General features: G+C 32.3%; 51 protein-coding genes (2 of these 51 cut by a window edge). 23 read left to right on the forward strand and 28 right to left on the reverse strand.

The window, feature by feature from the left end; genetic code table 11:
• The 3 genes in view from A8975_RS05050 to A8975_RS05060 are tightly spaced (at most 1 nt apart) and all read left to right on the forward strand, a layout consistent with a single transcriptional unit that may run on beyond the window.
• Positions 1–591: the 3' portion of a sulfurtransferase gene (locus A8975_RS05050; protein WP_134198911.1), read on the forward strand. Its footprint begins 240 nt before the window's first position; 591 of the gene's 831 nt are visible here — the last part of the coding sequence; its start codon lies off the left edge, out of view; it ends in the stop codon at positions 589–591.
• Position 592: 1 nt separating this feature from the next.
• On the forward strand, positions 593–1,423 hold the full coding sequence (locus A8975_RS05055; RefSeq protein WP_134198912.1) for an N-formylglutamate amidohydrolase: 831 nt from the start codon (positions 593–595) through the stop codon (positions 1,421–1,423).
• Positions 1,423–2,583: a flavohemoglobin expression-modulating QEGLA motif protein gene (locus A8975_RS05060; RefSeq protein WP_131506641.1), complete on the forward strand. Its 1,161-nt coding sequence runs from the start codon at positions 1,423–1,425 to the stop codon at positions 2,581–2,583. The genes A8975_RS05055 and A8975_RS05060 overlap by 1 nt, the downstream gene beginning before the upstream one ends.
• A gap of 368 nt (positions 2,584–2,951) precedes the next feature.
• Here the strand turns inward: A8975_RS05060 and A8975_RS05065 are convergent, their stop codons facing one another.
• The 8 genes from A8975_RS05065 to A8975_RS05100 all read right to left on the reverse strand — a co-directional run bounded on the left by A8975_RS05065 (position 2,952) and on the right by A8975_RS05100 (position 12,808).
• Complete coding sequence (locus A8975_RS05065) at positions 2,952–4,976, reverse strand: DUF4139 domain-containing protein (RefSeq protein ID WP_134198913.1); 2,025 nt, start codon at positions 4,974–4,976, stop codon at positions 2,952–2,954.
• A gap of 375 nt (positions 4,977–5,351) precedes the next feature.
• The gene (locus A8975_RS05070; RefSeq protein WP_134198914.1) at positions 5,352–5,771 is read right to left on the reverse strand and encodes a thiol-disulfide oxidoreductase DCC family protein; all 420 of its coding nucleotides are present in this window, start codon (positions 5,769–5,771) and stop codon (positions 5,352–5,354) included.
• A gap of 185 nt (positions 5,772–5,956) precedes the next feature.
• Positions 5,957–8,122: an endonuclease MutS2 gene (locus A8975_RS05075; RefSeq protein ID WP_134198915.1), complete on the reverse strand. Its 2,166-nt coding sequence runs from the start codon at positions 8,120–8,122 to the stop codon at positions 5,957–5,959.
• 251 nt (positions 8,123–8,373) lie between these two features.
• Positions 8,374–9,345, reverse strand: coding sequence for a leucine-rich repeat domain-containing protein (locus A8975_RS05080; protein WP_134198916.1), 972 nt, complete (start codon positions 9,343–9,345; stop codon positions 8,374–8,376).
• A gap of 193 nt (positions 9,346–9,538) precedes the next feature.
• Positions 9,539–10,510 (reverse strand): hypothetical protein, encoded by a 972-nt coding sequence (locus tag A8975_RS05085; RefSeq protein ID WP_134198917.1) that lies wholly within the window; start codon positions 10,508–10,510, stop codon positions 9,539–9,541.
• A gap of 189 nt (positions 10,511–10,699) precedes the next feature.
• Positions 10,700–11,194 carry a hypothetical protein gene (locus A8975_RS05090; protein ID WP_036119663.1) on the reverse strand — a complete coding sequence of 165 codons (495 nt, stop codon included), beginning with the start codon at positions 11,192–11,194 and terminating at the stop codon, positions 10,700–10,702.
• Positions 11,195–11,429: 235 nt separating this feature from the next.
• Positions 11,430–12,209 carry a hypothetical protein gene (locus A8975_RS05095; RefSeq protein WP_134198918.1) on the reverse strand — a complete coding sequence of 260 codons (780 nt, stop codon included), beginning with the start codon at positions 12,207–12,209 and terminating at the stop codon, positions 11,430–11,432.
• Positions 12,210–12,367: 158 nt separating this feature from the next.
• Positions 12,368–12,808: a hypothetical protein gene (locus A8975_RS05100; protein WP_134198919.1), complete on the reverse strand. Its 441-nt coding sequence runs from the start codon at positions 12,806–12,808 to the stop codon at positions 12,368–12,370.
• A gap of 174 nt (positions 12,809–12,982) precedes the next feature.
• On the opposite strand from A8975_RS05100, the gene A8975_RS05105 reads away from it, so the two are divergent.
• The gene (locus A8975_RS05105; RefSeq protein ID WP_134198920.1) at positions 12,983–13,648 is read left to right on the forward strand and encodes a uracil-DNA glycosylase; all 666 of its coding nucleotides are present in this window, start codon (positions 12,983–12,985) and stop codon (positions 13,646–13,648) included.
• A 303-nt stretch (positions 13,649–13,951) separates the two neighbouring features.
• Here the strand turns inward: A8975_RS05105 and A8975_RS05110 are convergent, their stop codons facing one another.
• Genes A8975_RS05110 through A8975_RS05130 form a run of 5 tightly spaced genes read right to left on the reverse strand, consistent with a single transcriptional unit; the run spans position 13,952 to position 17,914 of the window.
• The gene (locus A8975_RS05110; RefSeq protein WP_129760042.1) at positions 13,952–14,806 is read right to left on the reverse strand and encodes a substrate-binding domain-containing protein; all 855 of its coding nucleotides are present in this window, start codon (positions 14,804–14,806) and stop codon (positions 13,952–13,954) included.
• Positions 14,807–14,808: 2 nt separating this feature from the next.
• Positions 14,809–15,678: a nucleoside phosphorylase gene (locus A8975_RS05115; RefSeq protein WP_134198921.1), complete on the reverse strand. Its 870-nt coding sequence runs from the start codon at positions 15,676–15,678 to the stop codon at positions 14,809–14,811.
• A complete protein-coding gene (locus A8975_RS05120) occupies positions 15,668–16,603 on the reverse strand; it encodes a DUF1835 domain-containing protein (RefSeq protein ID WP_238155784.1) in 936 nt (311 codons plus the stop codon). Before A8975_RS05120 ends, A8975_RS05115 begins: the two co-directional genes overlap by 11 nt.
• Before the next feature lie 2 nt (positions 16,604–16,605).
• Complete coding sequence (locus A8975_RS05125; protein ID WP_134198922.1) at positions 16,606–16,935, reverse strand: translation initiation factor; 330 nt, start codon at positions 16,933–16,935, stop codon at positions 16,606–16,608.
• 28 nt (positions 16,936–16,963) lie between these two features.
• Positions 16,964–17,914: an isopenicillin N synthase family dioxygenase gene (locus A8975_RS05130; RefSeq protein ID WP_131506652.1), complete on the reverse strand. Its 951-nt coding sequence runs from the start codon at positions 17,912–17,914 to the stop codon at positions 16,964–16,966.
• A gap of 133 nt (positions 17,915–18,047) precedes the next feature.
• Between A8975_RS05130 and A8975_RS05135 the strand changes: the two genes are divergently transcribed.
• Positions 18,048–20,063: a thiamine pyrophosphate-dependent enzyme gene (locus tag A8975_RS05135; RefSeq protein ID WP_243832948.1), complete on the forward strand. Its 2,016-nt coding sequence runs from the start codon at positions 18,048–18,050 to the stop codon at positions 20,061–20,063.
• A gap of 27 nt (positions 20,064–20,090) precedes the next feature.
• Complete coding sequence (locus tag A8975_RS05140; RefSeq protein ID WP_243832949.1) at positions 20,091–20,534, forward strand: 3D domain-containing protein; 444 nt, start codon at positions 20,091–20,093, stop codon at positions 20,532–20,534.
• Here A8975_RS05140 and A8975_RS05145 read toward each other — a convergent pair.
• On the reverse strand, positions 20,506–21,066 hold the full coding sequence (locus A8975_RS05145; protein ID WP_134198924.1) for an ExbD/TolR family protein: 561 nt from the start codon (positions 21,064–21,066) through the stop codon (positions 20,506–20,508). The two genes, A8975_RS05140 and A8975_RS05145, sit on opposite strands and share 29 nt — an antisense overlap.
• Positions 21,067–21,657: 591 nt before the next feature.
• Here A8975_RS05145 and A8975_RS05150 point away from each other — a divergent pair.
• Entirely contained in the window at positions 21,658–23,172 is a 1,515-nt protein-coding gene (locus A8975_RS05150) for a DEAD/DEAH box helicase (RefSeq protein ID WP_129760050.1), read from the forward strand.
• Between the two features lie 87 nt (positions 23,173–23,259).
• Positions 23,260–23,949: a hypothetical protein gene (locus A8975_RS05155; protein ID WP_134198925.1), complete on the forward strand. Its 690-nt coding sequence runs from the start codon at positions 23,260–23,262 to the stop codon at positions 23,947–23,949.
• Between the two features lie 2 nt (positions 23,950–23,951).
• On the opposite strand, the gene A8975_RS05160 is transcribed toward A8975_RS05155, so the two are convergent.
• On the reverse strand, positions 23,952–24,539 hold the full coding sequence (locus tag A8975_RS05160) for a pseudouridine synthase (protein WP_134198926.1): 588 nt from the start codon (positions 24,537–24,539) through the stop codon (positions 23,952–23,954).
• A gap of 115 nt (positions 24,540–24,654) precedes the next feature.
• Between A8975_RS05160 and A8975_RS05165 the strand changes: the two genes are divergently transcribed.
• Genes A8975_RS05165 through A8975_RS05175 form a run of 3 tightly spaced genes read left to right on the forward strand, consistent with a single transcriptional unit; the run spans position 24,655 to position 29,320 of the window.
• Positions 24,655–27,936 carry a glycosyl hydrolase gene (locus A8975_RS05165; protein WP_134198927.1) on the forward strand — a complete coding sequence of 1,094 codons (3,282 nt, stop codon included), beginning with the start codon at positions 24,655–24,657 and terminating at the stop codon, positions 27,934–27,936.
• 13 nt (positions 27,937–27,949) lie between these two features.
• A complete protein-coding gene (locus A8975_RS05170; RefSeq protein WP_134198928.1) occupies positions 27,950–28,375 on the forward strand; it encodes an SRPBCC domain-containing protein in 426 nt (141 codons plus the stop codon).
• Positions 28,376–28,393: 18 nt separating this feature from the next.
• Positions 28,394–29,320 (forward strand): EamA family transporter, encoded by a 927-nt coding sequence (locus tag A8975_RS05175; protein WP_134198929.1) that lies wholly within the window; start codon positions 28,394–28,396, stop codon positions 29,318–29,320.
• Here A8975_RS05175 and A8975_RS05180 read toward each other — a convergent pair whose 3' ends face one another.
• From A8975_RS05180 to A8975_RS05190, 3 genes are read right to left on the reverse strand one after another with little or no spacing between them, the layout of a single operon-like run.
• Entirely contained in the window at positions 29,321–29,896 is a 576-nt protein-coding gene (locus A8975_RS05180) for a hypothetical protein (protein WP_134198930.1), read from the reverse strand.
• Positions 29,893–31,644, reverse strand: a complete 1,752-nt coding sequence (locus A8975_RS05185) for a S41 family peptidase (protein ID WP_134198931.1) — start codon at positions 31,642–31,644, stop codon at positions 29,893–29,895. Before A8975_RS05185 ends, A8975_RS05180 begins: the two co-directional genes overlap by 4 nt.
• Positions 31,645–31,650: 6 nt before the next feature.
• Positions 31,651–32,235, reverse strand: a complete 585-nt coding sequence (locus tag A8975_RS05190) for a YceI family protein (protein ID WP_134198932.1) — start codon at positions 32,233–32,235, stop codon at positions 31,651–31,653.
• A gap of 262 nt (positions 32,236–32,497) precedes the next feature.
• On the opposite strand from A8975_RS05190, the gene A8975_RS05195 reads away from it, so the two are divergent.
• The 9 genes from A8975_RS05195 (at position 32,498) to A8975_RS05235 (ending at position 41,532) form a co-directional block, all read left to right on the forward strand.
• On the forward strand, positions 32,498–33,139 hold the full coding sequence (locus tag A8975_RS05195; RefSeq protein WP_131506662.1) for a hypothetical protein: 642 nt from the start codon (positions 32,498–32,500) through the stop codon (positions 33,137–33,139).
• A 98-nt stretch (positions 33,140–33,237) separates the two neighbouring features.
• Positions 33,238–34,293 (forward strand): NAD(P)-dependent alcohol dehydrogenase, encoded by a 1,056-nt coding sequence (locus tag A8975_RS05200; RefSeq protein WP_134198933.1) that lies wholly within the window; start codon positions 33,238–33,240, stop codon positions 34,291–34,293.
• A gap of 171 nt (positions 34,294–34,464) precedes the next feature.
• Positions 34,465–35,793, forward strand: coding sequence for a TolC family protein (locus tag A8975_RS05205; RefSeq protein WP_134198934.1), 1,329 nt, complete (start codon positions 34,465–34,467; stop codon positions 35,791–35,793).
• An 11-nt stretch (positions 35,794–35,804) separates the two neighbouring features.
• Positions 35,805–37,040: an efflux RND transporter periplasmic adaptor subunit gene (locus tag A8975_RS05210; protein ID WP_131506665.1), complete on the forward strand. Its 1,236-nt coding sequence runs from the start codon at positions 35,805–35,807 to the stop codon at positions 37,038–37,040.
• A gap of 6 nt (positions 37,041–37,046) precedes the next feature.
• On the forward strand, positions 37,047–37,796 hold the full coding sequence (locus A8975_RS05215) for an ABC transporter ATP-binding protein (protein WP_134198935.1): 750 nt from the start codon (positions 37,047–37,049) through the stop codon (positions 37,794–37,796).
• Complete coding sequence (locus A8975_RS05220; protein ID WP_134198936.1) at positions 37,793–39,013, forward strand: ABC transporter permease; 1,221 nt, start codon at positions 37,793–37,795, stop codon at positions 39,011–39,013. Before A8975_RS05215 ends, A8975_RS05220 begins: the two co-directional genes overlap by 4 nt.
• Positions 39,014–39,022: 9 nt before the next feature.
• Complete coding sequence (locus A8975_RS05225; RefSeq protein WP_134198937.1) at positions 39,023–40,054, forward strand: sensor histidine kinase; 1,032 nt, start codon at positions 39,023–39,025, stop codon at positions 40,052–40,054.
• 3 nt (positions 40,055–40,057) lie between these two features.
• Positions 40,058–40,798 carry a LytR/AlgR family response regulator transcription factor gene (locus A8975_RS05230; RefSeq protein WP_134198938.1) on the forward strand — a complete coding sequence of 247 codons (741 nt, stop codon included), beginning with the start codon at positions 40,058–40,060 and terminating at the stop codon, positions 40,796–40,798.
• Positions 40,799–40,959: 161 nt separating this feature from the next.
• A complete protein-coding gene (locus A8975_RS05235) occupies positions 40,960–41,532 on the forward strand; it encodes a DUF6515 family protein (protein WP_134198939.1) in 573 nt (190 codons plus the stop codon).
• 93 nt (positions 41,533–41,625) lie between these two features.
• Here A8975_RS05235 and A8975_RS05240 read toward each other — a convergent pair whose 3' ends face one another.
• Positions 41,626–45,465, reverse strand: coding sequence for a T9SS type A sorting domain-containing protein (locus tag A8975_RS05240; protein ID WP_134198940.1), 3,840 nt, complete (start codon positions 45,463–45,465; stop codon positions 41,626–41,628).
• A gap of 905 nt (positions 45,466–46,370) precedes the next feature.
• Between A8975_RS05240 and A8975_RS05245 the strand changes: the two genes are divergently transcribed.
• A complete protein-coding gene (locus A8975_RS05245) occupies positions 46,371–47,096 on the forward strand; it encodes a glycosyltransferase family 2 protein (RefSeq protein ID WP_134198941.1) in 726 nt (241 codons plus the stop codon).
• Here A8975_RS05245 and A8975_RS05250 read toward each other — a convergent pair.
• The 5 genes from A8975_RS05250 to A8975_RS05270 are packed head-to-tail and all read right to left on the reverse strand — an operon-like array spanning position 47,080 to position 51,701.
• Positions 47,080–48,477, reverse strand: coding sequence for a hypothetical protein (locus tag A8975_RS05250; protein WP_134198942.1), 1,398 nt, complete (start codon positions 48,475–48,477; stop codon positions 47,080–47,082). The two genes, A8975_RS05245 and A8975_RS05250, sit on opposite strands and share 17 nt — an antisense overlap.
• Positions 48,478–48,487: 10 nt before the next feature.
• On the reverse strand, positions 48,488–49,627 hold the full coding sequence (gene hxsC / locus A8975_RS05255; protein WP_134198943.1) for a His-Xaa-Ser system radical SAM maturase HxsC: 1,140 nt from the start codon (positions 49,625–49,627) through the stop codon (positions 48,488–48,490).
• Positions 49,620–51,107: a His-Xaa-Ser system radical SAM maturase HxsB gene (gene hxsB, locus A8975_RS05260; RefSeq protein ID WP_134198944.1), complete on the reverse strand. Its 1,488-nt coding sequence runs from the start codon at positions 51,105–51,107 to the stop codon at positions 49,620–49,622. The genes hxsC and hxsB overlap by 8 nt, the downstream gene beginning before the upstream one ends.
• Positions 51,097–51,417, reverse strand: a complete 321-nt coding sequence (gene hxsD / locus A8975_RS05265) for a His-Xaa-Ser system protein HxsD (RefSeq protein ID WP_134198945.1) — start codon at positions 51,415–51,417, stop codon at positions 51,097–51,099. Before hxsD ends, hxsB begins: the two co-directional genes overlap by 11 nt.
• Positions 51,417–51,701: a hypothetical protein gene (locus tag A8975_RS05270; RefSeq protein ID WP_134198946.1), complete on the reverse strand. Its 285-nt coding sequence runs from the start codon at positions 51,699–51,701 to the stop codon at positions 51,417–51,419. Before A8975_RS05270 ends, hxsD begins: the two co-directional genes overlap by 1 nt.
• Before the next feature lie 441 nt (positions 51,702–52,142).
• On the opposite strand from A8975_RS05270, the gene A8975_RS05275 reads away from it, so the two are divergent.
• Both A8975_RS05275 and A8975_RS05280 read left to right on the forward strand, forming a co-directional pair.
• Complete coding sequence (locus A8975_RS05275; RefSeq protein ID WP_131506676.1) at positions 52,143–52,514, forward strand: hypothetical protein; 372 nt, start codon at positions 52,143–52,145, stop codon at positions 52,512–52,514.
• A 227-nt stretch (positions 52,515–52,741) separates the two neighbouring features.
• A complete protein-coding gene (locus tag A8975_RS05280) occupies positions 52,742–53,380 on the forward strand; it encodes a DUF6266 family protein (protein WP_134198947.1) in 639 nt (212 codons plus the stop codon).
• 137 nt (positions 53,381–53,517) lie between these two features.
• On the opposite strand, the gene A8975_RS05285 is transcribed toward A8975_RS05280, so the two are convergent.
• The 4 genes from A8975_RS05285 to A8975_RS05300 all read right to left on the reverse strand — a co-directional run.
• Positions 53,518–55,332 carry a CocE/NonD family hydrolase gene (locus A8975_RS05285; protein WP_134198948.1) on the reverse strand — a complete coding sequence of 605 codons (1,815 nt, stop codon included), beginning with the start codon at positions 55,330–55,332 and terminating at the stop codon, positions 53,518–53,520.
• Between the two features lie 15 nt (positions 55,333–55,347).
• Positions 55,348–55,959 (reverse strand): hypothetical protein, encoded by a 612-nt coding sequence (locus tag A8975_RS05290; protein WP_134198949.1) that lies wholly within the window; start codon positions 55,957–55,959, stop codon positions 55,348–55,350.
• 118 nt (positions 55,960–56,077) lie between these two features.
• Entirely contained in the window at positions 56,078–56,800 is a 723-nt protein-coding gene (locus A8975_RS05295; protein ID WP_134198950.1) for a LytR/AlgR family response regulator transcription factor, read from the reverse strand.
• Positions 56,787–57,671, reverse strand: partial view of a sensor histidine kinase gene (locus A8975_RS05300; protein WP_134198951.1) — the 3' portion only. Its footprint extends 201 nt past the window's final position; only the last 885 of its 1,086 coding nucleotides appear in the window; the start codon falls outside the window, past its right edge — the gene reads right to left on this strand; it ends in the stop codon at positions 56,787–56,789. The genes A8975_RS05295 and A8975_RS05300 overlap by 14 nt, the downstream gene beginning before the upstream one ends.

The following is a 57,671-nucleotide window of genomic DNA, read 5'->3' on the forward strand; positions in this document are numbered from 1 at the left end:
GCATTAGGAATACATAATGATAGTTGTATTGTAGTGTATGACGACAAAGGTATTTACTCAAGCGCTCGTGTTTGGTGGATGTTTAAAACTTTTGGTTTTAATAATATTGCGGTTTTAGATGGTGGACTACCAGAATGGATTAAACATAATTATCCACTAGAAACAAAAGCTGATTATTCAGGCAAACCTGGAAGTTTTACAGCAAGTTACAATACAGGATTTATAAAGTTTTTTGACGATGTAGTTAACGAAGTTGGTGAAGACAACCATATTATCGTTGATGCACGCTCACAAGCTAGATTTAGTGGTGAAGAACCTGAACCTAGAGCTGGTTTAAGAAGTGGCAATATTCCTGGTTCTTTTAATATACCTTATACGTCTTTACTCGAAAACGGTTGTTTTAAAGATATTGAACAATTACAGGCTATTTTCAAGGCTGTTTTAAGCGAACATAAGCAAACTACTTTTACTTGTGGTTCTGGTATTACAGCTTGTGTTTTGGCTCTTGGAGCAGAATTATCAGGATATAAAAACCTATCAATTTATGATGGTTCTTGGACTGAATGGGGAAGTTTAACCGAAGACGAATAATATGGAACGTTTATCTGTAGAAAAAATCATTGAAAATATCAATCATGAAAAGTGTTTTCATGCTGTAGCTGAAGATTATTCTTTCACCATAAAAATTGATGAATATGTGCATTACGCTTGTGGAGCTGTACACGATGGACATCAGTTTAGAAAAGAACTTTGGGACAATTGTTTACATACCGAATATGAACGATGGTATGAAGAAGATCCTGAAACTAAAAACATGATAGCTTCACATCCAATTGTTATTGCTGGTTGCGACTCTAGATTTGAATATGATTTGAATAGAACTCCAGAAGACGCTGTTTTTGAAACTGCTTGGGGAAAACAACTTTGGAAAACACCACTTCCTGAAGCTATGAAAACCAAAAGCCTGAAAAAGCATGCTGCTTTTTACAAAGTAGTACAAGCGCTTATCAATAAGCTCGAAGAAATGTTTGGTGTTTGTGTTGTATATGACATGCACAGTTACAACTGGCAACGTTGGGATAGGGAAGTGCCTACTTGGAATTTAGGAACTAGTAATGTGGATAATAATCGTTTTGGACCATCTATTGAAGCCTGGAGACAAAGTCTTTCAGAAATTAAATTTCCTAAGAATATCTCATCTACATCTAAAATCAACGACACGTTTCAAGGCAATGGATATTTCTTAAAATATATTACCAATAACTTTAAAAATACCTTAGTTTTGGCAACCGAAATAGCTAAGGTGTATTGTGATGAGTATGACCAAATTATTTATCCTGAAGTTGTTTCGACAGTAGCACAAGAGCTTAAAACCAGATTACCAAAACATGCTGCTGAGTTTTATAATACTTATTCTAAATGATGCTTGACGATACCTTAATTGAAGAATACCAAAGCCTTTTTGATATTGATGCAAATCTAAACCGCTTGGTTAAAAAAATAGAGTTGCTCAATTATATTAATCCGTTGAATATTGAAAGTGAAAAAAAACAGTTTTTTGCTTCTAAATACAAGTATGAACCTAACTTTAAGTACCCAAAATTAAAGTTTAACGGTTACAAGCTACATCGTTTATTTTATTCTCAGCGTTTAGAGCGTATTGAAGATGATGATATTCGTCAATTATACGAAGATATAATTTATGAATATTCTGGTTTGATTGAATGTATTGAAACCATTAACCAAGGTAGAAAATTCTATTTCAATAGCTTAAAAAGTTTTGGAACACCAACTGAAAAGGATATTGACAACGCTAAATTTATTCTGCGTTTTGATGATACCGACTTTGAAGAAGATATGCTTCCTATGTACGATGCTAATGAAGCAAAAGCGTATTTTGAAGACTTTGCAAAGCGTTATGATTTTAAATACAACTTAAAGCTGTCAACTAACATTTCAGCAGCAGCAATGGTGATTAACAATACACAAACGTTAGTGTTGCGTAAAAACCATAAGTTCAGCAAAAATCAATTAAAAGTATTGGCAAACCACGAAATTGGAGTACACATGGTAACCACTTTTAATGGGTTAAACCAACCTTTAAAAGTGTTTTCTAACGGATTGCCAAACAATGTTGAAACCCAAGAAGGTTTAGCAGTGTTTTCTGAATACAAGTCAGGATGTTTAACCTTAACACGACTAAAGGAACTAGCATATAGGATTATTGCTGTAGATAGCTTAATAAAAGGCTATTCGTTTGCTGATACGTTCGATTTACTTTATAGTCAATATAAACTCAACAAAAACAAAGCCTTTTCAATAACCTTGCGAGTGCATAGAGGAGGAGGTTTTACCAAAGACCATTTATATTTAACAGGTTTAGAAAAAGTATATAAATATGCTAAAGCTGGTAAGGATTTGGATGTGTTATTAACAGGAAAAGTGTCTTTAGAATATATTGATACCATAAAAAAACTTCAAGAATTAGGTTTAGCTAATACCTCAAAACACTTTACTGATGCTTATCTTAACGATGATGTCGCTAATAAAAATCTAGATTTTATTTTAAAAAGTTTGAAGTAGACCAATTGTTTTAAGAAAAGATTTAAAAAATCTTAACTAGCGTGAATAGTGAATAAGAAATTTTCGTCAGTTAGAGTGAATTTCACGATTAAATTGAGTGGGATTTGTATCGAAAACAAGAAAACTTCCATCATAAAAGCACTTCTCGATACAAAATTCTTTCAGAATTTTACTCGAAGTGACATTACATATGAACCTAATCATTATATACATTGACTACAAAGTAAAGCCTCAAAACAAAAACATCTATTAGTTTTCCTAATACCTGTGTAAGGTTAGACATGCCTTACAAAAGAATTTGAGCAGTTCCCAACTAACTGAAGTTAGGCTCAAACTGATGTCGCTTCGTTTTGAGGCTTATTTTTTTGTCACATATTAATGCGTTTATATTTAGGATATTTTAATGTATATCCAAAATTCAGCTTTTTAGATTCGTTTGAAGACAGTTTAAGCTTCCATTCCATAATTCCTTTGTCCTTATCATAGTTTGAAATACCTGTTTCAATATCATCAACTTTAATGTCTTTGTTTTGACTTATTGGAATTCTATCAAGTACAACAATATCAATTGAGGTAGGTTTGTTATTCTTTAATTCAATATCATAATTTTTAGTGATAATCTTGTTACTGCCTATAAAAGCGTTCTTTTTAAAGTCTTTATTTTGTGAACGTTTTATTGCAACATTAGGATCAACTCCCAAAGATACTGTAAGACTGTCAGTTGTAGCGTAAGGATTAATGTTGGTTGTTCCCGAATAGCTACCTTCAAAATACACATTGGCTTCAGCAGGTAAAAGATTATACTGTTCCCAATTGCCAATTTTTGCAGTTAAAAATACGTTTTCGTTTATCACAGGAGCAGCAAAATAAGAATACGTTGCATCAATTGAATACGTGTCAATCTCAATAACTGTTATGTCACCATTTGAAGTAATTGTATAATTTTTTTGAATTTCAAAACGTGTATTTGTAATACCTTCATCAATAAAATCACCATTACTGGTTGTTCTTTTTGTAGTAACTAGTATAACACCATTTTCAGCTCTAGAACCGTAAATACTTGTAGCACTAGCATCTTTTAAAATATTAATATTAGAAATACTGTTTTGGTCTAGCTGGTTAAAGTCTTTTGCGTCCATTGGAACTCCATCAACAATATATAGAGGATCTTTATCTTTTTTAACCGAATTATTACCTCGTATTCTTGTATTAGCATAACCTGTAACTACTATTTCATCAAGTTGAGCAACATCTTCTTGCATTGAAACATTAATCGTGCTTGAATGTATTGGTAAGACTTCACTTTGCATACCTACATATGAATACTCAATAGTATTGCTTTCTCCTGTAACTCTCAACGTGTAGTTTCCGTCAAAATCAGTTTGAGTGCCATTTGTAGTACCTTGTTCAATAACATTAACTCCTGGAAGTGGTAAACCATCTGAAGAAGAAGTTATGGTGCCTGAAATAGTTTTTACCATTGGGTTGTACTTGTAATTATAACTTTTTGTGGCACGTTGATTTTGATAATTACTATAAGGACTTATAAAATTTAAAAATTTAGTGTTTACATCTGGTTTTAAATTGTTTGTTGTTGGGTCGCTAGTAGAAAGCGTAAGTTTTACATCATCCCATTCAATACCAGTTGTTTGGTACACATGAGCCTTATATTGTAGATTAATTGGCGCATTAATCTTCTCAGCTTTTAAGTCGTAAATAGGAAACCATCCAGCGTTTGTTACATTGTATTTGATTATCAAATTTAGTTTTTCTGTCACTGCAGAATTGAGCTTTAAACTAATTTCACCTGTTTGTACTTTATCATCTACATTAAGTTCTTGTAATTGTTTTTGAATCAATAAAATTGACGCATTGTATTCTTTTTTTTGTTTTTCAGATTTATAAACAAGCGCATTAATTTCTGTAATACGAGTTCGGTAGTAATTAGCAAAAGCTTTAACTTTTTCTAAACTTACTGTTTCAGTATCACTACTCAATTTTCGGTTATTTTGAATTATAAAAAGTTCTTCGTTATACCCAGAAATCAATTGGTCTTCTATTTGAATTTTATCGTACAATACATCTTTTTGGGTTTGTAATGAATCTATTGTTTTGGTATAATTTTTTTTGGTTAAATAATTGATGCCATAGTTGATAGAAAGTACAGAGGCTTGCTTTAGTCCAGAAACTTGAATGCTACTTTCTTGAATATTAGGTGAGAGATTATCCAAAACAAATTCGGTTGTGCCAACAGGAACACTAACAGTAGTTGTTCGTGTTATTTGTGCTCCATTTAAGTACACTGTGACTTCTTTAATAGTGGAAGACGTGTTTTTCTTGTTAGCAAAGCCAAGAGTTGAAACTATAAAAAATAATAGTAGAATGTTTTTCATGATTGTAGATGATTTAGTTTTGTTTAGTAAAACTATTACCACACCACGAAAATTAAAACCTCTATTGAGTTTAAGGCTTCTTTCTTTGAGTATAATCCTATTTTGAGTTAGTTAACAAACAGATAATTAAACTTATGCAGTTCATAGACATTATTTACAATTATGCCTTTTTGAACAAATTTTTTAGGCTTTATATCGATATTTTTGTGCTCCCTAACACGTAACGCATACATTTACAATATTAAAATAATGTGCTATAAATCAAACTTTTATAATTGATTCCCTTTAATTATTAAAGTAATTTTTAGAGTTAAATTAGTTTTTAATTAGTTGTTAATTGTTAGAAAAAGCCCACTTGATTAAGTGGGCTTTTTTTTATTTTAAAAATTTAGATTGTAACTCTGGAGTAGGTATCATGCAAGCCTCTTGTTTGCCATACCATTTATAACGGTTTTTGGCAATAAAATCGTAAACCCAATTACGAATAAACGAAGGAACGATTAAAAACACAGCCATCAAGTTTCTAGGAAAACCCAATTGAGATGCTATTTTTAAAGCAGCAGTAGATTTGTAATACAGTCCTTTTTCGTGTGAAAACAATAAAATAGAATCTATCTTAGACGTATCTATATTAAAATCCTTTATGATTTCTTGTCCTGTATTGTTTTGCAATGCAGTAAACATAAACGTATTGTGTTTATCATGTTTAATAACATATTGAACGGAACTATTGCAAAGGTTGCAAACACCATCAAAAAGAATTAATTGTTTATGTTCTGGTAAGTTGTATTTCACAATACAAAAGTACAATATCTTACAGTAGCGAATTTAAAAAATTGAGTTAAAACACTCTATGCTCCAAAAGTCAGTTCGAGTGATTTTTTAAAAAAAATTGTATCGAGAACTTCTTTAAACGTAAAATCCTTATTCTCGATACATACCAACACTAAGTGTGACATACTCGAATTGACAGTATTTTATTATTTTTTAGCTTCAACCAACTCCAGCAAATCCAAACTCACGTTGGTTGTAAACATACCATAGTTAACGGTTGCTTTTCCTTTTTCAATAGTATCAATACTACCAATAGCACGACCATCTTCCATACGAACTCTATCACCAACTTTTAAAACAGGTTTTGGTTTTTCAACTACAACTTCCTTTTTCTTAGCTGCTTTTTTCTTTTGTCGTATAACGTTTACTTTCTTTTCAACTTCCTTTTTAACTTGCTGTTCTTTGTTCTTTTCAGCACGTTTTTGCTTTGCTGATATCTTCTTGCGCTTAGAATTTTCTATCTGTACAAGCTTAAAAAGTTCATCCATAAGTTGACGTTTGCGCTTGTTTTCAAAATAACCTTCGGCAAGTTCGTTTACCTTTTGTCCTAAATAAATCAAGCGTTGGTTACTATCATATAACTCTTGATAGTTCTCTAGTTTCTTCTGAACTCTAGCATTAATTTCTTCTAGCTTATCAGCTTCATTTTGCTTTTTCTGTTCGTTCTCTTTTAATGAACGCTCTGTCTTTTCAAGTTTACTGCGTTCTTTTTGAAGCTTAGCAATGGTTCGGTCAAAACGTACTTTACCACGTTCAATTTTCTTTTTAGCTCTGTTGATTAAACTATACGGAATTCCGTTTTTCTGCGCTACTTCAAACGTAAAACTACTTCCTGCTTGACCTAAAACCAGTTTAAACATCGGTTCCAAAGTTTTTTCATCAAACAGCATATTGGCATTTTGCATAAATGGTAATTCGTTTGCCAAAATTTTTAGGTTTGAGTAGTGCGTTGTAATAATTCCGTAAGCTTCTCTATGGTAAAACTCTTCCAAAAAGGTTTCGGCCAAAGCGCCTCCTAGCTCAGGGTCACTTCCTGTACCAAACTCATCAATTAAAAACAAGGTATTTTTATTGCACTTTCTTAAAAAGTAATTCATTTGTTTTAAGCGATAACTGTAGGTACTCAAATGGTTTTCAATAGATTGATTGTCACCAATATCAGTAAGAATTCTATCAAACAAACACACATCACTTTTTTCATGAACAGGAATAAGCATACCACTTTGTAACATAACCTGAAGCAGTCCTATGGTTTTTAAAGTGATACTTTTTCCACCAGCATTTGGTCCTGAAATAACAATAATCCTATTTTCAGGTTGCAGCTCTATAGATTGTGGAAAAGTTTTTAAACCTTCCTTTTTATTAGATAAATAGAGTAGTGGATGGTACGCGTTTTTAGCTATATAGGTTTTGTTGGTATTGATATTTGGCAACAACGCATTGGTACTTTGTGCATATTTTGCTTTTGCAGCAACCACATCTATTTTGGTTAAAAAGGTTTGGTATTGCTCCAAAAGCTCAGCGAAAGGTCGAGTAGCTTCGGTAAGTGCTTTTAGTATTTTTTCAACTTCTTCTTGTTCTTCAAACTCAAGGTTGTTGAGCTCTCTGGCGTGTTGAAACGTCGCTTCAGGTTGCATATAAATAATGCTTCCTGTTTTGCTATTACCAAGAATACTACCTTTTACTTTGCGTCGGTACATGGCTTTAACAGCAAGCACACGCTTGTTTTCAATAACGGTTTCCCTAATATCATCTAGATAATCTAAAGCACTGTAACTGTTAAGCGCACTTGTAAAACTTTGGTTTATTTTTCCTCTTACATTGTTTATAGATTGCCTTATGGTATAGAGCTCTTGTGATGCTTTGTCTTTTACATCACCAAATCGATCAATAATTACATTAATTTGGTTGATTAGCTCCTTAGTAACTTCAATGTGAGACGCATGAGTGGATAAAGTAGGATAATACTCTTCAAACTTCTTTAAAAACGTGATAATCTCATTACAAACGGTTGAAATGGATACAATTTTTTTAAAGCTAAGAGTTTCCAAAACCGAACCTTCAATGTTTAAGAATTGTAATTCTCTGGTGATAGGTTCAAATCCATGATTAGGAATTCTGTTTTCGTTTTCAAAAGACGCCAGATATTCATTGGTCATGTGTAGCTCTTGCATTAATGCGTTACGATTACTAACAGGAGTAATCGCAAGACATTGGGTTTTACCCAAGTTGGTAATGCAATACTCTGAAACCTGTTGCAGCACAACATGAAACTCTAAATCTTGTAATGTCTTTTTATGAATGTTAACCATACTATTTCCTGCGACAGCAAGAAGCTTATTTATATGTAGTGAAACCTAATTTTTTAAAAGGAGTACAAACTTACATAATACAATTGAACTATGGAATTTTTTGGAGTTGCGCTTAACGGTTTTGTGTATGGCTCGTTGCGGGAAATCCGCGAGGATTTTCCGCAGTAACCGAAAGATAGCAAATTGCAATGAATTCCGATTAGGAATTCAGCCGCAATGAGCTATACACGTTGTTGGCAAACGTTTTTTAGTTAATGTTTTATTTCACAATCCGTAATCTTGTTTTTTAAGTCTAAAATCTGTTCCTTTTCTAAAATATTATTTTTTAAATCAATCATTTTTAAATTCGTACTTCTATGCAAGTATTCAATTTTATCCAAATAGTTGTCTTTTAATATAAGAGTTTTTAAATTTTTTAGCATTGACAAATCTGCTAAATTCTGTACTTTATTACTTGTTAAGTCCACCTTTTCAAGTTGACTAAAATTGTTTCTGTTTTTATTGTAATAACCGCCAAAGGAATGAATTTCATTATTTGACATATTTAGATAAACTAAAGAATTTAGATTTTCAATAGGTTCAAAATACCTCGAAGATATTTTGTTATTACTTAAATTTAAATGCTTTAAATCATCCAAATAGCTTAAAAAGCCGACTTCTTTTAGGTTTAAATCAATAAGCTCTAATTTTTCCAATTTTGTAAGCCTTTGAATTGGCGAGAAATCTTGTATTTGGACCCGAGCCAAGTATAATTCCTTTAGATTTTCTAAAAAGGTCAATGGCAATAAACTTTTTATCTCTTTGTTATCAATTTTAAGAATCGAGGTGCTTTTAATTTTTGATAAATCGTAAATCCCAATATCTTTATTTATCGGGTTGTCTATATTTTCTAAAAAAATTGATTTCCATTCTTTATCAAGATGATTCCACCACTCGAAATCAGATTTATTTGTATCTATTTTTTTTGAAACCTCTGTTGGCTTTTTTTCTGCTCTTGATTTATGTAAAACTATTTGTTCAGTCTTATCTTTAATATCGCTTATTGGCTGTTCTTTTTCTTTTGATTCTGATTTATCAAAGTACTTAAAGTACAAATAAGCTAATATAATAAGAAGAATAACGGCTTGAACTACATAAATTCCAATAGTACCTATTATTCCTATCGCTATTGCAACGAAAAAACCCATAAATGCGGTAGGACGATAATATGGTTTCTTTCCCATTCAATTCGTTTCGTTTAAATGTTTGCCAACTTTATAAGATATGGATTGTTTTAATTATCTATATCTACCGTTAAGCGAAGTTAAAGTTTTCAATTTTAGTAATCAAGGTATTACACACGTTTGTAAAATTATTTAATGCACAAATTGTTAGTAACTAATAGTTGTGCTTTTAGAAGTAAATGAAATCAAGCAATTACTTATAGCCATTGTTGGCACCAGTATTTTTATTCGTTTTCATTCGATAGACTAAATATAAAAATATAACCAGAATTATCGTAAACTTAAAAATCAGTCCCAATAAGTTCTCTCCGTTTATAAAGTAGTCCGATGATGTCGTCAATAAAGTTAAGGTCTGTGAATAAATCACAATTCCGATACAGACCAATGAAAATATTAATTGATTTTTAAAATTCGCTCCAATAACTATGGCAAAGCAAACCAGAAATAGAGTCAGAAAACTGTTTAAATATCGAGTGTTTTTTGTCCAATTAGATTTTCTTAATTGCTTTGTCAATAGCGTATTCTTTCTTATTTCGTTTTTTAATTGAAATAAATCTCTGCGATTAAATTCTGTTGTCAACTCGTTTTTTGAGATTCCGTATTCGTTAATTTCCGTTTTAGAAAAATCATTTTGAATTATACTATCAGGAATTTTTTTAAATAAGTCAGAGATAATTTTCTTTTGAGAATTGTTTTCAGTTTCTAAAGAGTCAGAATATTGGTTTATAAGTCCAATACTCATCATATCAACATTTGTTTTTTTGTATTCGGTAGCTTTTTCAATTCTTTCTTGTGACGTAAATGGTTCTTTTCTTGCGTTTTCATATCTATCCAAGAATGATGTCATTCGTAGCTTTGGCACCACACTATTGGATAGTAAGAATATTAGTCCACCAAAGATTAGTGATGCGATAAGTCCGAATTGGAAAAATTTTGAGACAGGAACTTTATCTTTTATTAATTCCGCTGTAACCAAGATTAAGCCAATGAAAACACCAAAATTAATTACTGCTGGTATTTGACTAAAACTAAAAAGTATTCCATTCGTTAGGTCAAATCCAAATTCGCTAAAATATAAGCTGATGGTCTCAACAACTAAAAACAAGTAGTAAACTAAACCACTTATTATAAAATACGATATAAATTTTCGCAGGATTTTTGTCATATTGGTGCCAACTTTATAAGATATGGATTGTTTTAATTATCTATACCTATTGTTAAGTGAAGTTAAAGTTTTCAATTTTAGTAATCAGGGTATTACCAGCGTTTGTAAAATTATTTAATGGTAACTAAGTTGTGTTTTTCAGAAATAGTCGAATCCGCCGTAATTGCAGTTATACATTGTTGGCAATAGTTATTTTTCCAATTTATTAGTTGTGGCTACTTCTCTGTGTAATTTCCATTTTCCATCGCTCTTGTCCTTTTTTAGTATGGCCAAGAAAGTATCCTCAATTTCTATCGGTTCACCTTGTTCATTGGTGTAATAAACAGAGCTTGTTCCAAAGTCATACGCTATACTATCACTTACAATAATTGTTTCTTTAGGTTTCATAATCAAACTGTCGTAACTAAAAGAGCCCACAGGTTCATTTCGTAGACGTTTATATTCTTCCCAAGTCCCACAAATAGGTGTTAATGATATGATATCTTTAGTACCATAATTCCTTAAATCAGCATAGCGTTTTTCTTTAATTGCCAATTGAAAGCCTGCGCGAGTTTCCTCAATCGATGCTAATTCGGCTTGAATATCTATTTTGGTTTCATCCATCGATTTTATTTCCGTTTGCTTGTTTTTTTCGTTACAAGAAATAAGAAATATTGTCACTAAAAGAAGTGTTAAATTTTTCATTTTATTTTGGATTTACGGTTACTTTCTAATTATTGCCAACTTTATAAGAAATGGATTATTTTAATAATCTATATCTACCGTTAAGCGAAGTTAAAGCTTTAAATGTTAGTAATCAAGGTATTACCTGAGTTTGTAAAATTATTTAATGCACAAATTGTTAGTAACTAATAGTTGTGCTTTTAGAAGTAGGCGAGGACAGCGCCATTACTTATAGCCATTGTTAGCAACAGTTATTTTATAAATCAAATTGTCCTATAAAACTTTCGTTACCTCTTTCGGAAGCATAATAGTAAAGTCCAATTATAATTTTTGTTTTATTTGATATATCAGTTTCTTTTTTCCGAGTATAAATCTTGACACTTTCTTTAACACAGTTCAACAAGTCATTTTTAAGGTTTTCATTGTCAAATTCTTTTAATACTTTAACTTCACTAATCGACAAATCACTCTCAACAGTCAATTCATAAAGTGCAAATCTATCCGTTTTGACTTCATAACCTTTGAATTCCTTTAAGCAACCGTTAGAAAATGATGTTCTTAATCCAAATTCGTTTGAAGTTTGAAGTTCAGACTTTTTTAAATATTCAAGTACTTGAAGTTTGAGTTCAATTGATTTTTTATAGTTCTTTTCCGCGTATGGATATTTTTCAGAGTTGAATTTTCTATCTATTTGTTTTGCGCCAGAACAATACCCAAAACTCAAATTTCCGTTTTTATTTTTACTCGCAAAAATTAACCATTCACTATTTTCAGGTGTATAAAATGCACAACTACTATTTAAAGCACTATAGATTTTTAAATTGCTCGTTTGTTGTCCTTTATACAGGTCAATTATTTCTATTTGAATATCGTGTAAGTTCGAATTTTCTTTGTCAGGTGAAATTTTAAGGATTTTTGCAGTTGCAATAAAGTCAGACATTGGAATTCTATCCATTAATGGAACTATTCCACAAGAACAAGCCAAAAGTTTGCTTGAAATAGTAATAAATATTATGGTAAGCAGAATTTTTTTCATAATTGGTGCTAACTTTATAAGATATGGATCGTTAAACGAAGTTAGTGTTTTAAATATTAGTAATCAAAGTATTATATATGTTTATGAAGCTATTTAATGCACAAATTGTTAGTAACTAATAGTTGTTTTTTTAATAGAGTAGTAAAATAGCTTTATTTTTAATTAGACTCCAGTTCAATACTATGTGTGGCAAATCCACTTCCAGTATTATTTTCAGCCATTCCTTTTATTACACCATTTCCTGAAAAGTCAGCATTAAATTTAATTATAGCAATCGATTTGGCAATTAAGCCGCTAGTCGAATTTTCAATGTTCAAAATTTCCATATTACCAGATTCTATAGTCCATATAAATTCGGTATCAATAGGGTTGTCATTTTTTGAGTAAAAAGTTGTTACAAATTTTATGATTTCATTAGGTAGAGCAAAATCAGTTCCATCTACACATATTGATGCTAATGTGTTTGTTTCTATTGCTATTTCACAATCGGTTACATCTTTTAAGTTTCCAATTGTAGGTTCGGTATCATCATCATTTGAACAAGATGTTACAATTACGACAAGAACAAGTAATACCGAATAGATAGTTTGTTTATTCATAATATTTCATTTTTTAATTAATGTGTTTTCTTAATAGTCTCTATAAACCTTAAAAGGTTGCTTCAAAATATCTTAAATTCTTTCGGTTTGGTTTCTGAACGTAGTTATATTTCCTGTAAATAAATTTAGTAGAGTAGTAGGATAGCTTTATTTTTGTGATACACGCAATACATTATGGACGTTAATATACACCCAAGCTGGAAACCCTATTTACAAGAAGAATTTAACAAACCGTATTTTTCTGAGTTGGTTAGTTTTGTAAAAGATGCTTACGCTACAAGTACGTGTTATCCTCCTGCTAAGCAAATATTTTCTGCATTTGAGCATTGTACTTTTAACGAAGTGAGAGTAGTTATTATAGGTCAAGACCCTTATCATGGTCCAGGACAAGCTAACGGATTGTGTTTTTCGGTTAACGATGGTATTCCGCATCCACCATCATTAATTAATATTTTTAAAGAAATTGAAACTGATGTCAATACGCCTTATCCTAAAAGTGGTAATCTTGAACGTTGGGCAAAACAAGGTGTGCTGCTTTTAAATGCGACTTTAACAGTTAAAGCACATACAGCAGGAAGTCATCAAAAAAAAGGTTGGGAAACGTTTACTGATGCTGTAATACAAAGCATAAGTAAAGAAAAAGAGAATGTGGTTTTTTTACTTTGGGGAGGGTTTGCTAAAAAGAAAGCGTCGCTAATTGATAAGACCAAGCATCATATACTTACATCAGGACATCCTTCGCCATTAAGCGCAAATAGAGGGTATTGGTTTGGTAACAAACACTTTAGTAAAACTAACTCCCTGTTGGAGCAAGTTGGGTTTGTTCCAATTGTTTGGTAACCACTTTTGGCTCTCTAAAGTCTCTAACAACTTTTCTTTTGGATTGTGCTTTTTTAGTCGTTTTGTTGCAGCTAAAGAATAGCAATAAGAAGTTAACAGCAACTAGAAAAAATAGCAATAAAGTAATTTTCATAATCATAGAATCAACGGTTTAGTCAAGCATTTAACTTGGTTTGGGTATGGGCAAATGTAAGTAAAATTTTAATATATAGAAAGTTACGTACAAAAAATGCCAAAAAATAACACTTAAGTAATATAAGTTTAACCTTTAACTATATAACAAGTTTAGTAGCGATTTCCCTACTACAATTTGTAAACTATTTCGGGATATTGAAGTTTTTTATCGATAATATTCAATTCAAACAGCTTGTTTTGAACATTAGTTATTGTTGATTTATCTATGTTTTCTTGAGACCATTCGGTTAAATTTAACCATTCTTGTACGTCTTCAAGTTTTTGGTCGTATCTGTTAGAAATGGTTTTATCAATACTAGGTATGCTCTTAAAATCAGAAGTTGTATTGTTTATAATGTCTAAGATGGTATTTAACTCCTCTAGATTATTCTCAATAAATTCATCTCTTACTGCTATAACAAAACAAGGCCATGGTGTTGGGCAATTATCTACACGTCTAAACACACCTTTATCCACTATGGGTTTAGTGGTAAATTTTTCCCACATAAAGTAATCTGCTTTACCGTCAACCAAACCTTCAACAGCACCATCAAGATTTTTAACGACCTCAAAATTTAGATCTTCTTCTAAATTCCAATCGTTATTTTGTGCATTGATATAAGCCATTAAGTGCGACCCAGAACCATATCTGCTAATTGCTGCTTTTGTGCCTTTTAAATCGTTAATAGATGTGTATTTAGAATCATTAGCTACGTGGATTCCCCAAATTAAAGGCGATTGCACAAACACCTGAACTATTTTACTAGGGTTACCTTCAACAATATCTTTAACGATACCTTCAGTTAAAATAACTGCCATGTCAATATCACCATTACGAAGTGCTTTACACATTGAACCTGTACCACCATAATAGTCTTTCCAACGTAGATTAATCCCTTCGTCTTTGTATTCACCATTTTTTAAAGTTAAATACCAAGCAAGGTTAAAATGCTCTGGTACACCTCCAATTTTTACGTTCTTCATATTCAATCTGTAAGTTTGTTAAGCGTGTAAAGAATTAAATCGTCTACAATTGCTTTTGGGTCTTCACTAAACGTTCCTGATGCTCTGTTTGCTATTATGGCATTCATGGATAATGCTTTATGACCTAATAATTTTGCTAAACCGTAAATTCCTGCGGTTTCCATTTCAAGGTTAGTAATGGCTTTTCCTTGATAATTAAACGATGCTAATTTATCATTTAATTTTGGGTCTTGAACAGGCAACCTTAACACACGTCCTTGTGGTCCATAAAATCCAACATTGGTTGCTGTAAACCCTTGTGCTGTTTGTGATGAGCTTAGTTTGTTGTAAAGTGCTTGGTCACAAGACACAATGTAAGGTCTTGATTTATGTTTAAACCAATCTAAATGTTGTATTAATGCTTCAGAAATTTCAGGATATTGCACATGTTCGCTTTCGTAAAAATGTAATAAACTGTCAAAACCTGCAGCATATTCACTTATTAAAAACGAATCGGTAGGAATTTCTTTTTGGATAGAACCAGAAGTCCCTATTCTAACAATATTTAACGAAGTAAGGTCTTGTTTTACTTCGCGTTTATCAAAATCGATATTTACCAAAGCATCTAGCTCGTTAAATACAATATCAATATTATCAGTACCAATTCCTGTTGAAATTACTGTAATACGTTTGTTTTTATAAGTTCCTGTTTGGGTGTGAAACTCCCGTTTTTTAGTTTGAAATTCAATAGTGTCAAAATGTTTAGTAACACTATCAACTCTATCAGGATCACCAACAGTAATAATAGTATCAGAAATATGTTCTGGTCGTAAATTTAAATGGTAAATACTACCATCAGGATTTAAGATAAGTTCAGACGCTTTAATAGGCATTTATTGGTGTTTTAATAAGTTTGTTTTGTTGTTTACTAAACTGAAAATCCAATCTATTTACTCCACCATAGTAAATGTTATTGTTTATTTCAGATGAATAATTAGTAGTATTTAATAAGGCTTCATGACCTTTTCTATTTAAAGAAATATGTTGCTCTTCTTCGTTGAAGAATATGGAAAGTTTATCAATTAATCGGTTAATTTGAATATCTCCAAACCCAAAATAGCCTTGATAATTTAGGGTATAACCTAAAAGATGATGTCTAGATTTTATATCGTTATCTCTCACAATAGCTAAAATATTATGCTCTAAAACACTCAGACCACTTTTTGAATCAGGAAAACGTTCTAAATGCGCTTTTAAGCAATTGCTTAAATATTTAAACGATGATTTTTTGGTGATGTAAGGCTTTAATAGGTTGTGGTCTTTACCACAATAGGTTTTCCATACAGTTGTTGCCAAATCTAAATCCTCTTCAGAAAGCTTTATTTTATTTTTATAGTGGTTTAAAAGCTGGCTTTGTGTAAGCTCTGGCAATCCTTTGAGGCTTTTTTCGCCTTCAATTCTACCAGAACACACTAAATACACAGGAAGATTAATTTGTTTTTGTTTGATTAAGCTTATTACAGCAACAAGGTTGATATGGCAGAATAAATCGTATTCAAACCAAAGGACAATTTCTTTGTAGGTATCAGCATTATTAAGCTTGTTGATGTCTTCAAAGAATTTTTCATCATGAAAATCTAGATTATACACATCGTTAAAAAAGTCTTTTCTGATTTTTAAATACTCTTTAGCATCAATACGCTCAGTAGTTGGACCTTCACAAAGCATTTCATCCCAAGTTAAAATATCACCTTGTATTGAGAGTTCTAATAACCTTTCGGTTAGGCTATCTCCATTTGTAATATGCAATGTTTCCATAATTATCCGCCTACACGTTTTACAGCAAATCCCTTGTCTTTAAGTATTTGCATTATTTTATCTCTATAGTCGCCTTGAATAATGATTTTATCATCTTTAAAACTTCCACCAACACTCAATTTGGTTTTAAGTTCTTTTGCAAGTGCTTTAAAATCTTCGGTAGCTCCTGTATAACCTTCTAAGATAGTAATAGGTTTACCTTTTCGCTTTTCGTATTTACAAATTATAGGATCGTCCTGCATCCATAGTCCATCTGCATCGTCATTGATGTCATCAGACGCTTCTGGGACATGGTCTGGAAAAAGGTTTTTAAGCTGGTCTTGTAAGTCCATTTATTAATTTTCAGTACGCAGTTGTTGGTTATTTTTTAATTAAACCTAGTTCAACTAAACGCTCATGAAGGAATTCACCTGCTGAGATATCATCATACAGTTTTGGATGGTCTTCGTCAATACAACTCTCCAATACGTCTAATCGCATTTCACTTACAGGATGCATAAAAAATGGAATAGAATAACGTGATGTTCCCCAAAGTTCTTTTGGTGGATTGATAACTCTATGGATAGTAGATTTTAATTTGTTGTTAGTGTGACGCGACAACATATCTCCAACGTTAATCATTAATTCATCAGGTTCTGCAATGGCGTCAATCCATTCACCTTTATGATTTTGTACTTGTAGTCCTCGTCCTTGAGCTCCCATTAATAACGTAATAAGGTTAATATCACCATGAGCAGCAGCTCTAACAGCTTCTTTTGGCTCTTCTTTAATAGGAGGATAGTGGATAGGTCTTAAAATAGAATTTCCGTTGTGGATGTATTGGTCAAAATAGGTTTCTTCTAAATCTAAATGAAGTGCAAGTGCTCTTAAGACATATCTAGCTGTTTTTTCAAGCATTCTATAGGTTTCTTTACCTATTTCGTTGAATTTAGGTAATTCTTCTACAGTCACATTACTTGGATATTCTTCTTCAAGTTTCGGATTGTCTTCAACATATTGTCCAAAATGCCAAAACTCTTTTAAGTCACCTTCTTTTTTTCCTTTAGCACTTTCTTTACCAAAAGACACATAACCTCTTTGGCCTCCAATTCCAGGAATTTCATATTTCTGTTTAGTGTCAACTGGCAAGTCAAAAAAGTTTTTTACTTCTTTATATAGGTTGTCAACTAGTTTATCATCTAAAAAATGACCTTTCAATGCTACAAAGCCTATTTCTTCATAAGCCTTACCAATTTCTTTAATAAATTTTTGTTTTCTATCAGGATCTCCAGAAATAAAATCTTCGAGATTTACACTAGGTATTGAATTCATTGTTTGTATTTTTAAGTAGTAATAATACAAAAATAACGAAAACATCGCTAAAATTTCACTTCTTTGATAGCTTGTTAAAAAAAATCCTGCTTAGATATAAATCTTTCAATTTTTAGTTACTTTTGAAATACGAATGAAAAATGACAAAATGCTAACTTCATCAAAAAGCAATATTACTTACGACAAAAAGAATTTAGACTCTAAAATACTTTTACAACTTTACGCTAACATGCTAAAACCACGCATGGTAGAAGAAAAAATGCTTATCCTTTTACGACAAGGTAAAATTTCAAAGTGGTTTTCAGGAATTGGACAAGAAGCTATTTCTGTTGGTGTTACAATGGCTCTTAACAAAGAAGAGTATATTTTACCAATGCATAGAAATTTAGGTGTATTTACAACCCGAAAAGTACCTTTAAACAGATTGTTTAGCCAATGGCAAGGTAAAGCCAATGGTTTTACTAAAGGAAGAGATAGGTCGTTTCACTTTGGAACGCAAGAGTATAATATTGTAGGGATGATTTCGCATTTAGGTCCTCAACTAGGAGTTGCAGATGGTATTGCACTTGCAAGCGTACTGAAACACAAAAACCAAGTAACAGCAGTATTTACTGGTGAAGGCGGAACTAGCGAAGGTGATTTTCATGAAGCTTTAAATGTAGCTTCTGTGTGGCACTTGCCTGTTATTTTTTGTATCGAAAATAATGGTTACGGACTTTCAACTCCAACAGACGAGCAATACAACTGTAAAGATTTAGCAGATAGAGGTAAAGGCTACGGAATGGAGTCGTTTATTATAGACGGAAACAATGTTGTTGATGTTTATAGTAAAATTTCAAAGCTAGCTGAAAGCATAAGAAAACGACCAAGACCAATTTTAGTGGAATTTAAAACCTTTAGAATGCGTGGTCATGAAGAAGCTAGTGGTACAAAGTATGTTCCTGAGCAATTAATGACTGAATGGGCTAAAAAAGATCCTGTACGAAATTTTGAAGTTTACTTAAAGGAACAAAAAATACTTACTGAAAAAGAGGATACTATTTTACGTGATAATATCCTTAACGAAATAAACGAAAACTTACAGTTAGCTTACGATGAAGAAGAGATTACTCCAAACGTAACTAATGAGTTAAATGATTTATTTAAACCTTTTAATTATCAAGAAGTTAATCCAAGCAGCAAAACTAATGAGTTGCGATTTATTGATGCTATTTCTGAAGGTTTAAAACAGTCTATGCAACGCCATAAAGATTTAGTAATTATGGGTCAGGACATTGCTGAATATGGTGGTGTTTTTAAAATTACTGAAGGCTTCGTAGAAGAGTTTGGAAACGACAGAGTAAGAAATACGCCTATTTGTGAATCAGCAATTGTTGAAGCAGGAATGGGACTGTCTATTGCAGGTATGAAAGCAGTTGTAGAGATGCAGTTTGCTGATTTTGTTAGTTCTGGATTTAACCCAATAGTTAATTATTTAGCTAAATCGTATTACCGTTGGAACCAAAATGCCGATGTTGTTGTAAGAATGCCTTGTGGTGCTGGTGTTGCTGCTGGTCCTTTCCACTCGCAAACCAATGAAGCTTGGTTTACAAAAACACCAGGTTTAAAAGTAGTATATCCAGCGTTTCCTTATGATGCCAAAGGTTTATTAGCTACAGCAATTAACGACCCAAATCCTGTGTTGTATTTTGAGCACAAAGCTTTGTACAGAAGCATACGACAAGATGTTCCTAAAGATTACTACACACTACCATTTGGTAAAGCGTCATTGCTAAAAGAAGGAAATGCGGTAACCATAATTACTTATGGAGCAGGAGTACATTGGGCTTTAGAAGCTCTAGACAAGAATCCTGATATACAAGCAGATTTGTTAGATTTAAGAACATTACAGCCTTTAGATACTGAAGCTATATTTAATTCGGTTAGAAAAACAGGAAAGGCCATTATCTTACAAGAAGATTCGCTATTTGGTGGAATAGCAAGTGATATTTCAGCACTAATAATGGAAGAGTGTTTTGAGGCTTTAGATGCTCCTGTTAAACGAGTTGCGAGCTTAGAAACACCAATACCTTTTGTAAAGCAATTGGAAGATCAGTACTTAGCTAAAGGTAGATTCGAAACGGTTTTAAAAGAGTTGCTTGAGTATTAACATCCTTTTTGTTGTATCTTAGTCATTATGATGCAACAAAATACCTTTAAGTTATTCTGTGTTTTTTGTGTGATTTTCTGTTTGTCTTGCAATGAAAAGGAAGTTGCTACTCACGAATGGAAAACACTCAAAGTAACAGCTACAGCTTATAATTCTTTTGAGTATCAAACCAACACCAATCCACATATTACTGCTTTTGGAGATAGTCTAAAACCAGGTTATAAATACATTGCTGTTTCAAGAGATTTGTTAGCTTTAGGGTTGGAGCACAATACACCTGTTACCATCGAAGGTCTTGACGGATTGTATCTTGTAAAAGACAAAATGAACCGTCGTTGGCGCAACAGGATTGATATTTACATGGGAACAGATGTAAAAGCTGCCAAAGAATGGGGACGAAAAAAAGTAACTATTAACTATCAGGTTGAAATAGAAAAAGATTCTATTTCGTCACAGCCTCTGAAAGAATAAAAGGGTACGCTTTTTTCACTGCTGCAATATCTTCATCAGTTGCTGTTATTGCAGTTTTACCTAATACATCTTTTGTATACAATTCTCTTAATTCATAATAAGCTTTAGTAAGTTCATCTTGTACTGAAATGTAAAAATTATAAGAGGTAAGCTTATCATTCTGCAAAGAAATTACAGCTTTTTTAGGGTTGTCAGATAAAAATGATAGTCGTTTTCCGTTGCAATACGTACAACTATCATCTCCATTATTATCTAAAAATGATTTAGCAATATCTTTTAGTTCTGGTAAAGTAACTAACTCATCTTCAATAAAGATTTCGTCTTTACTGTTTAAAACAATCCTTAAAATGTTTCGTTCGTTAATGGGTTCGCTGCATTCAGTGTTTGGCGGACAAGGCTTGGGCAATTTTCGGTTAATACCTTTATCCATTGATATGGTTGTGGTTACCAAAAAGAAAATTAATAGTAAAAATGCGATGTCTGCCATAGAACCAGCATTTACTTGTGGTGAATTGTGTCTTGAAGTTCTCATAATAAAAGGATTAGAAGTTTCACTAGTCCTCTCAAAAACAATACCATAAAATTTTGTTAAAAAGAAAAGCCAGCATGATCAAGATTCATACTGGTTTTTCTAACTCGCTAATTGATTGATGATTTCTTTTATCGTAACGTCTCCAAGTCGTCGTCGCTACTGTGCGTTGTGTCGATAATTTTTGATAAAGTTTTCATGATTGATTGATGGTTTTGATTGATGAAATTAAGACTGTTTGAATTAGCTTCTAAAACGTCTTTTACTGTTCCAAGAATTACTTCTTGTGTTCTCTAATGTTCCTGTTAATTGATTTGTGTTTAAAGTTCTCATAATATTTTGTTTTAAATGATTGATGTTTATACCTAATAGACGAGCATTTTTAATTTTTGTTACAGTACTATGTATAACAAAGTAATAAATTAACAAATTTTAACGTTTAAACAAATAACTATCAAACGAATAGAGTATAGGAGCTTAACTTAATGTAAACCAATTTTGTGAAAATCTTTTTAATAAATGTTGAAAGATTACTGCGTTATAACCTTATAAAACCTTAGTTTTGTACGAATTTTTTAAGAGGGAGATTTATTTATGTCTGAGACGCTACAAGCAGCAAAAGAACAAGAGAGTAAAAAACGGTTATACGATTATCAGTTAAATGACTTAAATCGCATTTTTGATGTGATGGATAAGTCGCCAGATAACTATAATTTATTGTATCAATTGCCAACTGGTGGAGGAAAAACAGTAGTGTTTTCTGAAATTGTTCGTCGCTACATTAAAAATCACAACAAAAAAGTAGTAATACTTACACATCGAATTGAGCTTTGTAAGCAAACCTCTAAAATGCTTTCTGGGTTTAATGTTAAAAACAAAATCATTAACAGTAAAGTAAAAGATTTACCAGACCAAGACCAGTACAAGTGTTTTGTTGCAATGGTAGAAACTTTAAACAATAGACTTAATGATGACAAGCTAAAGCTTGAAGATATAGGCTTAGTAGTTATTGATGAGGCACATTACAATTCCTTTAGAAAGTTATTTAAGTTTTTTGATAAGTGCTTTATTCTTGGAGTAACAGCAACACCTTTAAGTTCTAATATTAAATTGCCAATGAAGGACAATTATCAAGAACTTATTGTTGGTGATGATATTGCGACACTTATTAAAAACGGATTTTTAGCAGATGCTGAAGTGTATAATTATGATGTTGCTTTAAATACTTTAAAAATTGGTATTAATGGTGATTACACTGTAAAATCATCAGAAGCACTATATACTAATTCCATCATGCAGAGTAAATTGCTGCATGCTTACGAAGAAATGTCTAAAGGCAAAAAGACATTAATCTTTAATAATGGAATTAATACTTCTAAAGAAGTGTATTATGTATTTAAAAGAGCTGGTTACAATGTTCGACACCTAGATAATACAAATACTAAGCAAGAACGTAAAGAGATTTTAAAGTGGTTTAAAAACACACCTGACGGAATTTTAACTTCGGTAAGTATCTTAACCACAGGGTTTGATGAACCTTCAGTTGAAACAGTAATTTTAAATAGAGCAACACGTTCGTTGACACTTTATTTTCAAATGATTGGTCGTGGTTCTCGTATTTTTGGAGATAAAAAAACATTCATGGTTTTAGATTTAGGGAACAATGCCATTAGGTTTGGACCATGGAATCAACCTGTTGATTGGCAACATATTTTTAAATATCCAGACCTATATTTAGAAAATATTAGAAACGACGAAGATATCGAACGAGATTTTGTTTACGTTATGCCTGATGTAGTAAAAGCTCGTTTTAAAGGCGCTAAAATGACCGACTTTGACATTAAACAAGTGTATAAAGAAGTTATCCAGGAAGGTCAAAAATCTATTGTCGCTATTGAGCGTTCTATTGAGCAACATTCGCAAATGTGTATTGAAAGCAGTGAGGATGTTTTTGAAGCTAGAGCATTAACCAAGCTACTTCAAGACGATATTGCTTACCGCATAAAACAATACTCATATTGTATAATGAACAGCACGCAAAACTATAAAGATTGGCTAATGGAAGAGTACAACCGTAAGCTACGCTTAAGTTTTAATGGTAAGTTTTAACTCTTTTTTAAAATTTATCTTATTAAAAGTCGTTATTTTCGAAAATAGGTATAGTTTTTGATTTTTAGAGATAAACCCATTTATCATATGCCCAAAGTGAATCTTAAATTAGTAATAGCTTTATGTATGTTGTTCTCGTTTCAGCTTAATGCACAAGTTGATAACGAGAAGAAATCAATACCTATTCCTGCTGAAGAAACCAAGAAAAAAGATTCATTACCTCCTGATTTAAAGATAAAACCAAACGAGAAGGCATCCATTACCAAAGGCGAAAAGCACATTAGTGGAATTCCGTATAAAAGTAAAGTTGAAGTTAAAGAGTTGAAAAATGAGTTTTCAATGATTGACGACAATAAACTTTTAAATCCTGGAAGCATTTTTGAAAAACGCTGGAACAAAACAGCAGTTGACCAAGCGATAAAACCAGCTTCAATGGATGATGTTTTTTTAGGTGATTTTAGGGTTAACGGAAAATTTGTAAACATCATTTGTAGAGACCACCAGTTTCCTGATGGAGACAGAGTAAGAGTTTATGTTAACGACGACATTATTATTCCAAGTTTAGTATTGACTTCTAATTATAAATCTTTTAATATTCCTCTTGTTGAAGGATTTAACAAAGTCGTGTTTTTAGCGCTAAACCAAGGAGAATCTGGTCCAAATACTGCAGAATTTCAGGTTTATGATGATAAAGGTAATTTAGTGTCATCAAAACAATGGAACTTACTCACAGGCGTTAAAGCTACAATTGTTGTTACCAAAGAAGCTGAAGAGTAAACTTATACCAAACTATCCATTTCTTTAACTTCTCCATAGTTTAGTCCTTCAAGCGTTATAGCTCCAATTCTAACTCTAACTAATCGTAGCGTAGGAAAACCAACTGCAGCAGTCATCTTTCTTACTTGTCTAAATTTACCCTCTGTTATAGTTATTGAAATCCATGAGGTTTTACCATGTCTGTCATCACGTATATTTTTACCTCTTTCAGGAAAATCAGGAACTTCAATTAGTTTATAAGCCTTACAGGGTTTGGTAGTATAAGTGTCTTTTTTGTGACTCAAGTCTACACCTTTTTTAAGTTGTTCTAGCGCGTCGTTAGTAATATCTCCATCAACTTGTACGTAATATTCTTTTTCAACAGCTGTACTAGTTATTGTATAACTAATTTGTCCATCAGTAGTTAAGAGTAACAACCCTTCTGAATCTTTATCTAATCTACCAATAGCCATAGTGCCTTCTGGAAAATCATACAGTTCTCCTAAAAACTTTTTCTTCTGTTCATGTTTTGCACTACTCATAAACTGACTAAGGTAACCATACGGTTTAAATAACTTATAATGAAAATGTTTAACTGTATTCAAAGACATTTAATATGTATTAAAAACTCAATGCTGAAATCTATTAATAAATTAATAACATTAAAACAGGTATTCGCTTTTATTTTTATAAATTCACTAACCAAAATTTAAAGTTATTTTCTTCATGAAAAAATCAACCATTTTAATGATTGTAGGCTTGAGTTTAGGCTTACAATTTACGCATGCCCAAAAGAATAAAAAAGAAGACAAACAGCCACTTGACGAAATTGCTATAAGTGGATTAAAATGGAGGAATATAGGACCTTCATTAACTTCTGGTAGAATATCAGATATTGCTGTAAATCCTAATAATCCTTTTGAATACTACGTAGCTTCATCTTCTGGTGGTGTATGGAAAACTACTAATGCTGGTAACCATTACACACCAATTTTTGATGGTCAAGGGTCTTATTCTATAGGTTGCGTTACTATTGATCCTAACAATACTAATGTGATTTGGGTTGGTACTGGAGAAAATAACAACCAAAGATCTGTATCTTATGGTGATGGTGTTTACAAGTCTATTGATGGAGGTCAAAGCTGGAAACACATGGGATTAAAAAACTCTGAACACATTGGTAAAATTATTGTGCATCCAGACGATTCTAACATTATTTACGTGGCTGCAATTGGTCCGCTTTGGAGTAAAGGAGGAGACAGAGGTTTGTACAAGTCTACCGATGGTGGTGAAAACTGGGAAGCTGTGCTTACTATTGACGAACATACAGGTGTTACCGATTTAGTAATGGACCCAAGAGATCCTGATGTGCTTTATGCAGCAACACTTCAAAGAAGAAGACACGTTTATACCTATGTTGGTGGTGGTCCAGGATCTGGATTACACAAAACTACTGATGGTGGAAAAACATGGCAAAAAGTTGAAAACGGATTACCTAAAACTGAATTAGGACGTATTGGTTTAGCTATTTCTCCTGCAAACCCTGAAATTATTTATGCTATTGTTGAAGCTGCTGAAGGAAAAAGCGGATTCTTTAAATCTACAAATCGAGGTGCAAGCTGGGAAAAGCAATCCAACCACGTAACAAGCGGAAACTATTATCAAGAAATTATAGCTGACCCAATAGATGAGAACACAGTATACTCTATGGATACTTGGATGAGTGCAACAAGAGATGGAGGTAAAACCTTTAATATGGTTGGTGAAGTGACTAAGCACGTTGATAACCATAGTATTTGGATTGACCCTAACGATAACAAGCACTGGCTTGTAGGTTGTGATGGTGGAATTTACGAAACCTTTGATGCAGCCAATAACTGGGATTTTAAAGAAAATCTTCCTGTAACACAGTTTTACAAAGTAGCAGTTGATAATGCTGAACCTTTTTATAATGTGTATGGTGGTACTCAAGATAACTTTAGTCTTGGAGGACCATCAAGAGTAGTTACAGATCATGGTATTACAAACTTTGATTGGTTTATCACTAATGGAGGAGATGGTTTTGAATCTCAAATAGACCCTTACAATCCTGATTTGGTATATGCACAATCACAATATGGGTTTTTAGTACGATACGATAAAAAGAGTGGTGAAATTGTTGGTATTCAACCTAAAGAGCGCGAAAATGAAAATGCATACCGTTGGAATTGGGATGCTCCATTAGCAGTAAGCAAACATGCTAAAGGTCGTGTGTATTTTGCAGCTAATAAAGTGTTTAGATCTAACGACTATGGAAATAGCTGGGAAGTTTTAGGAGATGATTTAACACAACAAATTGACAGAAATACATTAAAAGTGTATGATAGAGTAGTGAGTATAGATGCGGTTGCTAAAAATGGTTCAACATCACCTTACGGAACTATAGTTGCATTGTCTGAATCTCCAATTGATGAAAACCTTATCGCTATTGGTACTGATGATGGTTTAATCCAAATCACTGAAGATGGTGGTCGCACATGGCGAAAAGTATCTAATATCTCAGGAGCGCCAAAACAGTCTTATGTCAACAATGTGTATTTATCAAGACATGATGTAAATGTTATATATGCAGCATTCAATCATCATAAATATGGCGATTTTAAACCTTATATATTTAGATCAAATGACAAAGGAAAAACATGGTTTAGTATAAGCAATAACTTACCAGAACGAGGTAGTGTGTATGCTATTGAAGAAGATCATGTTAATAGCAACTTGATTTTTTGTGGTACGGAGTTTTCAGCATATTTCTCACCAGATGGTGGTAAACGTTGGAAAAAACTAGCTAACGGACTACCTACTATTGCTGTTAGAGATATTGCAATTCAAGAACGTGAAAACGATTTGGTACTTGGTACTTTTGGTCGTGGATTTTATGTGTTAGATGATTATTCTTCACTTAGAGAAGTAAAAAATAGCACACCAACTGAAACTGCTACCATTTACCCAATACGCGATGCTTATATGTGGGAAAAGAGTTTACCTTTAGGCTTACCAGGAAAAGCATTTCAAGGAGATAACTTTTTTAGCGCTCCAAACTTAGGTCCTGAAGTTATGATAACCTATTATTATAATGACGATTATAAATCTTTAGAAGACCAAAGAAAAGCTAAAGAAAAGAAACTTATTGAGTCAAAAAGCAACACACCTTATCCTACATACAGCGAGTTAAAAGCTGAACGTGATGAAATGGAAGTACTGCTTGTATTCACTATTAAAGATGAAATGGGTAATGTAGTAAAGAAAGAGTTTGTAGCTCCAAGCAAAGGATTGCAACGTTTTCACTGGGATTTGAGATACACACTACAAGATCCTATTAATTTTAATAGTTCCGATTTTTACAACCCTTGGGCAAATAAAGACGAAGGTACTTTAGTGCAACCTGGTAATTATACTGTTGACATGCAACTGTATAAAGATGGAGAAATGACTAGCTTAGTTAACCCTGTAACTTTTAAGGTTAAGCCTTTAAATAATACTATTTTACCTGCAGAAGACCGAGCGTCTAAAGTTGCTTTTCAAAAGCAGATTTCTCAATTGGAATCAGACTTAGGAACTTGCCAAAGTATGATGAGTGAAATGAACAACAAGATTAGATACATGAAAAAAGCTGTTAAACGTTCAGAATTACCATTTGCGCAATTAACCGCTTCAATTAATGCAATAGAAAAGAACTTAGAAGCGATAAGCACTAGCCTTTATGGAGATAGTGTAAAATCTAAGTTAGATATTGACCAGTTATTAAGTCCTGCAAACCGATTAGGAACCATAAGTTATGAGCAAAAGTATTCAACATCAACACCTACTGAAACTCACAAAACAAGCTATGCAATTGCAAAAAAACAAATTGATGCTATAAAGAAACAGTTAGAAGTGATTTACAATATTGATATTAAAAAACTTGAAGAGCAACTCATAAAATCAGGAGCTCCTTATACTCCTGGTCGTGGTTACGAAAACGAAGACTAAAACTTAAATTTCAATGTCAGATAAAATAGTTACTGTTTCGCAAAAAGTAAACACTTCAATTGAACGTGTTTGGAAAGCAATAACACATAAAGACCAGATGAAAAACTGGTATTTTGAACTTGAAGAGTTTTTACCTGAAAAAGGGTTTAAATTTGAATTTATAGGTTATGGACACACAGGTGAGCAATTTAATCACCTGTGTGAAATTACCGAAGTTATTCCTCTAAAAAAGCTACAGTATAGTTGGGAGTATAAAGGTTACGTAGGGAAGTCCTTTGTAACGTTTTATTTAGATGGTAATGCAGAATCTACTACTATTACTGTAACGCATGAAGGTATTGAAACGTTTCCTGATCATCCAGATTTTGAAAAATCTAATTTTACTGGAGGCTGGAAACACATTATTAAAGAATCAATATATAACTATTTAACTAAATAAAGTTACCTAACACATTAAATGAGCCAACCTAAAAGCAAATTACTCATTGTATTGGCGTTCTTTTCTATATACGTCATTTGGGGATCAACCTATTTACTTAACAAAATTGCAGTAATGGAGTTACCTCCATTTATGCTAGCGTCAATTAGATTTACAGTTGCAGGCATCTTAATTTTTGGGATTGCAAAAACTATGGGTATCTCTATAAAAATAACCAAAAAGCAACTGCTTAATACAATGGTTGCTGGCTTTTTGTTTCTAACTTTTGGAAATGGAGTAGTGGTTTGGGCTTTAAAATATGTAGATAGTGGTTTTGCAGCTTTAGAAATTTCAGCACAACCTTTGGTTATTCTTATTTTAATGAGAGTTTTACAAGGCAAAAAAATACAACCTATGTCATTAATAGGTGTTGCTCTAGGTATTGTTGGTATTTACCTTTTAGTAAGTCAAAAACAAATTATAGCTCAAGAAAATTCCATACTAGGCATGATTATGATTTTTGCTTGTATGCTAAGTTGGGCTTATGGTAGTTTGTTTGTGGGTAAAGCCGATTTACCAAACAACTATTTTATAAATACAGGTTATCAAATGTTTACAGGTGGCATTATGCTTTTCATTGCTAGTTTAGCTTTTGGAGAAAGGTGGTCCACACCTAATGTTTGGAGTATTGACGTTCAAATATCTATGGTATTGCTTATTCTATTTGGAAGTATTGTTGCGTTTACCTCATTTAATTATTTACTAAAAGCCGTATCTCCTGAAAAAGTAGCGACATCTACTTATGTGAATCCAATAGTTGCGTTGTTTTTAGGATGGTATTTTTTAGATGAAGCGATCACAGTTCAATCAGTATTAGCAGCTGTAATATTACTTACAGGAGTGTACTTTATAAATACCAAAAAGAAACTTGTTCTATTTTCTAGATTCAATAGAAAGCAAGTGTAATTAATAGCACACATTGTTTTTAAGAATTATGGTATTCAGTTCATTCCAGATGCTATCATCAAAAGACTTTGGTGAAAACCTAAAAAGGAGTAGAGTAGTATTCTTGTCTTTACAGTAATGCTCTTCTACAGTGACATTTAATGTTATTATTTCTTTAGTTTTTAAACGGTCAAATGTTTTTAGTTTTCCTTTATAACTTGTCTTGGTTTTAACTAATAATACATTAGTTTTTAATATGTCATTTTCAATATTTCCATTTGTGTTCATATCCATTAAACCATCAAAATAAAGCTGTAAATCATTTTCCAAAGTATGCTCATCAATGTCAATTTCACCTTCTATATGCCAAACAAAAGCATAAGACCAAAACGTAGGACTATCTTTAGTTCCCCAACCTTTTGGAAATTGAGCTTCTTCAAAACCTGAATATGGAATATCCTGAGCAAAACCAATAGGAAACTTAAATACTTCCTTAGCCCAAGTACTATCTGTTACCAAAAGATTTTGATGCGTTTCATCTTGAGCGCTAACTAGTGTAGTTATTAAAATTGCAAAGCATATTAGTAAATGTTTCATTTTGTTTCGGTAAGTTTTAGAGTATGATTTTTAACGGTATCTATATTATTCAAATAGTCTTCAATAGGTTGTATTACTGTAATATCTGGCAATACTCCAGTTGTGTCAGGTAGTGTTTTAACAGCAACTCTACTTGCTGTATTAGCGACATAGTATTGTAGTTTTGTGTTCTTCAATCGACATACTGTTTGTCCTGCTGTACAAAGCTGATTAGAGCCTAATTCTTCTCCTACTATAGTTCCTAAGCTCAATTCTTTTGCTAAAGCCATAAAATGACCAGTTGTTGATTTTCCGTTTCCGTCAATCATAAAATACAAGTTACCTTTAAAGGTATTGGAAACTGGTTGGTGAATTTCATGTTCTGAGGAATGCATAGAGTTTACAAAGTATTTAAATGGTGCTTTCGCTAAATGCTTCAATAAGTAAATACTAGACTCCGCAGAACCACCTCCATTTAAACGTAAGTCAATAATTAGATTTTCAATGTTTCTGCTTTGAATCCTTTTAAAACTAGAATCTATAAAATCCTTAAACTCTTGAAGGTTATTCCATGGGTAATAGTTAAACGAACTAATAGTCATAAGTGCAGTAGCTGTATCATCATAAAACTCTAAACACAGATTAGCTTCACATGGTGTAATTGAATTATCTCTGTAAGGTGCCTTAAAATCTTTTGCTTTGTTTAGTATAATTGGATTCTCATTGCCTTTAATAGTAATCGTATACGCTCTAGGAAAACTAAGTGCATACGGAATAAGCTCAGTAGACCAACTATTAAAGAAATGCTTCTTGGTAGTCTCTGTATATCCTTGTGATTCAATATGCTTATAGATGTCATTAACAAGTTTTGAAACCGTTATACCATTAATACTTAGTAGTTCGTCTTTTGGTTTTACCACATCAGAATTACTCATTGCATCTACCACATAGAGTTTATCGTTTACCCAACGTGTTTGCAATGGAAAAATAAGGCTAACATCCTTTAGCATTTCACTCTCTTGCCAAAATCCTCCCAATGTAGTATGTGAACAATTGATACTTGCTATAATCTCACTACAATGCCATATAAACTGACCATAAGTAGTTTGTGGTGTTATCAGTGACTTTTTTTGATTGATAATAGCCCAAAAGTCTTCTTTAGAAATAAACTTAAGCGCATTAGGACTAATCTCTATTAATTTGTGTCCTAGTTGGTCTAAGTCTGCTTTGTAATCTTCAACAGAATACACCTTAACAAACTTTTCTTGTGGCGTAATCGGTTTCTTGTTTGGAAACTTAATGCGTTCAATCTGGTCTTCAGCATTAAAATTATCAGGATTCATAGCTAAAGACTTCTCATAGTTTTTCAGAGACAGTTCCATGTTTCCTTTTTTCATATAAGCTTCTCCTAAACTATCATACGCATTGGACGAATTAGGGAACTGTGACGCTATCAATTTAAAAATTTCTAAGGCTTCATCTGTTTGATTATTCCATAAAAACCCATAACCATACATGGTTAGTTCATCTTCATTATCAAAATTATACGCTGTTGGTTTTTCCTTCTTTAGCTTCAAGTAAAGTGCTACTTGTTCTTCAATTGGCAAATGACCATTAGCTTTTAATTCCGCAGAAATAGAACGCTTTTCAGTATTATCATTAGTTGAAGCTTCAACTGTTACTAAAGGTGTTGCAGTCTTATTGGTATTACCACAACCTAGCAGAGTAGTGGCAACACCAAATAAAATAGGGAGAAATGATTTGAGCATATTGATTTAGTAAAATAGTTCAACTTCAAACTCAATAGCATCAGAAATAGCATAATCCTTAACATCTATTATGCTTTTAGCACCATACATAATATTCCATTTTGTACGATCAATCTTAAACTTAGTAACCAGCTTTCTGTCGTTTCCCATCATGCTAAACTCGTTCTCCACTAAAGCTTCAAAACGTATGGATTCTGTAATGCCTTTGATAGTGAGATCTCCATCCATATGTATTTTGCCATTGTCCATATACCTTGCCTTGGTAATTACTAGAGTAGAAGTAGGGTACACTTCAACATCAAAAAAATCGTCATTCTTTAGATGGTCAACTAAGTTCTGACTAAACTCTCCATCGGTATTGATAATGGTATTCATATCAACTGTAAAGCGTCCACCAGTAATATAGCCTTTATCACTTTCTAGATAACCTTCTTTAAATTTAACTGTTCCGTGGTGCCCTCCAAAACTAAACAACATAGAACTATTCCAGTTTATGACACTCTGTTCAGTATCTATAGTAAAGTTGTTTTGTGCGTTAAGGGTTAAAATACTTAATGACACTAGTAATAATGCAATAACAATTCGTTTCATGATGATATGATTTAAAATTCATCAGTAAAACTAGCAGGAGCAGTGTTTTTAAATGTCAAAAAAGTGTAAAAGAAGTGCAAATAGTTTCAAAAATTAGATGGAGAGGGCAATTATCAATAATTCGGCAATGCATTATAGCGGTAATTTTTTCCTTTAATGGTTTTTGGTGTCCTTTTATCGTAAAATTATTACGTTCATAAGATTTTTATGTTTAAAGCGTGTTAGTGCGTTAATTTTGAAAGGATTAAAAGTATGATGTCCCATGAAAAATGTATTTACACTTTTGTTTTTAACGTTATTTGCAAGTACTGCTTTTGCACAAAACACAATGTTAACCGCAAGTATTGCAGATGAAATTCCAACCAACTATAAAAAGCGTAGTCCTGTTTACGATTACACCGAAGTTAACTTAAACAATGTTGACACAATTCCAGGGTTTGACGCTACAACCAACAAACTTAAACTTACAGGAACCATTTATTTAAGTGATGGTGTTACACCTGCAAAAGATGTTGTGTTGTATATTGAACATGCTGATGAAGCAGGAGAGTATGACATTAAAAAAGAACATGGTAAAAAGTATATTGAACATAGAGGTTGGGTAAAAACTGATGCAAACGGAACATATACTTTATACACTTTTATGCCTGGAGAAGCCATTATTCCTATAACACAACCTGAAAGACGAAGCCCAAAGCAAATCTTTCCTATTGTTAAAGTTCCAGGAGAAAAAGCCTATAACTTATCTGCGTTCATGTTTGACAATGACCCATTAATCACAAAAACCTGTCGTAAACGCTTAAAACGCAAAGGTATTGATTGCTTATTGACTACCACTCAAGAAGGCGATATGCTAGTTGCTACAAAAGATATTATATTAAAAGCAGATGCTGCTGCTTATTAGCAAATTGTTCTTTTTCAAAACTTAGTATTCTTATAGTAAAGACAAGTTGTTTGATTGATATTTTGTATTTTTAGTATTCACTAATAATCCATTGTATTATGAACACAACAGTAGTTAAGGCTTATGGTTCAGAATCTCCTGAAGCCGATTTAAAACCTTTAAAAATAGATAGAAGAGAAATAACACCAACAGATGTTGAAATCGACATTTTGTATTGTGGTGTTTGTCATTCTGACCTACACTTTGCTAAAAATGATTGGGGAATGACACAGTACCCAGTAGTACCAGGTCATGAAATAGTTGGAAAAGTAACCAAAGTAGGAGACAAGGTTAGCAATTATAAAGTAGGTGATTTGGTAGCTGTAGGTTGTTTGGTAGATTCTTGCAGAACCTGTAATAATTGCAAAAACGACTTAGAACAATACTGTCCTGAATGGGTTGGTACCTATGGTGGTTTTGATAAACACTTACAAACCAATACGCATGGAGGCTATTCAGAAACTATAGTTGTTGATAAAGACTTTGTACTCAAAGTCCCAGAGAATTTAGATTTAGCAGGCATTGCTCCTGTATTGTGTGCAGGTATTACCACATGGTCACCTTTAAGACATTGGAATGTTGGTAAAGACAGTAAAGTAGCTGTTGTAGGGCTTGGTGGTTTAGGCCATATGGCTATTAAACTAGCACATGCTTTAGGTGCACATGTTACATTATTTTCAAGGTCTACTAATAAAATAGAAGACGCTAAAAGCCTAGGAGCAGACCAAGTTGTGATTTCAACAGATGATGCGCAAATGCAAAGTGTTGCAGGCGCGTTTGATATTATTATTGACACTGTTCCTTATGTGCATGATTTAAACCCATACATAGGCACACTAAACACCAATGGTACGTTAGTTGTTGTTGGTTATTTAGGACCATTAGACCCAATGTTGGTAACCGTTCCAATGATTATGGGACGTAAATCGGTTGCAGGTTCTTTAATTGGTGGAATTACCGAAACCCAAGAGCTACTGGACTTTTGTGGTAAGCACAATATTACTTCAGATGTTGAGGTGATTAACATCCAAGAGATAAATACTGCCTACGAACGTATGCTAAAAAGCGATGTGAAATATCGTTTTGTGATTGATATGAAGTCAATTAAAAATTAATTTCAAAAAAAGCTCTTGACTAAAATTAAGAGCTTTTTTTCATGATTGCTCATAAATCTTCATCTATAAAATACCCCAAAACGTATAGTCAATTCTCTTAACTGTCTATTACACTTTATTAAGATAGCTGTTTGTTTCACTTTTGATGTGTAAATTAAAAATACACGTTAAATGAAACGACTTCAAATACTATTAATGCTCTTTTTAGTTCACATAGGGTTTTCGCAAACTAATGACCTAGCAACTAAAAAAATATGGACACTACAAGACTGTATTAATTATGCTGTAGAGAACAATATTTCAATTAAAGATGCTACTTTAAACAAATCTCAAGCAGATGTTAATTATCTTGAAGCTAAATCTTCAAGATTACCAAACCTAACAGGTTCAGCATCTCAAAGTTTCACAAACGGTAACTCTATAGACCCAATCACTAGTGATTATGTAAGTGATCAAATTCACAGCACAAATGTTAGTTTAAACAGTAGCATAACCTTATTTCAAGGTAATCAAATTAATAATCAAATAAGTCAAAATGCTTTATTGATAAGCCAAAGTCATTTTTTAGAAGAAGAAGCCAAAAATAACATCATACTAAGTGTTTTAGAAAACTATCTTCAAATTTTACACGCTAAAGAGGGAATAACCATTGCGGAAAATAATTTAAAGTCTACTGAGCAAGAAGTGAAACGAGCTAAAGCTAGATTAGATGCAGGAACTATAGCACTAAGCGATTATACAGAAGTTCAAAGTCAAGCCTCAACCAATAAGTATGCATTAATAAATGCTAAAAACACATATCAACAATACGTTATTGCTTTAAAACAATTACTTGAGCTAAACCCTACTCAAGATATTGAAATTGAACCACTAGACAATGACATGGAATACTCTTCCATATTGTTAGACAAACATGTTATATACAATAAAGCTCTAGGTATTTTGCCAGAAGTAAATGCTAGTAATATTGCTATTGAAGCTAGCGAAAAAGATTTAGACATTGCAAAAGGTGGTTATCTTCCAACACTGTCTTTAACTTCTAGTCTTGGTACAGGATATACTAGTATAGATAGCAACACCTTTTCAGACCAATTTAATGTGAATTTTAATCAACGAATTGGTTTATCGTTAAGCATTCCTATTTTCAATAGAAACAAAACCAAAGCTGCAGTAAAAACGGCTAAAATCAATATTGAAAAAGCAGAAATAGCAAAGCAAAGTACAGAAAAGGAAATTTACCTTAAAGTAGAAACTGCCTATCAAAATGCTCTATCTGCTCAAGAACAATTAGTAGCAGCAGAATCTTCTATGGAAGCTGCTAAACAATCTTATGAATTGGCACAAAAAAAATACGAATTAGGCGGATTAAGCACTACAGATTTGGTCATAAGTCAAAACACATATACTAGTGCGCAACAAGACTATTTACAAGCAAAATATTTAAACATACTTTATCATCAATTACTAGAATTTTATCAAGGAAACGCTATCACACTTTAATTATAAAAGAAATGAAAAGAAATAAAAAAACACTCATAGCAGGTATCTCAGTAGCCATAATTGCACTGGTACTTTATAACATTTTTAAACCAAGCGAAACTGTTTTGGTAGAAGCTAAAACTATCGAAGCTACTACTGGCAATGTAACCACATTAGTAACTGCAACAGGTACTATTGAGCCAATAACACAAGTCGATGTTGGTACACAAGTTTCTGGTGTGGTAGAAAAAATATATGTAGACTATAACAGTGAGGTTAAAGAAGGTCAATTAATTGCAGAGCTAGACAAAACTAATCTTAAAGCAAAAGTTATACAAGCTCAAGCTAATTATGACAACGCTTTGAGTCAAAAAAATTATACCGAGTCTATATTCAACAGACAGAAAACACTCTATGACAATAAAGTAATCAGTAAAGCAGATTATGACGACGCGCTGTATAGCTTTCAAACAGCAAAAGGTACTGTAACACAACGATATTCTGAGCTTCAAACAGCAAAAACAGATTTAGGCTATGCTAATATCTATTCACCTATTGATGGTGTGGTGTTATCTAGAGATATAGACGAAGGGCAAACCGTTGCAGCAAGTTATAGTACACCAACACTGTTTACCATTGCACAAGATTTAAAGGAAATGCAAGTAGAAGCTGATGTGGATGAAGCCGATATAGGCAATGTAAAAGAAGGACAGCGCGTAACCTTTACAGTAGATGCATACATTGGTGAAACCTTTGAAGGCGAAGTAACACAAGTTCGTCTTAATCCTACCACAACATCCAATGTGGTAACATATACTGTAGTAATAAAAGCTCACAATTCAGATTTAAAATTAAAACCAGGATTAACAGCTACTATTTCTATATATACTTTAGAGTTAAAAGAGGTGTTAACAACTGAAGCTAAAGCAGTAAACTTCAAACCTGATCCAGCAATAATGGCTCAATATTTAGAGCAAAATAACTTAACAATGCCAGAGCGTTCTCAAAATGGTGGTCCAAGAAACAACAAAGAACAACCAAATGAAGAAACCACAATGCTTTGGGTATTAAATAGTGATAAATCCATAACACCAAAACCTGTAAAATTAGGCGCAAGTGATGGTGTTAATGTGCAGATATTAGAAGGTGTTTCTATAGGTGAACAATTAGTATATAGCTTAAAAGGCGGAAACGCAGCAACATCAGGAGCACCACAAGGTTCTAATGAGAGTCCGTTTATGCCAAAACCACCTGGAGCAAAAAAATAAAACATCATGGCTAAAGAAACGATTAAAATAGAAAACTTGAAGCGCCAATTTACCATGGGTTCTGAAACGGTTCACGCGTTAAAGGGCATTTCATTTACCATTGAGGAAGGCGAATTTGTAACCATAATGGGTTCTAGTGGCTCTGGTAAAAGTACCATGTTAAATATTCTAGGTTGTCTAGACCAACCTACCTCTGGTAATTATGAAATTGATGGTGTAAAGGTGAAAAATTTGTCTAAAAATGAATTGGCAACTATTAGAAACGAAAAGATTGGATTCATTTTTCAATCCTATAATTTACTAGCAAGAACAAGTGCTATAGAAAATGTAGAATTACCCTTATTATATAATAGCAAAGTAACTTCTGAAGAGCGAAGGAAACGAGCAATTAACGCCTTAGAGATGGTTGGTTTGGGCGACAGATTGTTTCATACTCCTTCGCAACTTTCAGGAGGACAACAACAGCGTGTTGCTATTGCAAGATCTTTGGTTAACAATCCTGTCATGATTTTGGCAGATGAAGCCACAGGAAACTTAGACACCAGAACATCGTACGAAATTATGACCTTGTTTCAAGAGCTCAATAAAAAAGGGATTACCATCACCTTTGTAACACACGAGCCTGATATTGCTACTTTTAGTGGTAGGACCATTGTTTTAAAAGATGGCGAAATAATGCAAGATTATAAAAATCATAAGGTACAATCTGCTGCAGATCAACTCGCAAAATTACCTTTAGAAAATCATTTGTCATGAGACTATTAAACTTAATAAAAATAGCCTATAAAGCTATTATTCTAAATAAAATGAGAACCTTACTTACAATGCTGGGTATTATCATTGGTGTAGCCTCGGTAATTGCTATGTTGGCAATTGGTGAAGGTTCTAAAGAGAGTATTCGCTCTACAATCTCTAGTATGGGCTCTAATATGATTACCATAAGACCTGGTGCAGATGATAGAGGTCCTGCAAGAGGGAGTGGAGGTAATGTGCAAACCCTTACTTTAGAGGATTACAACGTAATTAAAGAAAAGGTTGACTTGCTATCAAACAGTACACCAGTTGTAAATAGCAATGGTCAAGTAATAAATGGATCAAACAACTGGCCTAGTTCTATTTACGGTGTATATCCAGAATATCTGGATATTAAAGTTGTAGGATTACAGAGTGGAAGTATGTTTACCGATGCTGAAGTAAACACAGCATCGAAAGTAGCACTTATTGGGCAAACTGTTGTAGATAATGTATTTCCTAATGGTGAAGAACCTGTCGGACAAATGATTCGTTTTAACAACATTCCGTTTAAAGTGATTGGCGTTTTGGAAGAAAAAGGTGAAAACACCTTTGGACAAGATCAAGACGATATTGTAATAGCACCATTTACAACCGTTCAAAAACGTATTCTGGCTATCGATTATTTAAATCAAATTATGGCATCTGCAGTTAGTGAAGATGATGCACCAGAAGCTGTAGAAATCATTACCGAAATTTTAAGAGAACAGCACAAATTACAAGACTTTGAAGATGATGACTTTACAGTACGTTCTATGGAAGAATTAATTTCAACCTTTAGTTCTACCAGTGAAATGCTAACCGTGTTGCTAGTTGCAGTTGCCGGAATTTCACTATTAATTGGTGGTATTGGTATTATGAATATAATGTATGTCTCTGTAAAAGAACGTACTAAAGAAATTGGTTTGCGTATGGCTGTTGGCGGAAAAGGTTCAGACATCTTAATGCAGTTTCTTATCGAAGCCATTTTAATAAGTATCACAGGTGGTGTTTTAGGCGTAGCTTTAGGTTTAGGTGCCACAGTTTTCATTGAAAATTTCTTAAATTGGCCTACAAGCGTGGCTATGTATTCTATTATTATTTCTTTTGCTGTATGTGCTATTACCGGAATATTTTTCGGATGGTATCCTGCTAGAAAAGCTTCTGCTTTAGATCCTATAACAGCTTTACGCTACGAATAAAATAGTCTTATGTCTAAAAACAATAAAATAACTCTATTTGCTCATGTACTAGTTTGGCTGGTATTATTTAGCATGCCTTATATTCTTTCATATGGGCAAGAGCAAGATATTAATAGAATAATTGCGCATTTTTGGATTCCGATATTCTTTTATGCTATCATTTTCTACATTAATTTTTTTATTTTAATTGATAAGTATTTGTTCAAAAAGGAAACTCTTCTTTTTATACTTATTAATGTCTTAATAATTGCTGTTTGTATTACGGCTAAAGAACAGATAGAAAGCACTATTTTTTCAGATTTAGGTCGTCCAAAAAACAATGATGGTAAAGGTCCACCATTAAAAATGATGATTTATGTGCAAATGTTTTCTTATTTAGCACCTTTACTATTCTCAATAGCGGTAAAAACGACCAAGCGTTGGGTAAAAACCGAAGCTGAGCGTAAGGAAGCTGCTAATTTTAAATTACAATCCGAGTTACAACATTTACACTATCAGTTACAACCACATTTCTTTTTTAATTCATTAAACAACATCTATGCGTTGGTAGATATTTCGCCAGAGCAGGCTAAAACTTCTATTCATAGTTTAAGTAAGCTAATGAGATATATGTTGTACGAAACTAAAGAGGAAAAAGTGGCACTAAACAAGGAAATAGAATTTATGACCAAGTATATAGAGTTAATGAAGCTACGTGTTTCGGAAAAAACTCTTATAAATTTTAGTTTTCCAAAAGATGGAAGTCATATTAAAATAGCTCCTTTACTGTTTATTTCATTAATAGAAAATGCTTTTAAGCATGGCGTATCTGCCAATCAAGACAGTAAAATTGAAATTTTAATGACTTTAGAAGGTGATAAGGTTATATTCAAAACGAAAAACAACAATTTCCCCAAAAACACTCAAGACAAAAGTGGTTCGGGCATTGGATTACAAAATCTAGAAAAACGTTTACAACTTTTATACGCAGGTAAACATAAATTTAACACTAGGGTAGAAAACAACCTTTTTATCGTAAATTTAGAATTAGAAACCATTTAAAATATGAATAGCTTAAAAATATCTTGTGTAGCAGTAGATGACGAGCCTATGGCTTTAAATTTAGTTGAAAGCTATATTGAAAAAACACCATTCTTAGAACTCAAAACCAAATGCAGTAGCGCTATTGAGGCAATGCAATACATTAATGAACACCCTGTAGACCTACTGTTTTTGGATATACAAATGCCTGATTTAACCGGAATAGAGTTCTCAAAAATGCTCCCAAAAAATACACGAGTAATTTTCACAACTGCTTTTGATCATTATGCTTTAGACGGTTTTAAAGTAGATGCTATAGATTACTTGTTAAAACCTTTTGATTATGCCGAATTTTTAACCGCAGCTAACAAAGCGTTAAAATGGTTTGAATTGTTAAATGGAAAAACCAAACAGCCTGAAATCGTCTCTAAGGAAAAAGAATTTTTATTTGTAAAATCAGAATACAAACAACTACGTATTAAACTTGCGGATGTATTGTATTTTGAAGGCTTAAAAGACTACATTAAAATTTGGTTAAAAGACGAACCTAAGCCAATTCTAACCTTAATGAGTTTAAAATCTTTAGAACAAGAATTACCAGAAACTCAATTTATGCGTGTACATCGTTCTTTTATTGTGTCTTTAAATAATATTGATGTTATTGAGCGTAGCCAAATTATTATCAACAAGCAACGTATTACTGTATCTGAACAATACAAGACTAAATTCTTAGAGTTTATAAATAACAACTCCTTAAACTTATAACCATATTAGTTGTTAAGTCTATAAAATTACCTCATTTGTAGATACAACTAACCATTACTTCTATTTCATTCGTTTTAAACCTGTGTTCAAACTACATTTACTCTATAATCGTAAATACCTATTTACTACGAGAGCAACGTTTAATTAAAAACTAATGTATTATGAAATCACTGTTTAAAAAAAGCATGTTACCTCTAGTACTGGTAATAGCAGTATCAACATCTTATAGTCAAACGCGAAGAAGTACAATTAATGAAAATAGCAGAACTTCAACTAGTACAAGAATTTCAAGTTCTAGAGTGACTTATAAAAAAGAAAAGACAAAAGTTGAATCGGTAAGAACTATACCTAATAGAACTGTTTTAAAGCATAATGGACAAAGCTATTATTATGATAACAACAAGTATTATACACTCTCAAGAGGTCGTTATATTGTAATTGCTCCAAAAGTAGGTTTTAAAATAAAAGTATTACCTGCTAACCATAAACGTATCAGCCATAGAGGGTTTAATTATTATTACGCTAACGGTATATTTTATGTTCACTTAAACAATGAATATGAAGTGGTTGACCCAGAAGTAGGAACCATTGTAAGTGAATTACCTTCTGGTTATGAAAAGGTAGTAATTGACGGTCTTACATACTATGAATATGCAAATATTTTATACGAAAAGATACAAGTCAATGGTACTAGAGCTTATGAAGTTGTGGGTATTATAGATATAGCTTCTTAGAAGATTTTTTTATTAAGATTGGTTAGTTTTTTTAAAAAAAAGCCAGTTAGTTTATTAATTTCTAACTGGCTTTTTATGTATTCAAGTTTTTTATTACTTCTTAACAATCTTCATTGCGATGTTTAACTCTGGGATGTTTAAAATATAAATACCTGATGCTAATGCCGACATATTGCCTATGGTTGTTCTACCATTAGTTAATGTCATTTCTTTACTGTACACTGTAGTTCCTAATAGGTTTACTATTTGAACAGTAGATTGAACCGAAGTTGGTAAACTAATTACTAAATTCAATTCGCTATTAAATGGAAGTGGAAATACTTTCACTTTACTTGTATTAGCGGTTAGGTCTTCAACACTAAGTGTAGGTCCTTGGTTACCTGGTGAACCAATAGCAGGTTCTCCCATATCGTTACCAGCTGTAGCAACTGGAGCGTAAGGTGCTTCTCCAATAATACTAAAGCCGCCTTTTTCAACATCATAAGACTGTCCTGGGTAAGCTGCCGTATCAGGATATGCTTCGGCATCAACAATAGTTCCTACAGTTAAAGGATTTCCAATCCATAGTGTTACCATATCACCACCACCAGAAAGACCAGCACCAGCGTATGTACCTATTTGCACATCAGTAAGGTTATAAACTCCTCCCCAAACAGCAATAAAGTTAGCTGTATCAGCAGCATCGATAGCTACAACAGACTCTCCTGGTTGTATTGAAGTAATACCACTTATTAATACAGCAGAAGCAGGATCTTGTGAATCATCATCAAAATATAATCCTCCCAAAGCTGGTGTCCAAGCTACTGGTCCGTTATTAGTAATTTCAAACCAGTCTGCTGTAAGGTTACTACCATCACCATTCCCTGGCCATATTTCAGTAATGTTTAAGATTGGACCAACAGGTTTATTGTATGCGTTAGGTGTGTTGATCGCTTCTCCTTCTACAGGAGTACCATCTGTAAAGCCTACAAGACCTTCACCATCAAAGTCATTTCTCATCCAATCAGCAGTAGTATCAGTATCTACACCATTAGGAATACGAGAGGCACCACCAACTTGAAAACCAATACCATCAAAGTTTGGGTCTAAATCTAAAGCATATACTAAGTCAGTTGCTCCACCATCTGAACTTGCAATACCATCTACAATTGTATCCCAATACTCAACATCAATAACACCATCGTCATTAGTATCAATATCGTCACCAATAACTCCTGTAAAGTTTTCAACTAATAATAAAGTTATTGTTCCGTTTTCAATAATGTTTGCTTGTAGAGGTGTAGTCCAAAATCCGTTTTCGTCAGTAGTTCCTAAAGTAAAGGTACCATCATCTATTAATCCTGTTGAACCACTATCACCTTCGATTTCTACAACAGTATATGCTGAGTAATCAGTGAAAGGATCTCCATAGATTTCAATATATTCAGCAGTATCACCACCTGTGTGGTCAGCCACAAATTCATTGATAACAGGTGTATTAATCACTGGTTCAGTTACAGCTCCTAGTGTTACTGTATCGCTTCTAAACTTTTTCCATTCAGCACGATGGTCTTTGTTTTCAGTTCCATCATTATAAATAACTGTAGCTCCTAAATCTACTAATAGCTTCACAGTAGCAGTATCACCATCAGTACCAATAAAGGTTGAGCTTGGTAATGCTACTAAACCTTCAAAAGAACCACTTGTGTTTAACGCTGATAAATCAGCACTTCTTAGTTCTGGTGTGTCCATTGCATTACCAGTCCATGTATATAATTTAAAGTCTGTTTGCACACTAAATGGACCACCAATTAGTATACATCCATCAGCATTACACTCCATGGTTCTTAAACTTCTTCCGTTTAAATCAATTAAAATAGGAGCTCCAAAAGTAGCAGAACCATCTGCCATTCCTGGTAAACTGGTAAAATTAGTAACAGGAATTACGATTGCTTTTCCTTCTGAAGTTGAACTACGCAATCCTAAATAAGCTGTTGTTGTACTATTTGGAGCTAAAGCTAATGCTTCAATTTCTAATATTGTACTCAAACCAAAAAAGTTAGCACCTAAGCCATGAGTATTACTGGCATCCCAAGCTAATAAGTCGTTATGTAAACTCATGTATTTATCGCCATAGGTAAGGGTAGAAGTAGCACCTGTTCCTGATAGAGTAGTGGTGAATATTAGAGATCTATCTTCTTCTGAAGTAGACCCAATCCAATAAATTGTGCTTCCTAATTGAAACGATCCTTCCAAATCAGCTTCTTCAGTAATACCAAGTGCAGTATTAAAATCTATTTCTTGAACTGGTAATCCTGAGTGATTTCCGTTATATAACCTTAAGGTTTGGTCTTCGTCATCACCAATCCAAATGTAATCGTCATCTATAGCAATACCTGTTGAACCATCAGACGCTCCTGTATGAAAACGACTTGTAGATGCTACTACAGAAGCTTCAGAAGCAGCATAACTAATGGTATAAGTTGCTGCATTCATATCAGTATCTTCAACAGTAACTGTAATAGTGGTAAACCCTAAAGCAATAGGAGTGATGGTAAGTTGGCGTTCGCCATTAGTTCCTGTTAATACTAGATTGGTATTAGGCACTATAGCTTCGTCGCTGCTAGTTGCTGTTACTACTAAATCGGCTAGTGGAGTTTCGGCATCATCAATTAAGAATGGAATACCTATTGTACTAGCAGGATCTGTAGGATCATTAATTACACCACTTACATAACCAGCATTTGTTTGCGGAAGGTTTAAATATGATGTTAAACTAGCTGTATTTACTTCAATAGTAAGGCTTGAAGGTGCTAATGGACCCATATTACCAGGAGACCCAACAGCCGATTCATTCATATCATTACCAGCAGTAGCCACAGGTTCATAAGGTAACTCACCAATAACACTAAAGTCGCCTTTAGTAACGTTATAAGACTGACCAGAATTAAATTCGGTATCAGGATAGGCTTCAACATCTACAATAGCACTTGCATCCACAGGAGCTCCAATGCTCATAAATAGTGTTACAGCGTCTCCGCCACCACCAAGACCAGCACCAGAGTAGGTACCAATTTGAACATTTGTTAAGTTATAGTATGCTCCCCAAACAGCAATAAACTCTGCAGTATCTGTATCGTCAATAGCTATCACAGCTTCACCAGGTTGAATACTAGTGATTCCGCTAATAAGCGCAGCATCTAAAGGATCTTCAGAAACATCATCAAAGTAGAGGTCTCCAGATACAGGAGTCCATAGTCCAGGACCTAAATTGGTGATTTCAAACCAGTCGGCAGTAAGGTTATCACCTTCACCATTCCCAGGCCATATTTCGGTGATTTGTAAATTTGGTAGAGCAGGACCCATATTACCAGGAGACCCAACAGCCGATTCATTCATATCATTACCAGCAGTAGCCACAGGTTCATAAGGTAGCTCACCAATAACACTAAAGTCGCCTTTAGTAACGTCATAAGACTGACCAGGATTAAATTCGGTATCAGGATAGGCTTCAACATCTACAATAGCACTTGCATCCACAGGAGCTCCAACACTCATAAATAGCGTTACAGCGTCTCCGCCACCACCAAGACCAGCACCAGAGTAGGTACCAACTTGAACATTTGTTAAGTTATAGTATGCTCCCCAAACTGCGATAAACTCTGCAGTATCTGTATCGTCAATAGCTATAACAGCCTCACCTGGTTGAATACTAGTGATTCCGCTAATAAGCGCAGCATCTAAAGGATCTTCAGAAACATCATCAAAGTAAAGGTCACCCATAGCAGGTGTCCAAGCAACATCACCAACATTGGTGATTTCAAACCAGTCGGCAGTAAGATTATCACCATCGCCATTTCCAGGCCATATTTCAGTAATTTGTAAAGAAACCTGCGAGAAACCAGCAAAATAAGTCAATAACAGGGCACTAAAAAGTGTAATTTTTTTGTACATAATGTTTGTTTTGGATTAAATGCTGAAATTACTCGTGACATATTATTACAATTGTAACTAAACATTATGTATTGGTTAACTAGAGAGATTTTAGAGTTAAATAATTGTTGTGTAGTATATAATACACAACACTAATAGATTAAATGGCATTAGTAAACTATGAGTTGTAGTTTGAAGTTTGTAGTAGTATTGATTAAGCAATGAATAGGTTATTACTATATAAAATTCTATTTTACATAATATAAATTATAGAACAAATGTTTATTTTTATTATTTATAACAAAGAAGCATAATGGTATTCCATTTGTAAGCTATAATGATATTATGTAAAATATCCCAGAAGCTACACGTTACTATTGAATCATTGTAACTTGAGCAACTAAACAAAATCGGTCTGCTACGCAGCGTTAATTCATTTGTATCTATAATTTGCCGTTATGTAAAATATCCGCTGCCAACGTTGATTGCTTTATAAAACCAAATTGCTGGATGCAATTTATTTTAAACACAATTTCCAGCCGCTTGCCAGCGCATTATAAAAGCTCTGCTTTTCGTCTTGTTGTAAAATTTGCGTATTCAATAAAATATACGTAACAAAAAATTTTACACGATTCTCGTCAACTTGCCACAAGAGTATAAAATTTCTCTGTGAGCAAATTTCTATACACTTGTTCTATGTAGAACTCTAATTCAAGTTTTCTTTCAGAACTATTAAGATTATGTAGAAATATTATGTAAAGTAGAAATCCTTAAGAAACTGTATTACTAAACCCCTAAAATATGACCGCTCCACTCTCCTATTGTTTTAACCAAAGTTTTATGAGGTCATTTAAAACACTCAAATCATATTAAATTATTAAAGTATATTTTCATAAATTACAATTTATAAATATTTAAGAATTATTATGACCAGAGACTTATCTGAAGAAACACTTGTTGTTGTACCAGCTTACAATGCTCATAATACTATACATAAAGTAATAGAACAAATATTTCAAAGTGGATTTAAAGAGATAATAATTAGTGATGATTGTAGCGCAATACCAATCTTACCAATTTTAAGTTCTTTTAAAAATCAAATAATTCTTATTGAACAACCAAAAAATTTAGGTTATGGAGGAAACCAAAAATTCTTATATGAATATGCATTAAAAAATAATTATAATTATATTGTTATGATTCATGGAGATTTGCAATATACTCCAACACTAATTCCTTCATTAGTAACAATGTTAAAATATGCAAAATACGACTTTGTATTTGGTTCAAGAATATTAGGAGGAAATGCGATTAAAAATGGAATGCCAATAATTAAATACATAGCAAATAGATGTCTTACATTATTTCAAAATATATTAACTGGTTATAAACTTTCAGAATATCATAGTGGATTAAGAGCATACAATATTGAAACATTAAAAAATATAAAATTTCATGAATTTTCAAATAATTTTATATTTGACAATCAAATGCTTTTGGCAATAATAAAAAACAAATATAAAATTGGAGAAGTTTCTTGTACAACTAAATATGATACTAACTCATCATCAATAAGTTATAAGGAATCTACTATTTATGCATTTGGAGTCATAAAGCTAACCTTAATTCATTTTTTTAAAAACATTCTTTAAAATAATAAACCTTAACACCATTAGATGAGAGTTCATCGATTAATTCAAACTCATAAACTTCATTAAAACTATCTATATCAATAATATCAAATCTGTTTATTAATATATTTTCTTTGTCTTTATGAAATTCTAAATAATTCTTTTGTGCAGAAATAATATCTATTAATTTATTATTAGAATTCAACATTGAAATTAAAACAAAATTATCATGAATTGCTATTTTTTTATCGCCTTTTGGTAATAAATCAATTTTTTTATTAACACTATGATATTCTGTAAATTCTTCTCGACCAAATTCTTTTAACATATCAAAGTTGTTAAAAGTTAAAAATAAACACATAATAAGCGTTAAAGGATAAACTATATTTTTAAATATCTGATTATTATTCTTTTTGCCAAAAATCATATATCCTATTAACAACGGAAGAGTATTAAACATATATCTAAAACTTTCAAAATGTGTTATTTTTCCGGCTTCAATTGCATATTGTCCTCTATAATGAAAACTATATAGTATGATAAAAGCTAACCAAATTGAAATTAAAATCAATGAATTTTTTGATGGTTTTTTTGATAACAATATGAAAATTAAGAGTATAAAAAAACCATCAAACCTAAAAAATGAAACTAAATATGTTGGAAATTGAAAAATGAAATAATCAATAGAAAAAGTACTCCTACCTAAATAGTTAGCTTCTAACCCTTCTGTATAAAAGGGGTTAATGATGTATTGCGATAAAATCAAGCAAAAAATGAAAAACAAAAATCCTAGATTTCTGGCTAGAGATTTAGGGTTTATAAGAATTAAAGTGCTAAGATAAATGAGGTTCTCTCTTTTGACAACAACTAATAATAAAAGTAAGGCAAAAGAAACCCATAACCACAATTTATTCCTTTTTAGTATATGTTGATGGAGACTTAATATAAAAATTAAAGCTACGCAAAATGATAAGTTTTCTATTAATCCACTATTTAGTACATAAACAACAGGTAAACAAGATATAAATGAAAACATAAGAGTTATGCCTAATAAATTATCTTTATATAATACAAAAATCAATAAAAAACATAATCCAAATAAAAGTGCATTTCCAAATTTATGTATTAAATATTGGTTTTGTACGTCGAAAATTTTTGCAACTGTAAACAGGTATGCAGAATAGCTAACATAATGTCCTGTATAAGATGAGACAGATATGCATTTACCATTAACTCTTGATTCACATCCTTGTGTCCTAAACTCTTTTATAAAAGGGATTAAATTCTCCTGACTAGAAACGTGAGAACTTATAAAAGAATCTTCATATTCGAATCCATAAAATTTTATTGATTGAAGTGGCTTGAATACTATAGCTAATCCTAAAACTAGTATAATACCCATTAGGTAAAACCTATGGCTTTTCCAAAAATGGCTTAACTTTAGCATATTTTATATTCCAAGTAAAGAATCCAGAGCAATCTTTTTTCATTAAGCATCTCTCACATTCAGGTTTAAAACTGTTTTTCCAATCAGAAATTGATTGTTTAGCATAACTCCAAAGTGATTCTGGAATATGACATAAAGGTGTATTATATATTGAAACATTATACTTCCAACTAGAAAGAAATTTTAATGAGGCAAGAAGATTTTCTTCTGCCATAGTTGTATTTTCTTCAATTAGTTCAGATTTATTAGCTTTAGTATAACCAATAATTTCTAACCCCATAAAAGTCACATGATAAACAAATGGAAAATTTTTATGTATAAATTTAGAAAGTGATAACAATCTAGGGTTCGAGAGTTTATGCAATACAACCCTTATTTCAACAGGAAAACCTAAACTACTTATTTTATGAATACCTAAACAAGTTTGATAAAATGCATCTTTAGCTTGAACTATATGATCATGTATTTTGTATACATCTGAATATAAAGGAATTGCAAAAACTACATTTTTTCTGTACCTAATATTACTTAAAGTATCAATTACATTTTCTAGGGCTAGCATTCTTCCGTTTGACAAAATTGTTATTAATAAATCCGGAAATTTATCAAGTATTTTGTTAATTAATAAGACTAACCTTTCACCTAATAAAGTTGGTTCACCACCTGTAATTGTTAAGTGTCTAGGAGAATTATTTAATAAATCTATAGTATAATTCCAAATAAGATAATTTTCTAAAGTATCGTCCACATCTAAAGGTGGTTGACTGCACATCAAACAATTTGAATTACATCTAATTGTTGCAAAGATAAAATTGTTGTTACTTTTAGTTCTATATACAGACCTAATTTTAGAGTTTTTGACAGAAATAATATCACCAATTTCTATATCATTAAGCCCTTTTATATTAGAAAGAGAATTATCTTCTAATCTATCAGTGCTATCCAGATAGAATAATTTAAATCTATCAGTTTTCAAGTCTTTTCCTTCTAAAATAACGGATAATTCTTGATTTTTAATTTCTTTAGATATAACACGACCAACAAATAATTCACTACTTGACATGTGTATTTTCCCTTTCCAAGAAAGTTTAATTTCCTCATTCATTATTTACCCAAGATTTAAAGATTTCTAATGTATCAGGCTCGTTATCTATCTTATTAAAAATTATATCTAAAACAGACATATTACGCTGACAAAAACTACTATCTGGGCGGAAACCATACATATCTCCTTGAGTTGCGTGATGCAAGACAGGGTCAGCACCACAATAAATGTTATATGCACATGTGCTACAACCTGCTATATAATCGTTAACACCAGCATCTCCAATTTTCTCTATAATTGGATTAGAAAGTAAAGTCTCCCAGTTATCGTCAACAGTACCTATCTGAAAAGTGAAATCTTTCATTTGTGCAAGCATTCTAGCTTCGTCAATCAAAAAAATTTTCCCATCATAATCGTAAACAATTACACTATTTATTAATCCAGACGGAGACATTAAATCAACGTAGTTTTCGGAATAAGCAGTAAGTATTTTTTTTAGAAGTATTGAGGTGTATGTTTCCTTAAAATATTCTCCGTTTCGATTTAGTTCTAATATGTAGTCTAATCCTTTACTATAAAATTTTATAAACTCAACAGTTTGATAATTGCTATTCTTGTTTTTAGTTGCAAAACCATAAGGAGAAATAGGTCTAAGGAAAACAGAATTAAATCCGAATTTTCTGTATTCATCAATTATTTTAATTGGATGTTGAAGAGATAAAGTTGTTGTTGTCATTAAAGCTGATACATTTTCTCTTCCAACAATATCAAAAGATAAATTTAATCCTTTCTCTACTAAAGAGTAGCTATTTCTACCTGGTCTCTTTCTATTATCATTATGTAATTCTTCGTGACCATCAAGTGAACAAGAAACGAGAATTTTTTCCAATTTACAGTATTCAAGAATTTCATTATTAATAGGAGCTAGATTTGTACAAATAACATAATTGATTCGTTTGTTTACTAACTTTGCTTTTTTTTTTGTGTAAGCTATAGCATCTTTGATCAAATCAAAAGCTAATAAAGCCTCACCACCTTGAAACTCCATAGTTATATCCTTTTCAGGAGAAGCAAGCATTAAATTAATACCCTTAAAAAGATTTAGGTGAGAAAAATCGAACTTCTCTTTATTTTGAGAAACTCTCGAAACTTGGCAATATTGACAAGTATGTTCACATCGTAAAGTAATGACAAAAATATGGAGTTGGGCAAAATTAAAAGCATTTGTCTTTTTTGCTCTATATCTATTTGCTAGTAATTCTAATGATTTAATGTCATCACTATCACTTATAATATGATTGCTTAACAAATCAAAATACAAACTCTCACTTATTTTATCAATTTTCTTTTCTAATAAATAATTAACAGTACCATTAGGTGCTATTAAGTAATCACCAACCATACTAATGAGAAGTTCTTTTCCAGAATTTAGCCTTTTAAAATTAAAAGGTAATAATTTTATATTGTTTGAAATTAAGTCGTTATAATATTCAAGGTTTTGAAATTTTCTAAATTCTTTTCTTAAAGTGTTAATTTCCATTTTTCTTTAAAATATTGATAGGATCATCGAATTCACCAATATCTTTAAATTTAATTAAATCTGGATAAAAGGCTTTTGAAACTACTAAATTCTTTATGTCTTTAGTTTCAATGTTAATTTGTTCTCTTAAAGAAAAATCATTTAATGATTTTATAAAGTCTTTTTTTATAGTTTCATTAAAATCATCAGATGAGATATTGAAGAAATTTTCATCTTCAGTAAGTAGAATTTCAAAATCTTTGGAAAACCAATATATTGTATTCCTTATAGCTTCTAATTTATAAACACTTTTTTGTAAAACTATCACCATTAAACAAAAGAAGAAGAAGAGTGTGATGAATGAGATGAATGCGATGAGTGTGATGAGTGAGATGAATGTGATGAGTGAAAACAAGCAACACTATCTTCAAAATTGTTAAAGTTTACTTTAAGCGTAAATTCTTTTGATCTATTTTTATTTAAATCTCTGACATCAATAGATTTTAAATTATCTTTATCATTGTTAGTATCAGTTTTTAAATCTACAACAGCAGCAGAGGCTATTGTACTTGAACCTAATATTGAGCTTAAAGCTAAAAGAACCTTTTTATCCATTGATTTGTGTATTATATTGAAGTATAAATATATATAAACTCATTGAGTTTACAAAAAAAGAAAGCAAATAATATTTTTTTAAAAGTAACGTTATTACATTATAATATTATTTTTGATGTATTTCACATCATTTTGTTAAATAAACCCATTTCATACACATTTCCTCTTCGCTCCTATCTTCGCTTCGAGCAAACGTATTCTATTACATTTTTAAGAAAAATTTAGAAAGAAAAAAATAAAGAAAATGAAGTATTAAACTTTCGCTTTTTATCCAAAGCTCAAGTTACATAACGCGAGAACATTATAGCAAGTAAATCTATAAGTTGTATACGATTTATGTATTTTGAGAAAGAATATCCTATTTAAAAAAAAATAAGTTTTTAAGTGTTACTTATAAAGTAATTTTTAATTTTGAGAATATTAAATTAAATCCTTCCAAAAATGAAATCATTAATAATATTGTCCTTTTTATTTGGCATTACTTTTAATTCTATTGCACAGGAGTCTTCAATTAAAAGAGAACTTGATAGTTTGAAAACAGTACATGCTGTTTGTGATATAACTTCTCAAATAGGAAAAAACATAAAAACACATGATAGTTTAAGTAAGATTCAAGAGAAATATAAAAGTCAATATTTAGACATTCAAAGTTTTAAAATAGGAAGAACAAAATTAGATAAAGAAAAGCAAATTAAAGAGATAAATACTTTAATTGAAAATAATGATAAAGCTATTATTGAGAATCGAGCTTTATATCATAGTTTACTAGAAAAATTAAAAGTTGCAGAAGAAAAAGTTAAACTTCTGAATTGATTTATTTTTTATAAATAAGCCATCTCTCCCACTCTTCTCCTACTTTCCTTCGAGGTTTCTTCGGCAAACACCTTATTTTACAAAGAAATCCCGAAGCATTCCCGAAGGATTCTCGAACTACTGTATCTTTAAAATAATGTATTTCATCGGTATTTTTATACATTTTATCGATATTTTATATTTTTTTTACTACTTTAGTGATAGTCAATGTTTTAAATACAACTATTATGGGAACGTATAACAATGGAGTTTTGGGTGGTTTTTCTGGTAAGGTTGGTACTGTAGTAGGCAGCCAATGGCGTGGTAAACAAGTAATGCGCAGTGTACCAACAGCGTCCAAGAAGGCACCAAGTGCTGCTCAACTTCAACAACGTGCTAAGTTTAGTTTTGCGCTTCGTTTTTTAAATCCTATTAAAGGCTTGCTTTCCATTACGTTTGGTGATAATACAGGTAGCAAAACGCCTTTTAACAATGCCTTGTCCTACCATCTTAAAGAGGCTATAACTGTTACCGATACAGGTTTTGAGCTGTTATACTCTAAAGTGCTGATTGGTATGGGAGGCTTGTGTGGCATCAGTAATGCTGTGGTTACCCACTCCAACCCTACTACGCTTTCATTAACATGGCAAAACAATAGTAACGAGGGTTTAGCCTACCCAAACGATAGCCTAATTGTTATAGCTTATGCACCACAACTGGAGGCTTTTGAGTTTTTTATTGAGTGTAGTTTTAGGGAACTTAGTCAATGTGAACTTGTGTTTCCTGAGCATTTTCAAGGACATACGCTACAGCTTTGGGCTACTTTTAATAATGCTACTAAGGTGTTAAGTGCAACGAGTACGTATTTGGGTGCTGTTGTTTTGTAAGGGATGGTTAAGTAGTGTTGTTTGTTCTACCCTTCGACAAGCTCAGGGTGACAAGACGTGTTTGAGATTGCTTCGTTGCACTCGCAATGACATTGAGGAAAGATGTTGCGTCGTGGCTTGATCAAGACTATTTAAAATCAATGTTTATGTATAGGAATGTTAATATAGCTATCGTTATACCACTTTATTGTTAAAGGTTCTTTAGCATCTTTAATGGTTTCGTCACTTACGTCTTTTCCTGTACCATAGTTTATTTGTGAAAAAGGATGTTTTATTCCATTAACAAGAACAACTATTCGACTTCCTTTTTTTAGCATCTTACTCGTCATTCTAAAATTACTAATAGGTATTGCGGTCTTTTCATTTGGTGCTAACAAGTTTCTGTTTTCAATGTTTTTAGACATACTTGCTCTGGTTGTAAATGGCAGTGTTAAACTAAAAAATTGGCCGTCAGCGGTTTGTTCATAAAGCAACACATTACAATCAAAATCCTTTTTATTGATAGACAGATTTAAAACGCCACTTATCGCTCCTGTAAGCTCTGTATCTTCTTCAAAAGGTTCTGTTGCAAACGAGAAGCCTTGACCTACAGTTAAAGTATTTGATACAAGGTTACGATTACCACTTAAATTCCAAGAGAATTGACTACGATCAGACATATCAATTGTTTGTTCAATATAACTTGAGGCATCAGCTGTATGAACTAAACTAAAGTGTTCGTTTACATCTAAATTTCCTGTGTCATAAGTCGACTTAAACGCTACACCAGAACGTTGTTGACTTAAATACACCTTTAAAGTATCTGTAGCCATTTTATCTAATGAAGATGCATGTTTCCAAGTATTGGTACCCATAACTTGATAATTGATTTTATCCTTTAACAAAGCAGGTTTATTAGCATCTTTAAAAATATAATCAAACCATTGAAAGATGAGGGCTTTAATATCTATTTGAGCTACTGGGTCTATATCATAACCTAGAATGTGTTTTTCAGGATGTTCTTGCGCTCCAAAATGTGAATAAGGTCCTATTAAAAGGTACTGCTCAGCATTGGTATGGTATTGATAATGGGATTTTAAATAGTGCATTGTTCCAAATTGTCCACCATCATAATACCCTGTAGTACTTAAGATAGGTATATCTATTTTAGCAAAATCTGTTTTGTTATACAGTGTCATACCTTTCCAGTAGTTATCAAATGTTGGATGTTTCAGTTTTTCATTGAATCCTGGATTTGGAAGACCATCTAAACTATCTAAACGTTTATAAGCAACACCTTTTTTATACCAATCCAAATACAACTCATTCCAGCGTTTACCATTATAATACAAAGTGGTATCGAGGGTTTTGTTATTGGTTACATAATGCCACCAAGGATAATGAAAGTTAAAATAAACACCATTTTCCATAGGTTCAGCAATACCAGGAGCCGCAGCTACTGAAGGTACAATAGTTTTTAAAGCTGGATGTACTTTTTCTTTCATTGAAGCCCATTGTACAAAACCAGCATAACTACCACCATACATACCCACTTTGGCATTGCTCCACTCTTGCTTTGCAATCCAATCAATAACATCGTACACATCGTTGACCTCATGTACATAAGGTGTTATTGTATTTGGACTTAAATGTTTTCCTCGAGTGTATGATACCACACCTACATAGCCTTTATCGGCTGCTTCATAAGCTCTTTTGATATCATCTTTACGCGTATATATGGTATGGAATAGTATGGTTGGCTGTGGTTTTGTTTCAGCTTTACTCCTAACAATTATAGCAGATATTTTTGCACCATCTCTAGTGGTGATTAGCACAGAGTCTTGTACCAAATATGCTTTACCTTCTCTATTTACGGTTCTGGGTTCTTGTTGTGCTTCGGTTATTGAATTACAAGCAACCAACACTAATAGCAGTAAAAAAAATGTGCCCTTTAATAGTTTAAATACTCTCATTTAATTGTATTGGTTTTATTTTGAATACTCAATTAACTCTTCGGTATAAGAAAAACCGTCTTGTACTTGGGTCATTTTTATAAAGTTCTTGATTTTTGGAGCATACAACCATACTTCATCTGTTTTGGCACTATAGCCTCTTGAATTAGAAATAGTTCCTTTATAGGTTATGGTGTAAGCCATAAATGTCCCTGCTCCTACAGTTTCTTTTTTAAAGGATAATACTTCTACATCCTGACTTTGTTTTCCGGTAGTACCATCTTGACTAGTCCAGTCTTTTTCATAGGTCCATGTTTTACCAACTTCCAAAGGCCATTTATATCTTGGTGTTTCACTGTCTTCAGGCTTTACAATATCAGAGACTAAAACGGTATCCTTGTCTATAGTCATTCCTAATTCACCATTAAAATCAACAATGGTTCTAGTATCTGTTCCATCAGATCGTACTTCGCCTTCATCAGTAACGCCTTTGTATTTCCATACCCATTTTTCTCCCAAGTTATAATCAGATAGTACAGGTTGATTAGTGACTGTTGCTTCTGGATTGTTTTTGCAAGATGTTAGAAGCAATACTATTATAGCTACTACTAATTTTGCCAAAAATTTTTGAACTGTAAAAGATTTCATAATTTTCGTTTTTAATGATTTACAATACAAATTAAGGGCAGGTTTTACATTTATAAAACAAAAAGTACAGGAGCGTAACATAACAGCATTGAACGTCAAAAATTGGCGTCATTTATATTTAAAGACTATTCCAATTCCTAAACTTAACAGATTGACGACTAGACACATCGATTGTTTCTCCCGAAGTTAATTTAATTTGCAATCTATTATTAAAGTGCGGATAAATCTCCTGTATATAGTGTATGTTAATAATTTGACTTCTATTGGCTCTAAAAAATACGTTAGGGTCTAATTTTTCTTCTAAAAGATTTAATGAACGCTTAATCATTGCTTTTTGAGTTCCAAAATATAAGCGTGCGTAATTTTCGAGCGATTCAATGTAGCGAATATCAGACAGAGGAATAAAATGACACTGTTCACCATCTTTGATAAAAATTTTGCGATGCATTGGGAATACCTCAGGAGTGGTCTTTCTTTTCTTAAAAAGTTCTTGTTTTACCTTTTCTATAGTTTTAGCAAAACGTTCTTCGCGCAAGGGTTTCACCAAATAATCTAAAGCGTTCAATTCGAAAGCTTTTACTGCATACTGATCATAAGCTGTAGTAAACACAACTTCTGGAACAGTTCCAAGTTCTTCTAATAAATCAAAACCAGACTTTTCAGGCATATGAATGTCTAAGAAAATAATGTCTGGTGCTTCAGTCTCAATAATTTGGATGGCTTCATCTACATGCGATGCCTCTCCAACAACCTGAAATTCTTTGTGTGGCTTTAAAGTACGCTTTAACTCTTCTCTCGCTAAACGCTCATCGTCTATTATAATGGTTTTAAATGTCTTCATTGGTTGTTAAAGGTAAAATTATCTTAGCCTCTACTGTATTTGCGTCAATCTCTGTTAAGTGAAATGAAGCTTTGGTTTTATATTGAATTTCTAATCGTTCTTTTAAATTTTTAAGGCCTACACCTTTAGAATGCTTTGACGTTATTTTACCTGGGTTTTGTACGCTAATTATAATCTGTTCTTCATTTTTTACAATCACTAAATTAATAACGCCTCCCTTAATTAGCTTATCTATGCCATGTTTAATGGCATTTTCTATTAATAGCTGAATACTTAATGTTGGTATTTTAACTTGCTCTAAACTATCGTCTAAAGTGCTATGTAATGATAAACGCTCTTCAAATCGTAATTTTTCTAATTCAATATAATCATTTACTAAGGCTAACTCATCCTTTATTGAAATTAAATCTTTATCCTTTTCATATAAAGATGAACGTAACAAATCTGATAATAGGTCTATAGCTCTTCTTGCTTTACTTGGATTTTCTTCTATTAGAGACTTGATTGAGTTTAATGAATTAAACAAAAAATGTGGATTTAATTGAGCTGATAAATTATCTAATTGAATTTGTTTTGAAAGAATAGACAGTTGTGCATTTTCTCTAGCTGTTGCAACCTCTTTTTGGTAATAATGGTATAAGTGATATGCTAAAATCCATATTGACATCAAACGTAAACCAGTAAGTAAAATTGGGTCCCAATATACAAGAGCTGTCCAAAACTCTTTATGCTCTCCTGCAATGACAGTCCAATAAAGATACCATTTAATATTGTTTAGCAACACATATAATACTGACAATATAATAATGCTTGGTACTACTCTATAAAGTAATTTTTTAAGAGGCAGTTGATTCCATTGTTTATGTAAAGC

The organism is Meridianimaribacter flavus, assembly GCF_004366715.1.
In the GTDB taxonomy this organism is placed as follows: Bacteria; Bacteroidota; Bacteroidia; order Flavobacteriales; family Flavobacteriaceae; genus Gaetbulibacter_B; species Gaetbulibacter_B jejuensis.

Coding starts and splice junctions, on each gene's coding strand:
- A8975_RS05055 (WP_134198912.1), top strand. CDS start 593: ATGGAACGTTTATCTGTAGAAAAAATCATTGAAAATATCAATCATGAA.
- A8975_RS05060 (WP_131506641.1), top strand. CDS start 1,423: ATGCTTGACGATACCTTAATTGAAGAATACCAAAGCCTTTTTGATATT.
- A8975_RS05065 (WP_134198913.1), bottom strand. CDS start 4,976: ATGAAAAACATTCTACTATTATTTTTTATAGTTTCAACTCTTGGCTTT.
- A8975_RS05075 (WP_134198915.1), bottom strand. CDS start 8,122: ATGGTTAACATTCATAAAAAGACATTACAAGATTTAGAGTTTCATGTT.
- A8975_RS05080 (WP_134198916.1), bottom strand. CDS start 9,345: ATGGGAAAGAAACCATATTATCGTCCTACCGCATTTATGGGTTTTTTC.
- A8975_RS05085 (WP_134198917.1), bottom strand. CDS start 10,510: ATGACAAAAATCCTGCGAAAATTTATATCGTATTTTATAATAAGTGGT.
- A8975_RS05090 (WP_036119663.1), bottom strand. CDS start 11,194: ATGAAAAATTTAACACTTCTTTTAGTGACAATATTTCTTATTTCTTGT.
- A8975_RS05095 (WP_134198918.1), bottom strand. CDS start 12,209: ATGAAAAAAATTCTGCTTACCATAATATTTATTACTATTTCAAGCAAA.
- A8975_RS05100 (WP_134198919.1), bottom strand. CDS start 12,808: ATGAATAAACAAACTATCTATTCGGTATTACTTGTTCTTGTCGTAATT.
- A8975_RS05105 (WP_134198920.1), top strand. CDS start 12,983: ATGGACGTTAATATACACCCAAGCTGGAAACCCTATTTACAAGAAGAA.
- A8975_RS05110 (WP_129760042.1), bottom strand. CDS start 14,806: ATGAAGAACGTAAAAATTGGAGGTGTACCAGAGCATTTTAACCTTGCT.
- A8975_RS05115 (WP_134198921.1), bottom strand. CDS start 15,678: ATGCCTATTAAAGCGTCTGAACTTATCTTAAATCCTGATGGTAGTATT.
- A8975_RS05120 (WP_238155784.1), bottom strand. CDS start 16,603: ATGGAAACATTGCATATTACAAATGGAGATAGCCTAACCGAAAGGTTA.
- A8975_RS05125 (WP_134198922.1), bottom strand. CDS start 16,935: ATGGACTTACAAGACCAGCTTAAAAACCTTTTTCCAGACCATGTCCCA.
- A8975_RS05130 (WP_131506652.1), bottom strand. CDS start 17,914: ATGAATTCAATACCTAGTGTAAATCTCGAAGATTTTATTTCTGGAGAT.
- A8975_RS05135 (WP_243832948.1), top strand. CDS start 18,048: ATGAAAAATGACAAAATGCTAACTTCATCAAAAAGCAATATTACTTAC.
- A8975_RS05140 (WP_243832949.1), top strand. CDS start 20,091: ATGATGCAACAAAATACCTTTAAGTTATTCTGTGTTTTTTGTGTGATT.
- A8975_RS05145 (WP_134198924.1), bottom strand. CDS start 21,066: ATGAGAACTTCAAGACACAATTCACCACAAGTAAATGCTGGTTCTATG.
- A8975_RS05150 (WP_129760050.1), top strand. CDS start 21,658: ATGTCTGAGACGCTACAAGCAGCAAAAGAACAAGAGAGTAAAAAACGG.
- A8975_RS05155 (WP_134198925.1), top strand. CDS start 23,260: ATGCCCAAAGTGAATCTTAAATTAGTAATAGCTTTATGTATGTTGTTC.
- A8975_RS05160 (WP_134198926.1), bottom strand. CDS start 24,539: ATGTCTTTGAATACAGTTAAACATTTTCATTATAAGTTATTTAAACCG.
- A8975_RS05165 (WP_134198927.1), top strand. CDS start 24,655: ATGAAAAAATCAACCATTTTAATGATTGTAGGCTTGAGTTTAGGCTTA.
- A8975_RS05170 (WP_134198928.1), top strand. CDS start 27,950: ATGTCAGATAAAATAGTTACTGTTTCGCAAAAAGTAAACACTTCAATT.
- A8975_RS05175 (WP_134198929.1), top strand. CDS start 28,394: ATGAGCCAACCTAAAAGCAAATTACTCATTGTATTGGCGTTCTTTTCT.
- A8975_RS05180 (WP_134198930.1), bottom strand. CDS start 29,896: ATGAAACATTTACTAATATGCTTTGCAATTTTAATAACTACACTAGTT.
- A8975_RS05185 (WP_134198931.1), bottom strand. CDS start 31,644: ATGCTCAAATCATTTCTCCCTATTTTATTTGGTGTTGCCACTACTCTG.
- A8975_RS05190 (WP_134198932.1), bottom strand. CDS start 32,235: ATGAAACGAATTGTTATTGCATTATTACTAGTGTCATTAAGTATTTTA.
- A8975_RS05195 (WP_131506662.1), top strand. CDS start 32,498: ATGAAAAATGTATTTACACTTTTGTTTTTAACGTTATTTGCAAGTACT.
- A8975_RS05200 (WP_134198933.1), top strand. CDS start 33,238: ATGAACACAACAGTAGTTAAGGCTTATGGTTCAGAATCTCCTGAAGCC.
- A8975_RS05205 (WP_134198934.1), top strand. CDS start 34,465: ATGAAACGACTTCAAATACTATTAATGCTCTTTTTAGTTCACATAGGG.
- A8975_RS05210 (WP_131506665.1), top strand. CDS start 35,805: ATGAAAAGAAATAAAAAAACACTCATAGCAGGTATCTCAGTAGCCATA.
- A8975_RS05215 (WP_134198935.1), top strand. CDS start 37,047: ATGGCTAAAGAAACGATTAAAATAGAAAACTTGAAGCGCCAATTTACC.
- A8975_RS05220 (WP_134198936.1), top strand. CDS start 37,793: ATGAGACTATTAAACTTAATAAAAATAGCCTATAAAGCTATTATTCTA.
- A8975_RS05225 (WP_134198937.1), top strand. CDS start 39,023: ATGTCTAAAAACAATAAAATAACTCTATTTGCTCATGTACTAGTTTGG.
- A8975_RS05230 (WP_134198938.1), top strand. CDS start 40,058: ATGAATAGCTTAAAAATATCTTGTGTAGCAGTAGATGACGAGCCTATG.
- A8975_RS05235 (WP_134198939.1), top strand. CDS start 40,960: ATGAAATCACTGTTTAAAAAAAGCATGTTACCTCTAGTACTGGTAATA.
- A8975_RS05240 (WP_134198940.1), bottom strand. CDS start 45,465: ATGTACAAAAAAATTACACTTTTTAGTGCCCTGTTATTGACTTATTTT.
- A8975_RS05245 (WP_134198941.1), top strand. CDS start 46,371: ATGACCAGAGACTTATCTGAAGAAACACTTGTTGTTGTACCAGCTTAC.
- A8975_RS05250 (WP_134198942.1), bottom strand. CDS start 48,477: ATGGGTATTATACTAGTTTTAGGATTAGCTATAGTATTCAAGCCACTT.
- hxsC (WP_134198943.1), bottom strand. CDS start 49,627: ATGAATGAGGAAATTAAACTTTCTTGGAAAGGGAAAATACACATGTCA.
- hxsB (WP_134198944.1), bottom strand. CDS start 51,107: ATGGAAATTAACACTTTAAGAAAAGAATTTAGAAAATTTCAAAACCTT.
- hxsD (WP_134198945.1), bottom strand. CDS start 51,417: ATGGTGATAGTTTTACAAAAAAGTGTTTATAAATTAGAAGCTATAAGG.
- A8975_RS05270 (WP_134198946.1), bottom strand. CDS start 51,701: ATGGATAAAAAGGTTCTTTTAGCTTTAAGCTCAATATTAGGTTCAAGT.
- A8975_RS05275 (WP_131506676.1), top strand. CDS start 52,143: ATGAAATCATTAATAATATTGTCCTTTTTATTTGGCATTACTTTTAAT.
- A8975_RS05280 (WP_134198947.1), top strand. CDS start 52,742: ATGGGAACGTATAACAATGGAGTTTTGGGTGGTTTTTCTGGTAAGGTT.
- A8975_RS05285 (WP_134198948.1), bottom strand. CDS start 55,332: ATGAGAGTATTTAAACTATTAAAGGGCACATTTTTTTTACTGCTATTA.
- A8975_RS05290 (WP_134198949.1), bottom strand. CDS start 55,959: ATGAAATCTTTTACAGTTCAAAAATTTTTGGCAAAATTAGTAGTAGCT.
- A8975_RS05295 (WP_134198950.1), bottom strand. CDS start 56,800: ATGAAGACATTTAAAACCATTATAATAGACGATGAGCGTTTAGCGAGA.